The sequence below is a fragment of the Agreia sp. Leaf283 genome, assembly GCF_001422485.1.
Classification (GTDB): domain Bacteria; phylum Actinomycetota; class Actinomycetes; order Actinomycetales; family Microbacteriaceae; genus Agreia.
Genome location: NZ_LMNF01000002.1, coordinates 745,504 through 801,645 on the forward strand (window position 1 = coordinate 745,504; position 56,142 = coordinate 801,645).

Consider the following 56,142-nt stretch of genomic DNA (forward strand, 5'->3'; position numbering starts at 1 on the left):
CATCGTCGGAGAGGTCGAGAACGTCGGCCCCGGCATCTCGCGCGACCTCGTCGTACAGGCCCAGCCCGGCGACTACTTCACCGTCTGCAAGCCGGGAATGATCGGAGACGGCATCGGAAACGCCGCCTTCGCGGTCACCGGCGACAAGGTGAAGCTCGCGGGCGACGAGCAGGAGCAGGTCGACGCGGCCGCCACGAACTACGTCGCCTACATCAAGGACCAGGTGGCGCAGCTCGTCACCGGAACCGACACCTTCCTCGCCGCCTACCTGGCCGGCGACGACGAGACGGCTCGCGCGACCTACGCCACCACCAGGGCCAACTACGAGCGCATCGAGCCCGTGGCCGAGTCGTTCGGCGACCTCGACCCGGAGATCGACTTCCGCGAGGCCGACGTGGCGCCCGACGACGAGTGGACCGGCTGGCACCGCATCGAGAAGGACCTGTTCCCGCCGGCAGCGGCCGACAACGGGGGCGTGGAGTACGTCGCGCTCACCCCCGAGGAGCGCAGCTACTACGCCGACAAGCTGAAAGAGAACACCCAGCAGCTCTATGACGCCGTGCACGCGAGCGACTACACGGTCACCATCGACGCCATCTCGAACGGCGCGATCGGCCTGCTCGAAGAGGTCGCGAGCGGCAAGATCACCGGAGAAGAGGAGATCTGGTCGCACACCGATCTCTGGGACTTCCAGGCCAACCTCGAGGGCGCACGAGTCGCCTACGAGGGCGTGCGCGACATCGTCGAGACGAAGGACCCGGAGCTCGTGAAGACCCTCGACACCCGCTTCGGCGACCTGGAACAGCAGCTCGCCGCCTACGGCAGCCTCGACAAGGGCTTCGTCTACTACGACGAGCTCACCCCCGCCCAGGTGAAGGAACTGGCCGACGGCGTCAACTCGCTGAGCGAGCCGCTCAGCGAGCTCACCTCCACCCTCGTCGGCTAGGACACATGACAGACGACTCCCTCGTAGACGGCACGGCGCCGGCCGCCCCGCAGAAGCTCTCTCGACGAGGGCTTCTCGGACTGGCCGGCGCCGGGGTCGTGGGTCTCGGCGTCGGCGTGGCTGGCGACCGCGGTGTTCTCGCTGCGACCGCGTCGGCCGGTGGATCGACCACGGGCGGCACGAGCTACCCGTTCTACGGCGAGCACCAATCCGGCATCGTCACGCCCGCCCAGGACCGACTGCACTTCGCGGCGTTCGACATGTCGTCGACGGCCACGAGGGCCGACCTGATCGAGTTGCTTCAGGACTGGAGCACCGCCGCAGCACTCATGTGCCAGGGCAAGCCCGTGGGCGAGTTCGGCGCGGTCGACGGTCCATACGACGCTCCCCCGCAAGACACGGGAGAGGCCCTCGACCTTCCGACAGGCGGCCTCACGATCACCATCGGCTTCGGCCCGACCCTCTTCGTCGACGCGTCCGGCGCCGACCGCTTCGGCATCGCGTCGAAGCAGCCGGCCGAGCTGACCGAGCTTCCACACTTTCCCGCCGACGATCTCGATGCGCAGCGAACGGGCGGGGACCTGTGCATCCAGGCCTGCTCCGACGACCCGCAGATCGCCGTGCACGCAATCCGCAATCTGTCGCGCATCGCCTTCGGCCGGGCGAGTCTTCGCTGGTCTCAGCTGGGCTTCGGCCGCACCTCGTCGACGAGCACGGCGCAGGTCACCCCGCGCAACCTGTTCGGATTCAAGGACGGCACCGCGAACATCAAGGCCGAGGAGCCAGGCAAGGTGTCGAAGTCGGTCTGGGTGGGCTCGTCCGACGCGCCCGCCTGGATGACCGGCGGCTCCTACCTCGTCGCCCGACGCATCCGCATGACCATCGAGACGTGGGACAGGACGGCCCTCAGCGAGCAGGAGAAGATCATCGGGCGGACCAAGGGCGAGGGGGCTCCCCTCTCCGGAGGAAAGGAGTTCACGGCCCCTGACTTCTCGGTTCTCGGTCGTGCCGACAAGCCGCTCATCGACGCTGATTCGCATGTGCGGCTCGCGCATCCCGATTCGAACGCGGGCAGCGAGATCCTGCGCCGCGGCTACAACTTCGTCGACGGCAACGACAGCCTCGGACGACTCGACGCCGGCCTGTTCTTCATCAGCTACCAGCGCTCTCCGCAGCAGTTCATCGGCATTCAGATGAACCTGGCGAAGAACGACCTGATGAACGAGTACATCCGGCATGTCGGGTCGGGGCTCTTCGCCGTTCCTCCCGGCGCCAAACAGGGATCCTACGTCGGCGCCGGGCTCTTCTCCTAGCGATATCCCGCGTTAACGAGCTCGTTCCCTGAGCCTGTCGAGGTGACAGACCCAGGGAACGGTCGGGTTGTGCTAGTTCTTGCCCTGGTTGGCGCGCTTGAGGTTGGCCGTCGCGCGGGCGCGGGCGTTGGAGTCGAGCTCCACCTTGCGGATGCGCACGAACTCGGGCGTCACCTCGACGCACTCGTCTTCGCGGGCGAACTCGAGGCTCTCTTCGAGGGTGAGCTTGCGCGACGGGGTCATGCGCTCGAACGTGTCAGACGTCGACTGGCGCATGTTCGTGAGCTGCTTCTCCTTCGTGATGTTCACGTCCATGTCGTCGGCGCGCGAGTTCTCGCCGATGACCATGCCCTCGTAGACCTCCTGCGTCGGCTCCACGAAGAAGCTCATGCGCTCCTGCAGGTTGACGATCGAGAAGGGCGTGACCACGCCGGAACGGTCGGCCACGATCGAACCGTTGTTGCGGGTGACGATCGGACCGGTCCAGGGGCCGTAGCCGTGCGAGATCGCGTTGGCGATGCCGGTGCCGCGGGTAGTGGTGAGGAACTCGGTGCGGAAGCCGATGAGGCCGCGCGACGGAACGATGAACTCCATGCGCACCCAGCCGGTGCCGTGGTTCGACATGCCGTCCATGACGCCCTTGCGGGCGGCGAGGAGCTGGGTGATCGCACCGAGGTACTCTTCCGGAGCGTCGATGGTGAGGTGCTCCATCGGCTCGTGGGTCTTGCCGTCGACCTGCTTCGTGACGACCTGCGGCTTGCCCACGGTGAGTTCGTAGCCCTCACGACGCATCTGCTCGACCAGGATGGCCAGGGCGAGTTCTCCACGGCCCTGCACCTCCCATGCGGCGGGGTTTCCGATGTCGACGATCTTGAGCGAGACGTTACCCACGAGTTCGCGGTCGAGGCGGTCCTTCACCATGCGGGCGGTGAGCTTGTGGCCCTTGACCTTGCCGACGAGGGGCGAGGTGTTGGTGCCGATGGTCATCGAGATGGCCGGGTCGTCGACCGTGATGGTCGGCAGGGGGCGCACGTCATCCGGGTCGGCGAGGGTCTCACCGATGGTGATCTCCTCGATGCCGGCGACCGCGACGATGTCACCGGGGCCCGCGCTGTCGACGGGGTACCGCGTGAGCGCCTTCGTCATGAGCAGTTCAGTGAGCTTGACGTTCTGCACGGAGCCGTCGTGACGAACCCAGGCGACCTGCTGACCCTTCTTGATGTTGCCGTTGAAGATACGCAGCAGCGCGAGACGGCCGAGGAACGGCGACGCGTCGAGGTTGGTGACGTGGGCCTGCAGGGGGTGCTCGTCGTCGTACTTCGGAGCGGGAACGTGGGTGAGGATGGCCTCGAACAGGGGCTCGAGGTCGTCGTTGTCGGGCAGCTCGCCGTTGGCGGGCTTGTTGATGCTCGCAGCGCCGTTGCGGCCGGATGCGTAGACGACCGGCACATCGAGGATGGCGTCGAGGTCGAGGTCGGGAACGTCGTCGGCCATGTCGCTGGCGAGGCCGAGGAGCAGGTCCTGGCTCTCCGCGACGACCTCGTCGATGCGCGCATCGGGTCGGTCGGTCTTGTTGACCAGCAGGATGACGGGCAGCTTGGCCTCGAGCGCCTTGCGCAGCACGAAGCGGGTCTGCGGAAGCGGGCCCTCGCTAGCGTCGACGAGCAGAACGACGCCGTCGACCATCGACAGGCCGCGCTCGACCTCGCCGCCGAAGTCGGCGTGGCCCGGGGTGTCGATCACGTTGATGACGATGGGGCCGCCGGCCCCGTGCTCGGGCGCGTGAATACCGTTGTATGTGACAGCGGTGTTCTTCGCGAGGATCGTGATGCCCTTCTCGCGCTCGAGGTCGTTCGAGTCCATCATGCGGTCGTCGCCTTCGAAGTGGGCGTCGAACGAGTTGGTCTGCTTGAGCATGGCGTCGACGAGTGTCGTCTTGCCGTGGTCGACGTGGGCGACGATTGCGACGTTGCGCAAGTCGGCGCGGGTGGCTTCAGCCATGGAAAAAGTCCTTGAGGATCGGGATGAACCCGAAAGTCGACGGGCTCTTATTAGCGTGGGATATCGGGCGACAACGCCCTGAACGGCTAGACGCCCAGGGGTATGTTGGCCCCGGGAATGGCATCAAGCAACTCTTTAGTATATTCCTCACGCGGGTTTCCGAACACCTCATCGGTTGTCGCGGCCTCCACGATGCGCCCCGACTTCATCACGCTGACGTTGTCGGCGATCACTCTGACCACCGCCAGATCGTGTGTGATGAAGAGGTAGGTCAGCCCCAGCTCGGCCTGCAGGTCGCTGAGAAGCTGCAGGATCTGAGCCTGCACCAGCACGTCGAGCGCCGATACCGCCTCGTCGAGGATGACGATCTCGGGCTTCAGCGCCAGGGCGCGAGCGATGGCGACGCGCTGGCGCTGGCCACCGGAGAGCTCGTTCGGGTACCGGGTCACCAGGGCTTTGGGAAGGGCCACCTGGTCGAGAAGCTCGTCGACCCGAGCGCGCCTGGACTTCTTGTCGCCAACGTTGAAGACGCCCAGCGGCTCGGCGATCGTGTTGCCGATGTTGCGCAGCGGGTCGAGCGAGCCGTACGGGTCCTGGAAGACCGGCTGCATCTTGCGACGCAGTGCCAGTAGGCTCTTGCCCTTCATCGGTGCAGTGTCGGTGCCGTCGATGCGGATCTCGCCGCTTGTGGCCTCTTCGAGGCGCAGCAGCAGCTTGGCGACGGTCGACTTGCCCGAACCGGACTCCCCCACCAGCGCCATCGTCGTGCCCTTGGCGATCTGGAAGTTGACTCCGTCGACGGCCTTGAGCGTCGAGCCCGATCCCTTGCCACCACGGATCTTGTACACCTTCGTCAGGTCCCTGACCTCGATGGCGATCGGAGCAGAGTCGACGGCGGCGTGCGCATCGACCCGTGATTCGGCGGCCGCGATCAGGTCGACGCCCTCGGTGACCCGAGTCGCTTCGTAGCCGAGGTCCTCCAGCGGCTTCGAAGCCGACTGGATGCGTCGGGAGGCGAGGCTGGGGGCGGCGGCGACGAGTCGCTGCGTGTAGGGGTGGATCGGGTTCTGCAGGATCTCCCGCGAGGGGCCCGACTCGACGACCTTGCCCTTGTACATGACCACGAGCTGCTCGGCGCGCTCGGCGGCGAGGCCGAGGTCGTGCGTGATGAAGAGCAGGGCGGTGCCGCTCTCCCGCGTCAGCTTCTCGAGGTGGTCGAGGATGCGGCGCTGCACGGTGACGTCGAGCGCCGAGGTGGGCTCGTCGGCGATGAGCAGCTTCGGATCGGAGCTGAGGCCCATTCCGATGAGCACGCGCTGCCGCATACCTCCCGAGAACTGGTGGGGGAACTGCTTGAGCCGCTTGTCGGCATCCGACAGACCGGCCTCGCTCAGCACCTGGATGGCGCGTTTCTTGACGTCCTGCTTGCCCGTGGCGATGCCGTTCGCGCGAATGGCCTCCTCGACCTGGAAACCCACGCTCCACACCGGGTTGAGGTTCGACATCGGGTCCTGGGGAACGAAGCCGATCTTCCTTCCGCGGATCTCCTCCATCTGCTTCTCGTCGAGAGCTGCGATGTTGCGCCCCTCGAAGAGGACCTCACCGCCGGTGATGCGGCCGGAACCGGGAAGGAGGTTGATGATCGCGTGAGCCGTCGTGGACTTGCCCGATCCGGACTCGCCGACGATGGCCAGGGTCTTGCCGGGCATCAGCGTGATGTTCACGCCGTCGACGGCGGTGACCTCGCCGCGCTGAGTGCGGAATCCCACCTGCAGGTTTTTGATCTCGAGCAGCGGAGTGATCGAGTCGCGGTCGATCGGTGAAGTGGATGCGTCGGTGGCGGTCATCGGAGCGCCCTCGCTTTCGGGTCGAGTGCGTCTCTCACGACTTCGCCCATGAGGATGAAGCTGAAGACCGTGATGGAGAGGGCGAGTGAGGGCCAGATCAGAGTCTGGGGGTGCACGCGGATGTCTCGCTGGGCCTGGTTGATGTCATTACCCCACGACATGATCGTGCCACCGAGTCCGACACCGAGGAACGACAGGGTCGCCTCGGCGACGATGGCCGCCGCCAGGGAGATGGTCGTGATGGCGATGACAGGTGCGATGGAGTTGGGCAGCACGTGGCGCAGCAGGATCTTGATCTTGGACACGCCCAGCGCCTCGGACGCCGTGATGTAGTCGGACTGCTTGACCCGGAGGATCTCGGCGCGGAGGACGCGCGCCGTCGACGGCCAGGCGAAGAGGCCGATCGCGAGCGAGATGGTCCAGATGCTGCGGTACTGCGACAGCACCGACATGATGACGACGGCGGCGAGGATGTAGGGAATCGAGAAGAAGATGTCGCCTACGCGGGAGAGCGTCGCGTCGATCCATCCGCCGTAGAAACCGGCGAACGCTCCGAAGAGCAGTCCCAGCACGGTCGTCAGCAGGATGACGATGAAACCGACCGAGATCGACGTCGAGGTGCCGAAGATGATGCGGGCGTACACGTCGCATCCGAGCTTCGTGAAACCGAGGGGATGTCCTGCGGTCGGATCGCCGTTGCTGAGCGACAGATCGCACTTCTCGGTGAACGGATTGACCGGCGAGAACACCGATGGCAGGAGCGCGACGACGATGATCAGCAGGATGAGAAGACCCGAGATCCAGAAGATCGGACGGCGTCGGGCATCCCGCCACGCGTCGATCCACAGGTTGGACGGCTTCTCGTCGACCTTGACCGCATCGATCGCGACGAGGGGCGTTTCTTCGAGCGGCGCCACGAAATGACGGGGCCGGGTTTCAGGAGTGTTATTTGACAAGGCGGATCCTCGGATCGAGCAGGCCGTACAGGAGGTCGACAACGAGATTGACGACAAGGTAGAGGAGAACCATCACGGTGACGAACGAAACGACGGTCGGTCCCTCGCCGCGGATGATGGCCTGATAGAGGGTGTTTCCCACGCCGGGGACATTGAAGATTCCCTCGGTGACGGTCGCTCCGACCAGAAGCACACCGAAGTCTGTCGCAAGGTAGGTGACCACCGGGATGAGCGAGTTCCGCAGGATGTGCACGGGCACGATCCGCTTGCGGCTCAGTCCCTTGCTGTAGGCGGTGCGCACGAAGTCGAGGCCGCTCGTCTCGATCACCGATGACCGAGTGAGGCGCACGATCTGCGCGAAGCTGACGCTGGCGAGAACGATCGCGGGCAGGATGAGATCTTGCAGCGGCGCTCCCGGGCCGACGGTCGTTCGCGCCCAGCCGAGCTGCACGCCGAAGACGAACTGCGCGACATAGGCGATCACGAAGATCGGAAGCGAGATCAGAATCAGGCTCACGACGAGAGCGCTCGAGTCGAAGAGCTTTCCCTTGCGCAGACCCGAGACAAGACCCACGGCGATGCCTGCCACCGACTGGAAGATCAGGGCGAGCACGGCGAGACGGATCGTGACGGGGAACGTGCGGGCGAGGATCTGCGTGACCGGCTCACCCGAGAAGGAGGTGCCGAAGTCGCCGCGGAAGATGCCGCCGATGTACAGGAAGTACTGCACGATGAAGGGCTGGTCGAGGTGGTACTGCTGCCGCAGCTGTTCGATCACCGCGGGGTTCGGCGTCTTGTCGCCGAAGAGCGCCACGATCGGGTCGCCGGGCATGGCGAACACCATGAAGTAGATGAGGAAGGTCGTCCCGAAGAAGACGGGAATCGCCTGAAGTACGCGTCTGAAGATATATCCGGCCATGGTCTGCTCACATCACCGGTTCAAGCTGGTTGCACATTCGAGTTGAGACACCTAACTGTTACGTAGCCGCACGCGCTGGTGTACAGATTACGTCAGCGCGTGCGTGGGGCGGCAGCGAAGTCGCTGCCGCCCCACGGGGAAGGGTTAGAGACTAGCCCTTGGTGATCTCATAGAACAGCGGAACGGAGTTCCAGCCGAAGGTCACGTTAGACACGTCGGTGCCATAGCCACCGGTGACGTTCGAGTACCACAGCGGGATCGCCGGCAGGTCCTTCAGCAGGATCTCCTGAGCGTCCTGGAAGTCCTTGTTCGCCGTGTCGACGTCGGTCTCCGAGGAGCCCTTCGCCAGCAGTGCGTCGAAGTCGGGGTTCGAGTAGTCACCGTCGTTCGACCCGGCGTCGGTCGCGTAGATCGGGCCGAGGAAGTTGAACAGACCGGGGTAGTCGGCCTGCCATCCGGTGCGGAACGCGGTCTGGATGGAGCGGTCGGTGATGGCCGTGCGGACCTCGGCGAACGTCGGGGACGGAGCGCCGGAGGCGTCGATTCCCAGCGTGTTCTTGATGCTGTTCGATACGGCGTCGACCCAGCCCTGGTGTCCACCATCGGCGTTGTACGCGATCTGGAACGTTCCCGACCACGGCGAGATGGCGTCGGCCTGGGCCCACAGCTTCACTGCCTCGTCGGGGTTGTAGGCCAGAACGTCTGCACCCTCGAGCTTGTCGGTCCAGCCGTCGATGACGGGCGACGTGAAGTCGCTCGCCGGCGTGCGGGTTCCCTCGAAGATCACCTTGGTGATCTCCTCGCGGTTGATCGACATCGAGATGGCCGCGCGACGGAGCTTGCCTTCCTCACCGTCGAAGTGGGGCAGACGAGCCGGGATCGTGAACGACTGGAACACGGCCGCGGCCTGGTTCACGGCACGGTCACCGAGGTCGGACTCGAACGTCTGGTACGCGCTGTCAGGAACGGCGTCGAGGACGTCGAGGTTGCCACCCTGGAGATCGGCGTAGGCCGCATCCTGGGTCGCGTAGAAGACGATGCTCAGGCCGCCGTTCTTGGGAACGCGCCCTCCGTCGTAGTCGGGGTTGACGACGAGGTCGATCTTCTCGTTGTGCTTCCAGGCGCCTTCACCGGCCAGCATGTACGGGCCGTTGCCGATCGGGTTCTCGCCGAAGGCAGCCATGTCTTCGAAGGCCGTCTTGGGAAGCGGGTAGAACGCCGAGTAGCCGAGACGCAGCGGGAAGTCGGACTTCGGGCTGGTGAGGGCGACGGTGAACGTGGTGTCGTCGACGACCTTCAGGCCGGTGAGGGGGCTGTCGGCGTCGTAGCTGAAGCCCTCGATGTCCTCGAAGAAGTAGCTGGAGAGCTGCGCGTTCGACAGGAGCGCGCCGTACTGCCATGCGTCGACGAAGGAGGTCGCATCGACCGGGTCACCGTTGGTGAACTTCAGGCCGGGCTTGATCTTGATCGTGTAGTTCTGCGCGTCATCGGTCTCGATGGACTCGGCGACGTCATTGACCGGCGCACCCTTGGCGTCGTAGTAGACCAGGCCCGCGAAGATCTCGTCGAGGATCTTGCCGCCACCGACCTCATTGGTGTTGGTGGGGATCAGCGGGTTCTGCGGCTCGGAGCCGTTGGCCGTGATGATCGAGGTGTTGCTGCCGCTCGTGCTGGGCGTGTCTCCGCCTGTTGAGCAACCGGTCAGCACAAGAGCGCTGGCCGCGGCAAGGGCAAGAGCCCCGATGCCAATGCGTCTGATTTTCAATTTTCCTCCTGAGGACTTTCCTGGGCTGCCGGAGACCCCGTTGAAACTGCTGCACGGGGCACCCGAAAGGTGATCAGTCGCGTGGCTGACTACCCAGTACCCTAAAAGGGGGCTGGACTCTGACCAAATTCACCGGCGAAAAGTTACAGACTAGAAACGTAGAATCTGCATTCGTTGTGCCAAACGCACACAATTCCCTATGAATGCGCCTTCCGACGCAAGAAAGTGCAGTCATGGTTCAGGCTCCCCCGACAGACTGGCCCGCTCTTCGCCGAAAGCGCCTCGGCTGGGAGATCGCGATCGTGCTCGGCCTGTCTCTCGGAGCCTCTGCGGTCTACTCGATCGTGAGCATCGTGGCCAAGCTCACGGCCGACACCTCGCTCGCAAGCCAGTCGACCAGCCTCAACGCCGCTCAGAGCACCAGGGAGTGGCTCGACTTCACCTACCAGTCGCTGGCGATCTTCTTCGATCTCGTGCCCGTGTTCCTCGTCTTCTATCTCCTGGCGATCTCCGGCGGCAATCCGTTCCGACGACTCGGCTTCGATCTGCACAGTCCCGCGCGAGACATCGGCCGTGGCCTGCTACTCGTGCTCGTGATCGGTGTGCCGGGAATCGCTCTCTATTTCGCCGGGCGTGCGGCCGGAATCACCGTGAACGTCGTGCCCGCACCCATCGACGCGTATTGGTGGACGGTGCCGATGCTGATCGCCTCCGCCCTCAGGGCGGCGCTCACCGAAGAGCTGATCGTCGTGGGCTACCTCTTCACGCGACTCAGACAGCTCGGCTGGGGCCGCTGGCAGATCATCCTGTCAGCGGCCGTGCTGCGCGGCAGCTACCACCTGTACCAGGGCATCGGGCCGTTCATCGGAAACGTCGTCATGGGAATCGTCTTCGGCTGGTGCTACACGCGCTGGGGGCGCACGATGCCGCTCGTGATCGCCCACTGGATCATCGACATCGCGTCGTTCGTCGGCTACGCCTGGGCCGTGGCGACGTTCCCCGGGCTCTTCCGACTGCCCTAGTCGTCTGACTTCGCGCTGTCGTCGGCGGAATCGTCGCCGCTGGCGATCGCGGGCCGACGGCGGGAGATCACCATGGCCACGACTCCGAGTGCCAGAACGACGACGGCACCGCCGCCGACGAGCGCGATGAGTCCCCAGTCGGTCGGCTGCCTCGTCGAGGCCGCGGTGCCCGTGGTGCCAGAGGTCGTCGGCTCGTCCGTGAACAGGGGCGCCGGCGCCTCGGTCGCCTCGGGGTGCGGGGTGACCTGGATCTTGACGACGGCGATGGCGGTGCCGTTCGACGAGGAGAACTTGCACACCATGCCCGAATCCCCGATGGGGAAGACGGTGCCCGAGACGACGGGAACGTCGACGATCATGCAGTCGCCCGCGGTGAGACCGAGCGGTACCACGGGGGCGAACTCGATCGGTGCGCCGTTCGCGTCGGCGGCTTCGGCCGTGATCGTGCCCGGCAGGATTCCCGAATCGGTGAGGTCGGCGCCTTCGACCTGTGCGTCGGTGAAGTTCGCACCCTCCAGGTTCGCGCCGGTGAAGTTCGCCGCCTGCAGCTTCGACCCGGAGAGGTTCGCGCCTGCCAGATTGGCCCCCATGAAGGCCGCCTGGCCCATGCTCGTCGCGCCGAAGTCGACGCCCGCGCACTGGCTGCCGCCCGCGGGCGCCCCGTCTGTGACCTGCTGCACGACGCATCCGCCCTCGTCGTAGAAGACCTCGGCACTTGCGGCCGCAGCAGGCCCGGCGACGAGCGCGAAAACACCCACCGCGGCGAGAATCAGGGACATTCGGCCGCGCTGTATCGCAATTCGTCTCGCCATGCTGAGAGGGTACCTCACGCGAGGAACCGGTTGCTGTCTACTCGAACGCCTCCGGCGGCGGGCACGAGCAGACGAGGTTGCGATCTCCCCACGCCTGGTCGATACGCCTGACCGGCGGCCAGTACTTGTGACGGATCAGCGATCGCACCGGATACACGGCCGTCTCGCGGTCGTACGGGTGGCTCCATTCGCCCTCGACGACGGACTGCGCGGTGTGCGGCGCGTTCCGCAGCGGGTTGTCGTCGGCGGGCCAGACGCCCTCGGCGACCTGCATGGCCTCGCCCTTGATGGAGATCATCGCGTCGATGAAGCGATCGATCTCGGTGAGATCCTCGCTCTCGGTCGGTTCGACCATCAGGGTTCCCGCCACGGGGAAGCTCATCGTGGGCGCGTGGAATCCGTAGTCGATGAGGCGCTTGGCGACGTCGTCGACCGAGACTCCCGTCGACGCCGTGAGCGGGCGGATGTCGATGATGCACTCGTGCGCCACCAGTCCGTTGTCGCCCGAGTACAAGACAGGGAAGTGCTCGGAGAGCCGGGCCGCGACGTAGTTGGCCGACAGAACCGCCGCACCCGTGGCATCCGCGAGGCCCTGCGAGCCCATCATGCGCACGTACGACCAGCTGATGGGCAGGATGCTCGGGCTGCCGTACGGCGCGGCCGAGATCGGCCCGCCGGCGTGCACCACGGTGCCGCCTCCGGCGAGCGGATGCGACGCGTCCTGCGCCTGGGCATGGCCCGGCAGGAAGGGGGCCAGGTGGGCCTTCGCCGCGACGGGGCCGACACCGGGGCCGCCTCCGCCGTGCGGGATGCAGAAGGTCTTGTGCAGGTTGAGGTGCGACACGTCGCCGCCGAAGTCGCCGAAGCGCGCGAAGCCCAGCAGCGCGTTGAGGTTGGCTCCATCGACGTAGACCTGTCCCCCGGCGGCGTGCACCAGTCGGCAGATCTCTGCGACCTCGTGCTCGTACACACCGTGGGTCGACGGGTAGGTGATCATGAGGGCAGCCAGCGACTCGGCGTGCAGCTCGATCTTCGCCCGCAGGTCGTCGACGTCGACATTGCCGTTCTCGTCGCACGCGACGACCACGACCTTCATGCCGGCGAGCACGGCAGACGCTGCGTTCGTGCCGTGGGCGCTCGACGGGATCAGGCAGACCGTGCGGTCGAACGAGCCGTTCGCGTGGTGGTACCCGCGGATCGCGAGAAGTCCGGCGAGCTCACCCTGGCTTCCGGCGTTCGGCTGAAGAGACACGGAGTCGTAGCCCGTGACCTCGGCCAGCCAGGTCTCGAGCTGCGAGATGAGCGTGAGGTAGCCCTCGACGTCCGCCCGCGGAGCGAACGGGTGCAGCGCACCGAACTCGGGCCAGGTCACGGCCTCCATCTCGGTGGCCGCGTTGAGCTTCATCGTGCACGAGCCGAGCGGGATCATGCCCCGGTCGAGCGCGTAGTCGTAGTCGGCGAGACGCTTGAGGTAGCGCATCATGGAAGTCTCGGAGCGGTGCGTGTTGAAGACCTCGTGGGTGAGGTAGTCGCTCGTGCGCAGGATGTGCTCGGGCAGGCTCTCGGCGAGCTGCTCGGCATCGCTGGTGGGCGCCACGTCGAACAGCGAGAGCACCGTGTCGATGTCGGCGACCGTGGTCGTCTCGTCGACCGAGACGCCGATCGTGTCGTCGTCGGCGACGTTCAGCAGGTAGCCGCCCGCGTGGGCCTTGGCTGCGATCTCGGCCGCCCGGCCGGGAACGCGCACCTGGATCGTGTCGAAGAAGTCCTCGTGGACGAGCTCCGCTCCGGCGGCCTCGAGTGCGCTGGCGAGCCGGCGGGCGATCGAGTTGACGTCGAGAGCGATGCTCTGCAGGCCCTCGGGGCCGTGGTAGACCGCGTACATTCCGGCCATCACGGCGAGCAGCACCTGGGCGGTGCAGATGTTCGACGTGGCCTTCTCGCGCCGGATGTGCTGCTCGCGCGCCTGCAGGCTGAGCCGGTAGGCGGGGTGGCCCGAGGCATCCTGGCTCACGCCCACGAGGCGACCCGGAAGCTGACGCTCGAGCCCTGCGCGCACGGCCATGTAGCCTGCGTGCGGGCCGCCGAAGCCCATGGGAACGCCGAATCGCTGGCTCGTGCCGACGGCGACGTCGGCCCCGAGCTCGCCCGGAGAGGTGATGAGCGTGAGGGCGAGCAGGTCGGCGGCGACCACGGCGAGACCGCCGGATGCGTGCACGGCGTCGATCACGTCGCGCGGGTCCCACACACGGCCGGATGCGCCGGGGTACTGGATGAACGCGCCGAATCCGGTGGCGAGGGGGTGGTCGTGCGAGGCCGGGTGATCGACCCTGTCGAGGGTGAGCTCGACGATCTCGATGCCGACCGCGTCGGCGCGCGAGCGCAGCAGCGCCTTCGTCTGCGGCAGCGCGTCGGCGTCGACCAGGAAGACGTTAGAGGTCGACTTCGACGCGCGACGGGCGAGCAGCATGCCCTCGACGACGGCCGTGGCCTCGTCGAGCATGGATGCGTTCGCCGTCGAGAGGCCCGTGAGGTCGGCCACCATGGTCTGGAAGTTGATGAGCGCCTCGAGGCGGCCCTGCGAGATCTCGGGCTGGTAGGGCGTGTAGGCCGTGTACCAGCTGGGGTTCTCGAGCACGTTGCGGCGGATCACGGCGGGCGTGATCGTGTCGTAGTAGCCCAGTCCGATCATCGACCGGTTCACGGTGTTGTGCGAGGCGAGCGCCCGCAGTTCCGCGATGGTCTCGCGCTCGGTGGCGGCGGCCGGAATGGCCTCGGCGCGGTGGGTCTCGCTCAGCTGGATCGAGCCGGGGATGGCGGCGCGCACGAGCGCGTCGACCGAGTCGTAGCCGAGGCGTGCGAGCATAACGGCCTGCGCGCTGTCATCGATGCCGATGTGGCGCGCGGTGAAGGGAAGCGACATCGGTGTGCTACTCCCCCAGCAGTGCGGTGTACTCGTCGAACGACAGCAGCGGCGGCAGCTCGGTGAACTCGATCTTGATGAGCCAGCCTTCGCCCAGCGGGTCGCTGTTGACGAGTTCGGGCGTGTCCTCGACGGCGGAGTTCTTCTCGAGCACCGTTCCGTCGACGGGGGCGAAGAGCTCGCCCACCGACTTGGTCGACTCGATCTCTCCGACGATCGAGCCGCTCGCCAGGGTCGTGCCCACGTCGGGCAGGTCGACGAAGACGACGTCTCCGAGCTTCTCGGCCGCATACGCGGTGATGCCCACGGTGGCGGTGGTGCCGTCGACGAGCACCCATTCGTGCTCGCTCGTGTACTGCAGTTCGCTTTCGGTGGCCATGGGTCAGTCCTTCTTCGCACGGTAGAACGGGAGGGGGGTGACGCGGTAGCTGAGGCGCTTGCCGCGGATGTCGATGCTGAGGGTCGTGTCGGGTGCGGCGAATGCGGCGTCGACGTAGGCAATGGCGATCGGGATGCCGAGGGTCGGCGACAGGGCGCCGCTCGTCACGACGCCGATCACCTCGCTCGAGTCGTCGGAGGCATAGACCTCGTAGTCCGCCCGCGCGGCCCGCTTGCCGTCGGCGACCAGGCCGACCAGCGTGCGCGCATCCGGAGCAGGACCGGCCTCGACGGCCTCGCGACCGACGAAGTCGCCCTTCGTCGCCGTGGCGACGACGCGGCCCAGGCCCGCCTGAACGGGGAAGGTCTCGGTGCCGAGCTCGTGACCGTAGAGCGGCATGCCCGCCTCGAGGCGCAGGGTGTCGCGGCTCGCCAGTCCGGCGGGAACGAGTCCGAGCGGGGCGCCCGCCTCGGTCAGAGCGTTCCAGAGCTCCGCGGCGTGATCCGGGCTCAGGTAGAGCTCGAATCCGTCTTCGCCGGTGTAGCCCGTGCGGGCGATGAGCAGGGGCTGCGTGCGGAACGAGCCCGACAGTGCGCGGTAGTACTTGAGCTCTGAGAGCTTCTCGCCCACGTCTCGTCCGTCGGGATGACCGCCTTCGATGGCGAAACCGTCGGTCGCGATGAGGATCTCGCGAGAGCGCGGACCCTGCACGGCGATGAGGGCGAGCTCGTCGCTCTCGTCGAAGACCTCGCACTCGAAGGGAGCCGTACGGTCTGTCAGCTCTGCGGCCACGACTTCCCTGTTCGAGGCGTTGGCCACGACCATGAACCGGTCGTCTCCCGTGCGGTACACGACGACGTCGTCGATGATGCCGCCCGACCGGTCGAGGAGCAGGCTGTACTTGGCCTGGCCGATCGTGGTGGCAGAGAGCTTGCCCGCCAGTGCGTAGTCGAGGGCGTCGGCAGCCTCGGGGCCGACGATGAAGATCTCGCCCATGTGAGACAGGTCGAAGATGCCGGCGGCGGTGCGCACGGCGTGGTGCTCGGCGAGATCGCTCGAATAGCGCACGGGCATCTGCCAGCCGGCGAAGTCGGTGAAGCTCGCTCCTGCCGCCACGTGGATGGCGTTGAGCGGGGAATGTCTATCGGTCACGAGTTCTCCAGTGCGCAGTGTGTATTGCGAAGCGCGCGTACGAAGCCGCGCGGTCAAGAACTCCCCCTCTGTCATCTGTGCCTGAGAGCTTCGCCGCTGCGCATCGGCAGCGGCTTTCACCGTGGGCGGATCGAACGAACGAGTGTTCGCGATCTCTTTTCAGAGTGGCCTGTTCGATGCGGTACACGTACCTGAGAGATTGGTGGGGAGAATTGCTCCTTCGGTGCCTGCCGGTGTGACCGGCGGGCTCTCCCGCATCGCGTGATGTCGGCCCGATATTCGATTGTGCGGCCAGCCTAGCAACAACCCCGCGAGCACGCGTGCCGCGCGACCGCGTAACCTCGGAAGTGACCGGGCGCACCGCGCAGTCAGAACGGATCCCGTGGACCATCGTTTGAACAGGCTCTTCATCACCGCTGCGAAGGAGTTGCACTTCGCCAGGGCGGCGAAGCTCGAGGGCATTCCGCGTTCGAGCATGATCGCGGCCGTCAAGCAGCTCGAGCAGAATCTCGGCTACCCCCTGTTCGACTACGACGCCGAGACGACCGTGCTGACGCCGGAGGGCGTCGCCTTCGCAGAGAAGGCGGCTGCCGACCTCGCCAAGTCCACGGGCAATTCGACCATCACCGCTCCGCAGGCCGGAGGCAAGGCGAAGGCGTCGAAGGGCAAAGGACGCGCCCCCGCGGTCAAGGGTGCGCCGCGGGTGGGAAAGCGTAGACAGAGCCGCTGAGCCTGTCGAAGCGCTGAGCCTGTCGAAGCGCTACTCCTCCTTCGACGGCCCCTCGGGCTTCTCGAACGGGTCGCGCCGGGTTCGCCGGAGGGTGAGCACGATGACCGTGACGATCAGCGCCAGGCCCCCGATCGAGACAGCGATCGCGACGCCGATGCGGCCGCCGTCGTCGCTCGTGTCGCCGTTAACCGCAGGGTCGGCGGTCGCCGACAAGGTCTGCACGGGCGCCTCCGCCAGCGCCGTCATCGTGGGCTCCGGCGTGGCGACAGGGGCTGAATTCTCGCGCGGCGAGCCGGCCCACTGGTCTCCGCATACGGGCGCCGCCGGCATCCCGGGCAGGGAATTCGCGGTGTCGACCGGCTGGTACTCGAAGGTATAGCTGCCCGAGGTCGGATGCCCGTCGCTCGAGACCACCTGCCACGTCGCGGTGTACGTTCCGGGGTCGCCCAGGGCGACACCGGTGGATGCGACGAGACCGTCGACGACGACGCACCCGTTCTCATGGAACGCGCCCGACGCATCCGTCACCTGGATCGCGAAGGCGCTCGTGTCGCCGCCCAGCGTGAGGAGTTCGTCGCTGTAGGTCAACGTGACGACGGTCGGATCGACAGTCACGACCTCGCCGGCCGCGGGGGTCGACGACTCGAGCGCATCGTGCGCCGAGGCACTGGATGCGCCGGCGAGCACGAGTGCCGCGCCGAGAAGAGCGGTCGCGGCGAGCGCGGAGGGCAGGGCGAGAAGGCGTCGAGTCACCCGCCTCACGATAGCCGACCGCACTCCGCCGTTGCCGTGAGTCAGGCGGCCGCGACCGCACGCTCCGTGGGCACATCGAAGGGTCGCCGCCGATCGCGCACCGTGACGATGCCGATCGCCGTCACCCAGACGAGCCACGGGAAGGTCGCGAAGAGGGCGGTGCCGGCTCCGCCGGCTGCAACGAAGGAGGCGGGGTCTGTGCCACCGAACATGGTCGGCACGGCCGCGAGGTTGAGGATCGCGACGCCGTAGGCGAGCCAGCCGGTCCATCGCGGGAGCGCCTCGGAGCCCAGCGTCACGTACGCGCTGGCGGCCGCGACGAGGGCCGTCAGCACGCATCCGATGGAGCCGAAGAGAATCGTGTGCCCCACGGTGAGGGCTCGAAGCACGGAGTAGTCACCCGTCATGCCCGTGACGTCGAGGGCGGTTCCTGCCTCCATCGCATCGCCGACGAGAGTCACCGCCACGAAGACGAGCCCGGCCCCGTACGCGAGGTCGGCGACCCACTGCAATGCTGGCTCGGAGTGGGTGATGAGTTGCCGGAACCCGGCGAGGAACACGATGAGGGCTGCCATCAGCAGCGTGTCGATGAGGATCGTGAACATCGTTCCGTCACTCGTGCGCGTCATGAAGTCGACAAGGGCAAGCTCGTCATCGAGGCTCGGCCTCGCACCCACCACGAACACCTGCACCGAGAACTCGGTCACGGTGAGGATTGCGACGGCGATCGCGGCTATTCCCGTCCAGAGCCTGACGTCGGGCATGAGCTTTCTGTGTGGATGATGCGTCATGGTGCGGTCTCCCCCGGATGCGCTAGGCGTCGCAGTGCGACAGGTCGGTCTCGGCGAGCGGCTTGCCTTCGGGAATGATGTACGTCACCCAGAGAACGACGTTCTCATCGCCTTCGTTTCGGCCCTCGTGGCGGTATCCCGCCCCTTCGATGATGCTGTCTCCCGTCTCGTAGACGTGCACGCCACTCGGATAGATGTCGGCGTAGTGGGTGAGCGACCCTTCGGCGACCACGGCGACGAGCTGCCCGTAGTGGCAGTGCACGCCCGTGGTCGCACCGGGCTCCAGCGTGATCTCTCTGAAGGTGACCCCGACACCGTCGTCACCCGACACGGAGACCTCGACCGGGGCATCCTGCTCGCCGGCCGCGAGATCGACGGCCTCCACAGGTGCGTGCGTCTCGACGCTGGATTCGGTGGCGGTCGCGAATGGCGTCGCCGATTCGGTCGCGGATGAGGTGTCGGCTGCGCTGGAGCACGCCGACATCGCGAGGGCCGCAGCACAGAGGAGGACGGCGACGCGCACACGGTGGAGTGGGCGGGGTCGAGACGCTTTCATGGTCAGCCTTTCGAGCAGCACTGTCGAGTCGCGCGTAGTGCTACACAGCGTAGTGAGTCGGCGATGGCGAGGCGGGGCAAGGTTGTCGCACAACTTATCGAACATACATTCGAATATCTGCCCCGTGATGCTATGCTTCAGTGGTAGATAGATTGCACTCTATGTGAAAGGTACGCCGTGATCACCGAGCCCGACTCTCGCCTTGTCAGCTCGTTTCGCGCGGCTATCGACGACGTACACGAGGTTTCCCGGCAGATCGCCTCGCTGCAGGCAGAGCGGGCGCGATTGGTCACCGTTGCACGGGCCGCAGGTCAGGCGCTCAACCCGGTCGATCGTTCGGGCGGGGGCCCGCAGTGGTCGGCAGAGGCCGTCGCCAGGCGCGAGTTCGCGACAGAACTCGCCTCCTCAGAGAACCTCAGCGAGCGGGCGGCCTACGCCCTCATAGAGACCAGCGGCGAGCTCGCCGACACATTCGTGCACACGCATCGCGCGCTCTCTTCCGGCGACATCTCTCTCCGCCACGCCGAGATCATCGTGCAATACGGCAGTTGCCTCCCCGACGAGAAGCAGCTCGACTTCGAACTGCGCATGCTCGAGCTCGCCAAGAAGCAGCCCGTGCACATCCTGCGCACGAGAGCCGGTCGAGAAGCCAAAGCCGCCACCATGGAGGACGCGGTCGAGCGTCATCTGCATGCTGCCGAGACCCGCAACACGTTCGTCGACAGCACAGACGACGACGACGGAATGTCGGTCTTCGGAATCCGGCAGCCCGCTGTCGAGAACGAGGCCATCCGAGACCTCGTCCACCGCTTCGCTCTCGCCCTCAAGGCCGCCGGTGATCCCCGCACGATCACGCAGCTTCACGCGGATGTGGCGGCAGATCTGCTCCTGAACGGCCACCTCAGCATGCCGGGCGCGCCGGCACACGCGGTCCGCGCTCACGTCTATGTCACCGTTCCGGCGCTGTCGCTGCTGGGATTCAGCGACGAGAGCGCGGCTCTCGAGGGATACGGTCCCATCGACGCGCTGACAGCGACCCGGTTGACCGTCAATGCCCCCTATTTCTCGCGGGTGTTGACCGATCCCGCCACCGGGGCCGTCATCACCGCCGGCATCACCCGCTACCGACCCGACCCGAGAATGCGCGAACTGGTCGACCTCATCCACGTCACCTGCAGATTCCCGGGATGCACTCGAGTCGCCCGCGACTGCGACGCAGATCACAATGTGCCCTTTCCCCAGGGTGAAACGTCGATCACGAACCTCGTTCCGCAATGCGGGCCCCACCACAAGGTCAAACACAAGACGGCGTGGCAGTTCATCACCCGAGCTGACGGCACCATGATCTCCATATCGCCGTCGGGCCACACGAGGCAGCACGAACCTCCACCCCTGGCGAAGCCCGCGCCCAGACGCATCAGCTTCCCCGACGCACCCGATAATGCCGACCCACCGGCCCGCAATTGGTACCGCGGCACGGTCGAAGAAGGAGTACCCGACTCACCTGTCACCGGTGCCGACGAGCCGCCTTTCTGAGAGGTGGGTGTCAGCCGCGAAGGGGCTGTGCAGGAGGAGTGATGGCCATTGTTGACAACAAGAACACTGATGGGCGCAGGTGCTGCACTATTCGGACTCATGGGAATCCGCTACTACGCCTATCCACTGCCCGATTCGCAAGTCAGGTTCGCTCGCCTCGAGCCTGAAGCCTTCATGTCTCGAGATCCCCTGGCCGACGCGTGGGGCCTGATCGAAGTCGATTCCGAGACTGGTCAACCTATCGATCCTGAACCTCGGCCCCAGCCTGAGATGCTCTACCTCGACAAATGCTGGCGCGAGCTGCAATGGCTGTTTGGCGACGAGGACGGCCCGTTCCGTCGGTCATTCGACCTGGTTCGAGGAGAGGTCACGATGACCCCCTGCGGATGGATTCCATACTTTGGAGTGCTCGATGCCGACGAAGTCAGAGCCGTGGCCCAGAACCTCGCCGAGGTGACCGCGGCCGATGTCGATCACCTGCTCGAAGGGCATGCTGAGCTCTATCGTGGCGACGACGTCGATGGAGAAAGAAGATACATCCTGGAATTCCTCGGTCGCGCCCAGCAGTTCCTGGCCAGCATGACGAAACGCAGGTCGGGTTTGATCTACATGATCGGGTGAGTCATGCACGCACGCCTACGCGGCGCTCACGTCGATCTCGCCGGGCTCTGCGCCCGCCGCACCGAACACGAGCATCCTCGTAGCGATCTTGTCGGTGAAGAACCGGTCGTGGCTCACCACGACGACTGCGCCGGGAAAGTGCACGAGGGCGCGCTCCATGACCTGGGTGCTGGCGAGGTCGAGATGGTTGGTCGGCTCGTCGAGCAGAAGAACGGATGCGCCGGACAACAGGCACTGCGCCATCGCGACGCGGGCGCGTTGCCCTCCCGAGAGCTCGCGGATGCGCTTCTTGAGGTCGGCCTCCGAGAACTGGAACATGGCCAGGAACCGTGCCACCGACTTGCGCGTCGCGGTGAGGGCGAGACTGTCGGGCAGGGCGTTGACCGCGTGCGTGACCGTGTCGTCGAGGTCGAGCTCGTCGAGCATCCGGTTGTACGAGACGACCTTCGCGCCCGACGCCCATTCCACGTGGCCGTGATCCTGCTTCTCGTCGCCGGTGAGCACGCGCAGCAGGGTGCTCTTGCCGCTGCCGTTCGCGCCGAGCACCACGATGCGATTGCCGCGACGGATCTCGAAGCCGAGACCGGCGAACAGCATCTTGTCGCCGTAGGACTTCTCGAGTCCCTCGACGCGGCACAGCACGTCTTTGATGTGCAGGCCGCCGTAGATCTCGGTGATGATCTGGTCGACGGGGCGGGGCGCCCGCGACTTCTTGATTCCCGACAGCTGCTTGTCGAGCTTCTTGCTCGAGGCCTTGGCAGCCTCGCGTCGATCCGCGATGCCCTCCGCCTCGAAGGCCAGCAACTCGTTCTCGTGAACGAACTGGGCCTCGAGCGTCTTCAGGCGGAACTGCTTCTGCACGATGTACTCGCCGAAGTTGCCGGGGTACTCGTGCAGGTGGAAGTTCTCGAGCTCGATGATGCGCGTCACCACGACGTCGAGGAAGGCGCGATCGTGCGAGACGATGATGGCGGCGCCCTTGAAGTCACGGAACCAGGACTCGAGCCACTCGACGCCGGCCACGTCGAGGAAGTTCGTGGGCTCGTCGAGCAGCAGCACATCGGGGTCTTCGAGAAGGATCTTGGCGAGCGCGGCGCGGTTGCGCCATCCACCCGACAGCGCGTCGATCGGGCACGTGCGATGCGGCTCATCGAAGCCGAGCGTGGTGAGCGCCTGGTCGATCTTGCGGGTGTAGTCCCAGCCGTCGAGTCGTTCCATCTCTCCGAAGAGCTCGGACTGGCGCTCGATGAGCGCGTCGAGCGCGGCTCCCCCCGAGGGGTCGGCGGCGATCGATGCGTCGATGGCCGCGAGCTCGTCTTCGACGGCGTGCACCTCGACGAACAGCGCGTCGAGCACCTCGGTGATGGTCTGCTCTCCGTTCAGCTCGGAGAACTGCGAGAAGTAGCCGATCTTGACTCCGGCTTCGACCGTCACCGTTCCCTGATCGGGCTGCACCTGGTCGAGCACGAGCTTGAGCAGCGTGGTCTTGCCCGACCCGTTGCGACCGATGAGCCCCACCCGGTCCTTCGGCTCGAGGCGGAAGAACGCCTCGCGCAGAATCTGCGTGTTCTCGAACTTCACGCTCACGTCGTTCAGGCGGATCAGGCTCATTGGGGGTTCCTCTCGACGGCGATGCGCCTCGGGCGGCCCAGCGACCCTCAAGGTTACCCGCCGTCTCGGATCGAAGTTTTTCGTGGAAACGCGACGCGATTGCCGTACTGTGTCGAAATGGGGACGACTACAGAAGAACCCGTCGGCAGCCGCAGCGAGCTGAAGCGCTCGATCACGGCCAGACAGCTCTATTTCTACGTCGTCGGCGACGTGCTCGGCTCCGGCATCTACGTTCTCGTCGGTCTGGTCGCAGCCGCCGTCGGTGGTGCCTTCTGGATGGCATTCCTCGCGGGTGTCTCCATCGCCCTCATCACCGGGCTCGCCTATGCGGAACTGGTGACCAAGTATCCGCAGGCCGCCGGAGCGTCGCTCTACATCAACAAGGCATTCCGCAGCCCGGTGCTGACGTTCTTCATCACGATCTGCATGTTGTCGGCCAACATGGCGGCGGTCGGATCGCTCGCCGCGGGTTTCGTGCGGTACTTCAGCGGCCTCGTGGGCCTGCCCGAAGACGCCATCTGGGCGAGCACCGGGATCGCATTGGCCTTCGTCGCCCTCATCACCGTGATCAATCTCATCGGCATCACCGAGTCCGTCGTCGCCAACGTCGTGATGACGTTCGTCGAGATCAGCGGGCTCGTCATCGTCGTGATCATCGGCGTCATCGCCCTGGTCGAGGGAGTCAACGACCCGTCGGTGCTCCTGCAGTTCAACACCGAAGGAGGCGCCGGTTCGGCCGTTTTGGCCATTCTTGCCGGAGTCTCGCTGGCCTTCTTCGCCATGACCGGCTTCGAGAACGCGGCGAATGTGGCCGAAGAGACGATCAACCCGTCCCGCGCCTTCCCTCGCGCCCTCGTCGGCGGCATGGCCACCGCGGGCGTCGTCTACGTACTTGTCTCGATCTCCGCGGCCCTGGCCGTTCCGATCAAGGACCTGGCCGACAAGACGCTGCTCGTGGTCATCGAGGCCGATCTCTTCTTCATTCCCGCTTCGATCATGCTGGTCGTCTTCGGCCTCATAGCGATGGTCGCCATCAGCAACACCGCTCTGGTCACGGTCGTCGCCCAGTCACGCATCCTCTTCGGTATGGCTCGAGAGAAGGTCGTGCCCGCCGTCTTCGCGAAGGTGCACCCCACTCGGCGCAGCCCGTACGTGGCCCTGCTCTTCGGCTCCGTTGTGGTGGGCGCCCTGCTCGTCGCCGGTGCCGTCATCAGGTCGAGCCAGGCGGGGATTCCTGCCGAGGAGCAGCTCGACATCGTCGACAGGCTGGCCACGATCACGGTCGTGTTCCTGCTGTTCATCTACGCGCTGGTGATCGTGGCGTGCCTGAAACTGCGCGGCAAGGATGAGACCGACGACACCTATCGGGCGAACACCCCGCTGCTGATCATCGGCATCGTCGGCAACCTCGCGGTGCTGGTCTACACACTCATCGACGACCCGGATGCGCTCTTCTGGGTCGCCGGATTGCTGGCCGTCGGGCTGATTCTCTACCTCGTGCAGAACTTCTTCGGCAAGAAAAAGGCGGTCTGAGCCAATGCATGTCATCGTCACAACCGACGGATCCCAAGCGAGCCTCGTCGGCGCCCGCCAGTTCAAGTGGATCGCCGACAGCAGAACGATCACCGATGTGACCGTTCTCGCCGTCGTGAGTCCCTACGCGGCCGCGCCCTTCGCCAATGAACTGGGCCCACAGCATCCACCCGCCCAGACAGAACTAAGCTTTCAACAGGATGCCGCGACCGCCGTCGACATCGTCGCCGCCGAGTTCGACGGCTGGGGCCCGAGGGTGCACAAGCAGGTGCGAAGCGGTTCCCCCGCGCAGGAGATCATCAGGACCGCCGAGGATCTCGAGGCCGACCTCATCTCGATGGCCGCCGGCAGCCGTGGACTCAGCCGCACCATTCTGCTCGGCAGTACGGCCGCGCGCGTGCAGCACTCCGCTCCGTGCCCGGTTCTGGTGTGCCGCCCGACCCCTCACAGCGAGCGGGCGCTCGCCTGACGCTCAGTCCCAGTCGAGGTAGTCCTCGATGGCCCACGAGGTGGCGCCCACGTTCTCCGAGGGGAACATGTGCCCGCCGCCGTCGATCGACACGATGCTCACGCGGTCGGGAGCGGCCGCCAGCAGTGCCTCGCCGTTCGAGGGCGGGGTCGTCTCGTCGGCAGATCCCTGAATGACCAGTACGGGAAGGCCCTCGGCGAGCGTCAGGTCTCCCGCCTCGACGCCCAGCAGCAGAACGCCGTTCACGCGGTCGTGGAAGTCCAGAGCCACGGCGCGGGCGACGGAGCCGCCGAACCCGTGGCCGCCCAGCCAGGCGTCCTTGACCTCGACGGCATCCATGATGTCGACGACGGCCTGAGCCAGCTCGTGCGCCGAGGCGCTGCCTGCGGCGATGCGCAGAACTCGGAAGTCCTCTTCGACGAGAATGTGGGCGAGCGTGCCGAGGTAGTCGATGGGAAGACCCCTGTCGGCGACCAGCACGACCGTGGGGCCGTTTCCCTCCACGGCGTACGAGATCGCACGCGCGTCGGGCTCGAAGATCTGGGTGTCGGTCATACGGATGTGTCCTTTCGTGCGACGGGGTCAGACGTTGAAGCGGAACTCCACGACGTCGCCGTCCTGCATCGTGTAGTCCTTGCCCTCGATGCGTGCCTTGCCCTTGGCGCGCGCCTCGGCGATCGAGCCGGTCTCCACGAGGTCTTCGAAGCCGATGATCTCGGCCTTGATGAAGCCCTTCTCGAAGTCCGTGTGGATCACGCCGGCGGCCTGAGGAGCCTTGGCGCCCTTCGGGATCGTCCAGGCACGCGTCTCTTTGGGGCCCGCGGTGAGGTAGGTCTGCAGGCCGAGCGTGTCGAAGCCGATGCGGGCGAGCTGGTCGAGCCCGCTCTCCTCCTGACCAGTCGACTCGAGCAGTTCGGCCGCGTCGGCCGGGTCGAGATCGATCAGCTCCGACTCCAGCTTGGCGTCGAGGAAGATGGCGTGCGCGGGGGCGACGAGGGCCGCGAGCTCGTCGAGCTTGGCCTTGTCGTTCAGCACGCCCTCGTCGATGTTGAAGACGTAGATGAAGGGCTTGGCGGTCAGTAGTCCGAGCTCGCGGATCGGCTCGAGGTCGATCGTCGACGCAGACAACGGCTTGCCCGTGTCGAGCCACTCTCGTGCAGCCTTGACGGCCACCAGAGTCGAAGGGTCGGCCTTCTTGCCCTTGACCTCCTTCTCGAAGCGGGCTTCCGCCTTCTCGAGGGTCTGCAGGTCGGCGAGGATCAGCTCGGTGTTGATGGTCTCGAGGTCGCTGGCGGCGTCGACCTTGCCGTCGACGTGCACCACGTCTTCGTCTGTGAATCCGCGCACGACCTGCGCGATCGCATCCGCTTCACGGATGTTCGCGAGGAACTTGTTGCCGAGGCCTTCGCCCTCGCTCGCGCCCTTGACGATGCCGGCGATGTCGACGAACGACACGGGGGCTGGCAGGATGCGCTCGCTTCCGAAGATCTCGGCCAGAGCGGCGAGGCGCGCGTCGGGAAGGTTGACGACACCCACGTTCGGCTCGATCGTGGCGAACGGGTAGTTCGCTGCGAGCACCTGGTTCTTGGTCAGGGCGTTGAACAGGGTGGACTTGCCGACATTGGGCAGACCGACGATTGCAATAGTGAGAGCCACGAGCATCCATCGTACTTGCCCGGCGCGCGGGCTCTCTTCGGAACCGAGGTCGGTGCCCCGTGAGAGCATCGATGCGTGCCCCTGAATTTCACTGCCATCGACTTCGAGACCGCCAACTCCTACCGCGAGTCCGCGTGCTCGGTGGGCCTGGTCAAGGTGCGCGACGGCGTCGTCGTCGACGAGGCCTCGTGGTTCATCAAGCCCGAGATCGGGTTCGACGAGTTTCTGCCCTGGAACACGAAGATCCATGGCATCTACCGCCAAGACGTCGAAGACGCCCGCGGTTGGGAGGAGCAGCTCGATGAACTCGTCGACTTCGTCGGAGACGATCATTTCGTGGCGCACAATGCGGCATTCGACATGGCGGTCATCCGCGCGGCGAGCGCGGCGGCCCGCGTGGAGTGCCCGCCGAACGCCTACGCATGCAGCCTGCAGATCGCCCGCAAGACCTACTCGCTCGACTCGTATCGTCTGCCGGTGGCAGCCATGGCGGCGGGCTTCGAAGACTTTAGGCACCACGACGCGTTGGCGGATGCCGAGGCGTGCGCGGCGATCATCATCCATGCGGCAGATCGTCACGAGGTGAACTCGATCGAGACGCTCGCCGGGGCCGCAGGCGTGAAGATCTCGCAGCTGCGACCGGTGGTCACAGCGGTCGTTATCTGACGCGCGGCCGATCCTTCCGGCGATGTCGGGGGCCGGTGCAAGACTTCCGGCATGGATCCCATACTCGCTCTCGTGCTCGGTCTGCTCATCGGCGTGGCGCTCGGCGGCGCCATGGGCTGGATGCTCCGCGCGAGCAGGATTCCGGCCGTCGACCCGAGGCCGCTGGCCGAGCTGCAGGCGCGATCGGCTGCAGCCGAGGCGACGAACGTCGGACTGCGCGAGCAGCTCGAGCTGCAGCTGGGGCGCATCACCGAATTCCAGCAGCGAATCCGAGAGCTGAGCGAGGCGGAGGCCGAGAGGGTCAGCTCAGACGGGCGTGTCCTGGTCGCCCTCAGCCCGGTCGCCGAGAGCCTGCGGCTGGTTCAGCGCAAGGTGTCGGAGCTCGAGGAGCAACGCCAGAAGCAGCACGGCGAATTGAGCGAGCAGCTGCGCCATGCCACCGAATCCGAAGAGCGCCTGCGCAGCACAGCGGAGTCGCTGGCCTCAGCGCTTCGCTCGAACAGCACCCGGGGCGTCTGGGGAGAGACTCAGCTGCGGCGCGTGGTCGAAGCGGCCGGCCTGATCGAGCGCGTCGACTTCGACGTGCAGACCAGCATCGTCTCGGCGAGCGGCGCGGGCAGGCCCGACATGGTGGTGCACCTGCCCGGCGGCAAGAACATCGCCGTCGACGCGAAGGTTCCGTTCGACGCCTATCTCGAGGCCAGCCTCATTCCGGTGACGGCGACCGGGGCCGACGGCGCAGAACGCGACCGCCTCCTGAAACGCCACGTCAAGGCGGTTCGCGACCACATCACCACGTTGAGCAACAAGAGCTACTGGTCGGGCCTCGAGGCCTCCCCAGAACTCGTCATCGCCTTCATTCCGAGCGAGTCCCTGGTGTCGAGCGCGCTCGAGGCCGATCCGAGCATCATGGAATTCGCCTTCTCCCGCAAGGTCGCCCTCGCCTCTCCCGTGACACTCTGGTCAGTGCTGAAGACCGTGGCCTACAGCTGGCAGCAAGACGTGCTCACGCACGACGCCAAGGTGCTCTTCGATCTGAGCCGGGAGCTGTACACGCGCCTGGCCACGACCGCCACCCACGCCGAGAAGCTCGGTCGTTCGATCGAGCGCAGCGTGCGCGACTACAACTCGTTCGTCGGCTCGCTCGAACGGCAGGTCTTCCCGACAGCGCGCAAGCTCAACGCGCTCGACGAGTCGACCGTGCTCGGGGTGCTCCCCACGATCGAGGAGCAGCCCCGAGAGCTGTCGAGCTTCGAGCTGGTGGCCGAGCTGGAGAGGTCAGAGGCGAGGGCCTAGAACCGTCGAGACTCTAGAACCACTTGTCGGCGATGTGGTCGGCGACGATGCGTCGGATCGTGCCCGAGCGGCTGCGCAGAACCAGGCTCTCCGTGCGGATGATGGGGCCCTTCTTGCGCACCCCGGCGACCAGGCCGCCATCCGTCACACCCGTCGCCACGAACATCGTGTTGTTGCCCTTGACCAGGTCGTCGGCCTCGTAGACGCGGTCCACGTCGAGGCCCGCGTCGATGGCGCGCTGTCGCTCCTCGTCGGTCTTCGGCAGCAGGCGCCCCTGAATGAGGCCGCCGAGCGCCTTGATGGCGCACGCCGTGACGATGCCCTCCGGGCTTCCGCCGACACCGACGCACATGTCTGTTCGCGTCTCGTAGCGGGCCGCGTTGATACCGCCGGCCACGTCGCCGTCGAGAAGCAGACGGGTGCCCGCACCGGCGGCGCGGATCTCCTCGATCAGACCGACGTGCCGCGGCCGGTCGAGCACGGCGACCTTGATGTCGGAGACGTCCTTGCCCTTGGCCTTCGCCAGCGCGCGGATATTGTCGCCGATCGGACGGTCGATGTCGATCACTCCGATGCCCTCGGGTCCGGTGACGATCTTGTCCATGTAGAAGACGCTCGACGCGTCGAGCATCGTGCCCCGGTCGGAGACGGCGATGACGGAGAGAGCGTTCTGGCGCCCCGCGGCCGTGAGGCTGGTTCCGTCGATCGGGTCGACCGCGATATCGCATGCCGGGCCGCGACCGTTGCCGACGTGCTCCCCGTTGAAGAGCATCGGGGCCTCGTCCTTCTCGCCCTCTCCGATCACGACGACGCCGTCGAAGTTCACCGTGGTGAGGAAGGCGCGCATGGCGTCGACGGCCGCGCCGTCGGCGGCGAGCTTGTCACCACGACCGATGAAGGGGTACGCCCGGATGGAGGCGGCCTCGGTCGCGCGCACCAGTTCCATTGCCAGGTTGCGATCGGGGTGCAGGTAGAGGGCGTCGTTTTCGGTATTCGTCATTGCAGACCTCACAGAATTCGGTGCCATGTGACGGCTCCTGTCGCGCGTCATCGCCTGGCTTCTCCAGAGTACCGGTGGGTGTCTCCCCTAGGATGAAGTCGCGTAGACACAAGGAGAAACCATGCCCATCGCAACGCCTGACCAGTACGCCCAGATGCTCGACACCGCGAAAGCGAAGGGGTTCGCGTATCCCGCGTTCAACGTGTCGTCGTCACAGACCCTCAACGCCGTCCTCCAGGGACTGACCGAGGCCGAATCCGACGGCATCATCCAGGTCACGACAGGCGGCGCGGACTACTTCGCCGGCCACACTCGCACCGGAGCTCGCGCCACGGGAGCACTGGCCTTCGCGGCATTCGCCCACGAGGTCGCCAAGAACTACCCGGTGACCGTCGCGCTGCACACCGACCACTGCCCGAAGAACGCGCTCGAGAGCTTCGTGCTTCCCCTGATCGCCGCATCCGAGGCCGAGGTCAAGGCCGGCCGCAACCCGATCTTCCAGTCGCACATGTGGGACGGATCGGCCGTTCCCCTCGCAGAGAACCTCGAGATCGCCCAGGACATCATCGCGCGCACCCGCGCCATCAACGCCATCCTCGAAGTCGAGATCGGCGTCGTCGGCGGCGAGGAGGACGGTGTCAGCCACGACATCAACGAGCACCTCTACACGACGGTCGACGACGCGATCGCCACGGTCGAGGCCCTCGGTCTCGGCGACAAGGGTCGCTACATGGCCGCCCTCACCTTCGGCAACGTGCACGGCGTCTACAAGCCCGGCAACGTGAAGCTCCGTCCGGAACTCCTGAAGGAGATCCAGGACGGCGTGCAGGCCAAGTACGGCACCGGCCCTCTGCCCTTCGACCTCGTCTTCCACGGCGGCTCGGGATCGACGGATGCCGAGATCTCCGAGGCTGTGGCGAACGGCGTCATCAAGATGAACATCGACACCGACACGCAGTACGCGTTCAGCCGTTCGGTGGCCGACACCGTTCTCAAGAACTACGACGGCTTCCTCAAGGTCGACGGAGAGGTCGGAAACAAGAAGGTCTACGACCCTCGCTCGTGGGGCAAGCTGGCCGAGACGGCCATGGCCGCCCGTGTCATCGAGTCGACCCACCAGCTCGGCTCCGCCGGCAACTCGGGAAAGTAGACCCACAGAAGATGGCAGACGACCGGCCCACTCCTCGCTACGGCGAACTCGCGCCCGAGGGGTGGGTCTGGTCCGACGCTCCCCAGCCGGAAGACCCTGAACCGCAGACCGTAGAGGCTTCAGCGCCGAAGCCCTACCGCGTCGTGGACGCGTCGATCTCGGTATTCCTGCTCGTGACCGCGGTGATGTTCAGCTCGTCGAGCGTTCCTTCACTCTTCGGCCTGCGCAGCACGATCGACATGTTCTATGCGGATCGCGGCCTGGGCGAGTACGGCGGCGGATCGGCGGTCGACATCGCGGGGGCCGTGGCGGCGATCGCACAGCTCGTGCTTCTCGCGGCCACGATCTGGCTCACGGTGCGCCTGATCGGTCAGCGTCGCAGGTCGTGGCCCGTGCCGCTGCTGATGGGCGCGCTCGCCCTCATTGTGACCTTCGGATGCCTCGTGCTGGCCCTGGTCGCCGACCCCGGCCTTCTGGCGTCGATCAGTTCGAGCTGATCCGACCGCCGAGGGCCCGGGCGTCGTTCTTGCCGGTCATGTCCTTGCGGAGTTCCTTCGGCAGGGAGAAGATCAGGTCCTCCTCGGCCGTGATGACCGTCTCGATGTCGCCGTATCCGGCTCCGGCCAGCTCGTCGAGCAGATCCTGCACCAGAACCTCGGGCACGGACGCGCCGCTCGTGACGCCGACGGTGTTGACGCCGTCGAGCCACTCCTGCTTGACCTCGTGCGCGTAGTCGACGCGGTAGGCGGCCTTCGCGCCGTACTCGAGCGCGACCTCGACGAGGCGCACGGAGTTGGACGAGTTCGCCGAGCCTACAACGATGACGAGGTCGGCATTCACGGCGACCTTCTTGATGGCCACCTGGCGGTTCTGGGTCGCGTAGCAGATGTCGTCGCTGGGCGGGTCTTGAAGGTTCGGGAACCTCGCGCGCAGGCGGTTCACCGTCTCCATGGTCTCGTCGACCGACAGGGTGGTCTGAGACAGCCAGACGACCTTGTCGGGGTCGCGGACCACGACGGTGTCGGCCTCGTCGGGGCTGCCGACGAGCGTCGTGTGCTCGGGCGCCTCTCCGGCCGTGCCCTCGACCTCTTCATGACCCTCGTGCCCGATGAGCAGGATCTCGAAGTCGTCGCGGGCGAAGCGCACGGCTTCGCGGTGCACCTTGGTGACGAGGGGGCAGGTGGCGTCGATCGCCTGGAGGCCGCGATCGGCGGCTCCTTGCACGACGGCCGGCGAGACACCGTGGGCGCTGAACACCACGTGGGCTCCCGGTGGAACCTCATCGACCTCCTCGACGAAGATCGCTCCGCGCTTCTCGAGGGTCTGCACGACGTGGATGTTGTGCACGATCTGCTTGCGCACGTACACCGGGGCGCCGTAGTGCTCGAGCGCTTTCTCGACCGCGACGACCGCACGGTCCACTCCTGCACAGTAGCCTCGGGGCGCTGCGAGCAGCACCTTCTTCTCCCCGGTAACGGGGGTATCCTTTAGCCTGTTTCGTACGCCGGGAATCCTCGGCATCGGCAGACTTATAGTGGCTTGGCTCACTCCTCCATGGTAACCGTGAAAACCGGGAGGTCGGCCGTCGACAGATCCACGCGCAGGGAGCACCCGCATGACAGACGCCCCGCAGGCCGGCGCGCCGGCGACTCTCGAGAATCCGTGGCCGGTCGCCCTGCTCTCCAGCAAGATCAAGGGCTATATCGACAGGCTCGGCACGGCGTGGGTCGAGGGGCAGATCACGCAGTGGGGCGTGTCGGGCGCGAATGTCTACGGCAAACTGCGCGATGTCACCGACGATGTCACGATCGGCTTCACCATCTGGTCGAGCGTGCGCGGCCGCATTCCCGACGACCTCAAGCAGGGCGACCGGGTCGTGGCCCTCGTCAAGCCGAATTACTGGCTCAAGGGCGGAACGCTCACGATGCAGGTGTTCGAGATGCGGCATGTGGGGCTCGGCGACCTGCTCGAGCGACTCGAACGGCTGCGGCGACAACTCGCATCCGAAGGCCTGTTCGACGCCTCGCGAAAGAAGAGCCTGCCGTTCCTGCCGCATTGCGTGGGGTTGATCACCGGCAAAGACAGCGACGCCGAGAAAGACGTGCTGCGCAACGCGCAGCTCCGGTGGCCATCGGTCGAGTTCCGCGTGGTGCACGCTGCCGTTCAAGGTGATCGCACTCCTCGCGAGATCACGGCGGCCATCCAACAGCTCGACGCCGACCCCGAGGTCGACGTCATCATCATCGCGCGGGGCGGCGGTGACTTCCAGAACCTCCTCGGGTTCAGCGACGAGGGCGTCGTCCGTGCCGCCGCTGCCGCGACGACCCCGATCGTCAGTGCCATCGGCCACGAGGCCGACCGCCCCCTGCTCGACGAGGTGGCCGACCTCCGTGCCTCCACACCCACCGACGCGGCCAAACGCGTCGTGCCCGACGTGGCAGAAGAACTCTCCCGCGTTCTCCAGGCCAGGGCGAGACTGGGCGTGCGCATCAACCATGTGATCAAGAACGAGATCGACAGGCTCGGTCAGCTGCGCAGCAGACCGGTGCTCGCCGACTCCAGCTGGTTGATCGACGTGCGAAGCGAAGAACTCACCCGCTACGTGGCGCGGGGCAGCGAGCTCGCCTCGCGCATCGTCGAACGGGCAGACGACCGCACCCGGCAGCTGGTCGCCCACCTGAGGGCGCTCTCGCCGCAACGCACCCTCGATCGTGGATACGCCATCGTGCAACGCGACGGCGGGTCGATCGTGCGCGGCCGAGACGATGCACCGAGCGGCGCCGGTCTCACGATCACGGTCTCCGACGGAGCGATCGGCGCCACCTCCACGGGCACACGAAGCCCACTCGCCGCCGCCACGGCCTCAACCGCAGAATAAGATTGGAACCATGCCCTCCTCCGCGACAACTCCGTCGACAGAAGACATCGATGCTCTCAGCTACGAGCAGGCTCGCGACGAACTCGTGCGGGTCGTCACCGAACTCGAACAGGGCTCCTCGACCCTCGAGCAGTCACTCGCCCTCTGGGAACGCGGCGAGGCGCTCGCCAGGCGATGCGAGCACTGGCTGATCGGCGCCAAGGCTCGGCTCGACGCCGCCCGCCAGTCGGTCTCCGAGTAACGCGAGGTGGCCCGCCGCGACCCGAAGCCCCGCCCCATCGTGGCGGAACTCGGGCGACCCGAGACACCCGAGGAAGAGGCAGCCCGCAAGGCGCAGAATTCCAAGAACTACCGCGACAGCAAGACGATCCGAAACCTCTGGGTCGCCGTCGGTGTCACAGTCGGCATCGTCGCACTCATCGTTCTCCTCGTTCCGAGAGACGATTCCTCCCGGCTCCAGGCCGTCGATTACCGCGCGGTGGCGGTCAGCGCGCAGCGCACGCTCCCGGTGCCCCTCGCGGTGCCCGAGCTTCCCGACACGTGGACCTCGAACGTCGCGGAGATCCGAACGGCGAGCCTCGACGGGGTCACCTCGTGGTTCGTCGGACTCATCACGCCGTCGAAGCAGTTCCTGTCGATCACGCAGGGCATCGACGCGAATCCGAGCTGGCTCGTCACCGAACTGAAGCAGACGTCGCCGACCGGCACCACCACGATCGACGGCATCGAGTGGACCGTGTACGACAACCGCGATTCCGATCGCGACGTGGGAAATGTGAAATACGCTCTCACCACCGAGTCGGGCCGCAGCACGTTCATCGTCGCCGGCACGGCCACGCCTGAAGAAGCCGAGGCACTGGCGTCGACCATCACCGACGCGATCGAACAACAGACCACAGGGGCGACACCATGAGCGATTCACCAAAGACACCGGCCAAGATCTGGGGCGAGATGGTTCGTGGCAACGAGCGCTTCATCAACGGCACTCCACGTCACCCCCGGCAAGATGTCGAGCGCAGGCACCAGATCGCCTCCGGGCAGGCTCCCCGAGCCGCACTCTTCGGCTGCAGCGATTCCCGCCTCGCGGCCGAAATCATCTTCGACAAGGGCCTCGGCGACCTCTTCGTCGTACGCAATGCGGGCCAGGTCATCTCCGACTCCGTGCTCGGCAGCCTCGAATACGCCGTGGCCGTGCTCGGGGTTCCCCTTATCGTCGTCCTGGGCCATGACGAGTGCGGTGCCGTCGCCGCCGCGATCGAGTCCGTCGGTCCGGATGCGCCGCCGCTGCCCGTGCACATCCGCGGCATCATCGAGAAGATCACGCCAGCCGTGCACGCCGCCGAACACCACGGCGATGGTGCGATCGATGTCGACCCGTACGAGGTCGGCCGCCTGCACCTGCGCGACACCGTGCGCGAACTTCTCGAGAGTTCCGAGATGATCAGCGAGGCCGTCGCAGAGGGCCGGCTCGCCATCGTCGGTGCCAACTATCGACTTGCCGAGGGCAGGGCTGTCGCCGATCTCGTCATCGGCTCCGTCTGACCCTCGGCACCATTCTCCGAATCACCGCCCACCCGGGCGAAACCCACAGGAAGGCAGGCCACACAGTGGTGGACACAGCAACCGGAACGAACGGAACCGACGAGTTCCGCATCGAGCACGACACGATGGGAGAGGTTCGCGTGCCCGTCGACGCCAAATACGGCGCGCAGACACAGCGTGCCGTCGAGAACTTCCCGATCTCCGGAGACCGGCTCGAGTCGGCTCAGATCTCTGCTCTCGCCCGCATCAAGAAGGCCGCAGCCCAGGCGAACGCCCAGCTCGGCGTGCTCGACCAGGCCATCGCGCAGTCGATCGCCTCTGCGGCCGACGAGGTCATCACGGGATCGCTCGACGACGAGTTCCCGATCGATGTCTACCAGACCGGCAGCGGCACCTCGTCGAACATGAACATGAACGAGGTCCTCAGCACCCTCGCCTCGGCCCGCCTGGGAAGTCCGGTGCACCCGAACGATCACGTCAACGCGTCGCAGTCGTCGAACGACGTCTTCCCCACCTCCGTGCACATCGCGGTCACGGGTGCGCTCATCACGCAGCTCATCCCCTCCCTCGAGCACCTGGCCGTCGCACTCGAGGCGAAGGCCGAGCTGTGGAAGTCCGCGGTCAAGGCCGGGCGCACCCACCTGATGGACGCCACTCCCGTGACCCTCGGCCAGGAGTTCGGCGGCTACGCGCGGCAGATCCGACTCGGCATCGAGCGCGTGCAGTCGGCACTCCCCCGCGTCGCCGAGGTTCCCCTCGGAGGCACCGCGGTCGGAACGGGCATCAACACGCCCGCCGGATTCCCCCAACTGGTCATCCGCCTGCTCGCAGAAGAGACCGGCCTGCCGATCACCGAGGCGCGCGACCACTTCGAGGCCCAGGGCGCGCGGGATTCGCTCGTCGAGGCATCCGGTGCCCTGCGCGTGCTCGCGGTGAGCCTCACCAAGATCTGCAACGACCTGCGCTGGATGGGTTCCGGCCCGAACGCGGGTCTGGGCGAGCTGCACATCCCCGACCTGCAGCCGGGATCGTCGATCATGCCCGGCAAGGTCAACCCCGTCATCCCCGAAGCAGTGCTGATGGTCTGCTCCCGGGTCATCGGCAACGACGCCAGCATCGCGTGGTCGGGTGCGTCCGGCGCCTTCGAGCTCAACGTCGCGATCCCGATCATGGGAACCGCGCTCCTCGAGTCGATCCGCCTGCTGTCGAGCTCGTCCGTGCTGCTGGCAGACAAGGCCGTCGCCGGCCTCGAGGCCAACCTCGAGCACGCCCGCGCGCTCGCCGAGTCGTCGCCGTCGATCGTCACCCCGCTCAACCGCATCATCGGCTACGAGGCCGCAGCGAAGATCGCCAAGCACTCCGTCGCGAACAAGGTCACGGTTCGCGAGGCCGTCATCGAGCTCGGATTCGTGGAGCGGGGCGAGGTCACGCTCGACCAGCTCGATTCCGCGCTCGACGTGCTCTCGATGACGACGCCGCCCACGGCCTAGTTCCAGTAGAGGGCCAGCGCGGCGAGCGTTCCCCCGTCGCGGATTGCTCCTGAGGCCATCGCGGCACGTACCTCGTCGGGGGACGCAAGGCCGCTCGTCCAATGCTCCGCGGGCTCGAGGGTCGCCGTGCTCCACCCCGTGACCGGGCCGGCGAAGACGAAGCACTTCGACGCGGTGATGCCCGGGCATTCGAAGAACCAGCCGAGCGACCTCAGCTCGCCGACAGAGTAGCCGGTCTCCTCGAGCAGCTCCCGGCGGGCGGCGGCCTCGGCCTTCTCCGACGGCTCGAGGGCGCCCGACGGCAGCTCCATGTATTCGCCGGTTCCGGTCGTGTGCCGTGGACCTCGCACGATCACGAGCGAGCCGGCGTCGGTGACGGCGATCACCATCGCACTGTCTGCACGGGTGACCTCGAACCAGTCCTGCGGACCGACCTCGCTGTGCTCGACCTCGAACCACGGGTTGCGATGAACGGTCTGGCGACGCGTCGGCTTCGATTGGTCTGTCACGACACAGACACTACCGAAGCAGCCTGCGCGGCAAGCGCGACGATCACCGCCCAGAATGAGAGCAGAAGCACGGGCCCGAAGGCGATGCGCCTGGCCCGGTAGCCGCGGCGGCGAACCAGGAGCGCGGCCGAGTAGACGCCACCCAGTACGAAAGCGAGCATCACGGCCGCGACGGCCGTCCACGGTGAGTCGAGCGACAGGCATCCGGCGATCACCGCCGTGAGCTTGACGTCGCCCATGCCGAGCCCGCCGAGGAGGTTCAGGCCGAGCATCGCCGCGACGAGAATCATCGTCGCAACAACGGCCGCGGTGGGGAACCGCCCGGATGCGACGGAGTACCAGCCGAGATCGACGAGTACGGCCCCCAGGCCCGGCACGACGAGCACGTTTGGCAGGCGTTTCAGACGCACGTCGATGACGACGAGGCTAGGAGAAACAAGGGCGAGCCACAGGGCGGTGATCGATCCCGGAGCACCGCCGAGGGCCACCCACACGAGGGCACCCAGAACGCCGACGACCAGCGCGTGGGCGGGGGTCCATGTCATGGCCCCCACGGTAGCGAGGTGCGGGGCAGGCCGACGGGAGTTGTCCACAGGGGACATCTCCGCGCCGGCACCGCCCCGCGTCAGGGCCGTCAGGCCAGTTCGTTCGACTCCAGCATCTCGGTCACGAGCGCCGCGATCGCCGAGCGCTCCGATCGAGTCAGGGTCATGTGCCCGAACAGCGGATGCCCCTTCAACGTCTCGATCACCGATGCGACACCGTCGTACCGCCCGACGCGCAGGTTGTCGCGCTGCGCCACATCGTGGGTGAGCACGACTCGCGAGTTCTGGCCGATGCGGCTCAGAACAGTGAGCAGCACGTTGCGTTCGAGCGATTGAGCCTCGTCGACGATCACGAAGGCGTCATGCAGCGACCGACCGCGGATGTGGGTGAGCGGAAGCACCTCGAGGATGTTGCGCTCGATCACCTCGTCGATCACGTTCTGCGACACGATCGAGCCGAGGGTGTCGAAGACCGCCTGCGCCCACGGGTTCATCTTCTCGGACGCGTCTCCCGGCAGGAAGCCGAGCTCCTGCCCGCCGACCGCGTAGAGAGGCCTGAACACCATGATCTTGCGGTGCTGCTGCTTCTCGAGAACGGCCTCGAGTCCCGCGCAGAGGGCAAGAGCCGACTTTCCCGTTCCGGCTCGACCTCCCAGCGAGATGATTCCGACCTCGGGGTCGAGCAGCATGTCGATGGCCACCCGCTGCTCGGCGGAACGACCGTGGAGCCCGAATACGTCGCGATCTCCACGCACGAGACGGAAGCTCCTCTTGCCGGTGACACGTCCGAGCGCCGAACCGCGATCCGAGTGGATGACGAGACCCGTGTTCACGGGGATGCCGTCGACGAGGTCGGTCTCCATCGACTCCGCGTCGTAGAGCGACGACATCTGGTCCGATCCGAGGGTGATGTCCGCGAGCCCCGTCCAGCCCGAGTCGACGGCGAGCTCGGCCCTGTACTCCTCGGCTGCGAGGCCGATGGAGGCGGCCTTCACACGCAGGGGCAGGTCCTTCGACACGACCGTCACGGCGAGTCCGTCGTTCGCCAGGTTGAGGGCGACGGCGAGGATGCGCGAGTCGTTGTCGTTCAGCTGGAGCCCCGACGGGAGCACCGACATGTTGGAGTGGTTCAGCTCGACGCGGAGGCTGCCTCCGTCGCCCACGGCGATCGGGAAGTCGAGCCTCTCGTGCAGGACGCGGAGTTCATCGAGGTTGCGCAGCGCCTGGCGGGCGAAGTATCCGATCTCCGGGTCGTTCCTCTTGGATTCGAGCTCGGTGATGACGATGACCGGCAGCACGACCGGATGTTCCGCGAAACGGAAGATCGCCTTCGGATCGGACAGCAGAACCGAGGTATCCAGAACGTAGGTGCGTTCCTTCTGGTTCACGGCTGCCGGCGCCGCATCCGTGGTCCGCGTGCGGACTCCGGTGTCGGCTGACTGGTGGGAATTGCGATCGGCCACGACTACTCCAACCCCGAGCGCGATGCACTCGGATCACTGTGGCGAGCCGGCCCCTAAGCCTTTCTCAAGTCTCAGGTTTTCCTCGAGTCGTACTTATGTGGCCGACTCGACCAGGTGCCATACCTGATGTCGTTGACGCTACGTGCCGATATGTTTCAAGCGGTGACGACACGCCCCGAGTTCGGTTACGTTCATGTAAACGAGCGGGGTCGGGATGCCGTGGGCTCAGCCGCCGAAACGGCGGTGCCTGCGCGAGTAGTCGCGCAGGGCACGGAGGAAGTCGACCTCGCGGATGTCGGGTCCGAGCGCCTCCATGAAGTAGAACTCGCTGTGCGCGCTCTGCCAGAGCATGAAATCACTGAGTCGCTGCTCGCCGGAGGTGCGGATGACCAGGTCGGGATCGCGCTGGCCACCGGTGTAGAGATGTTCCGCGATGAGCTCCTGGTCGATGCTCTCGGCCAGGTCTTCGAGCGTGTGTCCCTGCTTCTGGTGGGCGCGGATGATGCTGCGCACCGCATCGGCGATCTCGGTGCGCCCCCCGTAGCCGACGGCGAGGTTCACGTGCAGACCGGTGTGGCCTGCCGTGCGCTCCTCGGCCTCGTCGAGCGCGGAGACGAGTGCCGGAGGAAGGCCCAGGTCGCTGCCGACGTGCTTGATCCGCCAGTCCCTGAAGTGCGACAGTGCGCCGGCCAACTCGGCGATGATGTCGACGAGCTCGTCGAGCTCGTCTTTCTTACGGCTGGTGAGGTTGTCTGTCGAGAGCAGGTAGAGCGTGACGACCTTGATTCCGAGGTCGTCGCACCAGACGAGGAACTCGCGCATCTTGGCGGCGCCCGCTCGATGCCCGTGGGCGGCAGTGCCGAGCAGGCGCTGCTTGGCCCAGCGGCGGTTGCCGTCGATGATCATCGCGACGTGGTGCGGCAGGGCCTCGACGGCGAGTTCGCGCCGCAGTCTCTTCTGGTAGAGGCCGTAGAGAAAGCCGCTGCCCCGGGGATTCTCTTCGATGGACACACGGATACGCTACCCGTCTTCCGGCGCGTACGCTGGTGCCATGCCCGAGCCCGACCTTCCGAGGATCCCCCTTCTCGACGACGCCCTCGAACACCCCGTCGAAGTCAAGCCCACATGGCGCGGCTGGATCCACGCCGGTACGTTCCCGCTCGCCATCGTGGGCGGCATCGTGCTCATCATTCTCGCGGAGGGCGCGGCGGCGAAGGCGGCCAGTGCCGTGTTCATGGCCACGTCACTACTGCTGTTCGGGAACTCCGCGCTCTACCACCGCTTCAACTGGAAGCCGCGCATGAAGCGGCTGCTCAAGCGCATCGACCACGCCAACATCTTCCTGCTGATCGCCGGAACCTACACCCCGATCGCCGTGCTGGCCCTGCCTCCCGAGAAGGGCATCCTGCTCCTGTGCCTCGTGTGGGCGGGCGCACTGTTCGGCATCGGATTCCGAGTGTTCTGGATCGACGCACCGCGCTGGCTCTACGTGATGCTCTACCTCGTGCTGAGCTGGGCCGCGGTCATGTATCTGGGCGACCTGTTGGCCACGAATGCCGTCATGATGCTCCTCGTGCTCGTCGGAGGCCTCTGCTACACCGTCGGCGCCGTGGTCTACGCGCTCAAACGGCCCAACCCGTTCCCCGGTCGATTCGGCTTCCACGAGATCTTCCATGCGCTCACCCTGGTGGCGTTCCTCTGCCACTGGACGGCGATCCTGCTGATCGTGCTGAAGCCCGCCTACGGCAACTGACTCGTGTCGTCGGCATCCAGAGCCTCCTGCTCGAGCTGCCGGCGCACCTGTTCGCGGTAGTTCACGCGGCGTACGCGGCGCACCATGTCGATCACCAGCAGGATCACGATGGCGGCCACGCCGAAGGTGGCGATGAATCCGATGAATCCCGGAGTCACGGTGTCGGGGTCGAACTGAGGCTGGTCGCCGGCGCTCAGCAGAGCGGTCGTGACCGTCGCAGCGACGTGATCAAAGCCGTACATCGTCGTCCTCGATTCCGGCGAACAGGTCGCCTTCGGGCATGGTCGTCTCGACGGTCGATCTCACCAGCTGGTAGTCCTCGAACGGCCAGGCCTTCTGCTGCAGTTCGTTGGGCCAGAAGAAGAACGGGCTGTCGGGCGACACCTGGCTGGCATGAGCCCGCAGAGCGTTGTCGCGCACGTCGAAGAAGGGGCCGGCGGGAACCTGGGTCGTAGCGAGGAACGGGCTCTCTGTCATCCACGAGCGCATCTCGGTCATGGATGCGATGAGCGGGCTCTCGGGGTCTGTCGCGACGATCTCGTCATAGACGGCACGCATGCGCTGGTAGCTGAAGATGCGGTCGTAGTAGAGCTTGGAGACTCCCCACGGGTCGCCCGCGTCGGGGTAGGCGGCGGCATCGGACGCCGCCTCGAGGGCGCGCACCGAGATCTCGTGACACCTGATGTGGTCGGGGTGCGGATAGCCGCCGTTCTCGTCGTAGGTGATCAGCACCTGCGGCTTGAACTCGCGGATGAGGTGCACGAGAGGCTCTGCCGAGATCTCGACGGGGATAGCCGCGAACGCGTTCGCCGGAAGCGGCTCGCCCTCGTCGGGCAGACCGGAGTCGGCGTAGCCCAGCCAGCGATGCTCGAAGCCGACCGCCTTCTGGGCGGCCTGCATCTCATAGCGGCGCAGGCCGGCCATGTCTCTTTCGGCGTGACGACGCTCCGCCAGCGACTCATTCAGGATGCTGCCGCGCTCTCCCCCGGTGCAGCTCACCACCATGACCTCGACACCGCGGTCGAGGTAGTAGGCGTAGGTCGCCGCGCCCTTGCTCGATTCGTCATCGGGGTGGGCGTGCACGGCCATCAGGCGCAGCGTCATCGGTCTCATCTCCACAGCTTTGCCGATTAGCCTAGACATCTAAGCCAACACCTAAGACTAATCGCTGCTTCGAGAGGCGCCCATTCCGTGACGCGTGACGACCTTGCCATCCGCTACGGGCGAACGCGCGTCAATTCACGACGCACTCGCCTCATCGCACTCGTGACGGCGGCCGTATTCGCCGTCGTGCTCGTCGGCTGGGTGGTGTGGGCTGGGCTCGACAACTCCAGCGCGGAGCTCGAGGCGAAGGACACGGGGCACACGGTCATCGACGAGCACTCGGTCTCGATCGACTTCCTGCTCACCGTTCCTCGGGGCTCCACGGCGAGCTGCGCGCTGCAGGCGCAGAGCGCGAAGTTCGCGATCGTGGGGTGGAAGATCGTCGATATCCCCGCATCCGACAAGGCGACGCGAGGCATCACGGAGACGATTCGCACGACCGAGCAGTCGGTCACAGGTTTGATTTACCGTTGCTGGCTCACCTAGGCTCGTCTTCTATGCCCGGGAGATCTTCCGGGCCATATTTACGGGCCATATCCGTACAGAGGGAGTTCCCATGGCAGACGAAGCAGCCCAGGTCACATGGCTGACCCAGGAGGCCTACGACCGCCTCACGAATGAGCTCGAGGAGCTCAGTGGGTTCGGCCGCACCGACATCGCCAAGAAGATCGAGATGGCCCGCGAAGAGGGCGACCTGAAGGAGAACGGCGGCTACCACGCCGCCAAAGAAGAGCAGGGCAAGATGGAGGCTCGCATCCGCCAGCTGACCCTGCTGCTGCGCACCGCCGAGGTCGGCGAGATCCCCGAGAGCCACGGCGTGGTCGAGGGCGGCACCGTCATCACCGCGCTCGTCGCAGGAGACGAGACCGTCTTCCTTCTCGGCAACCGCGAGATCGCCGGCGACAACGACCTCGACGTGTGGAGCGAGTCCAGCCCCCTGGGCCAGGCGATCCTGGGCCTGAAGGTGGGCGACAAGACCTCGTTCGTCGGCCCGACCGGTCGCAACATCGACGTCGAGATCGTCAAGGTCGAGACCTACCGCGCGTGATCAGTCGTCGCTGATGCGCGGGTCGTAGCCCGCCTCGCGCAGCATGTCGAGAACCTGCTGGCGGTGCTCGGGCCCCCGCGTCTCGACGCTCAGCTCAAGCTCCACCTCGCTGATCTGCAGCCCTTTGCCGTGGCGGGTGTGCAGCACCTCGAGCACGTTGGCGTTCGCCTCGGCGAGCAGCTCGGAGGTGCGCGCCAGCTGGCCCGGGCGGTCGGGAAGCATGATGCGCATCTTGAGGTATCTGTCTGATGCGGCGAGACCGTAGTTGATGAGCCTCAGCATGAGCAGCGGGTCGATGTTTCCACCCGAGAGGATGACGACGGTCGGCCCCGTCGCCGTGACCTGGCCCGACAGGATCGCGGCCACGCCGACCGCGCCCGCAGGCTCGACGACCTGCTTGGCCCGCTCGAGGAGCACCAGCAGCGCCTTGGCCATGTCGGCCTCGGAGACCGTGACGACCTCGTCGACGAGCTCCTTCACGATGGCGAAGTTGAGGATGCCCGGCTTGGCGACGTGGATTCCGTCGGCCATGGTGGGCGACGTCGTGATCTGCGTGGGCTCGCCCGCGGCGAGGGAGGGCGGGTAGGCCGCGGCGTTGGCGGCCTGCACGCCGATCACCCTGATCGTGCGTCCCTCGAGCTCGGCTCGTCGCTTGAGCGCCGAGGCGACGCCCGAGATGAGACCGCCCCCGCCGATGGGAACGATCACGGTCTCGACGTCGGGAACCTGATCGAGGATCTCGAGCCCGAGCGTCGACTGCCCGAGCACGATGTCGGGATGATCGAACGGAGGGATGAAGACGGCCCCCGTGCTCTCGGCGAACTCGGCCGCCGCTCGCAGGGCCTCCTCGACGCTGTGGCCGCGCAGCACGACATCGGCGCCGTACTGCTTGGTGGCCTGCAGCTTGGGGAGCGGAACGCCAAGCGGCATGAAGATGGTCGCCGAGATTCCCAGCTCGCGCGCCGCGAAGGCCACACCCTGGGCGTGGTTGCCGGCCGACGCCGCGACGACTCCGCGCACCTGCTCGTCGGGCGAGAGACGGGAGAGCCTGTTGTAGGCCCCGCGGATCTTGTACGACCCCGTGCGCTGCAGATGCTCGCACTTGAGGAAGACGGGCGCACCCAGCTCTGTGCTGAGGAAGCGCGACGTCTCCATCGGGGTGGGGTCGACGATGCGGGATACCCGCTCGCGGGCATCCATCATGTCGTCGAGCGTCGGAACCGCGGTGACCACGGGCTGCGTGAGTGAGTCAGTCATTCGAGAACGATGTCTTTCGGTTTCGAGAGGGGAGGCCGCCAGTCGCCCCGGGCGATGTAGCCGATCATCACGTTGAGCACGGCGACGATCGGAACGGCGAACAGGGCGCCGGGGATTCCCGCGACGACCGACCCTCCGGCCACGGCGAGAACGACGGCGAGGGGATGCACCTTCACCGCGGTGCCCATAACGAGGGGCTGGAGCACGTGGCCCTCGATCTGCTGGACGAGCAGAACGATGCCGAGCATGATGAGCGCGACGACCCAGCCGTTGTAGACCAGCGCGATGAAGACCGCGAGTGCGCCGGTGGCGACGGCGCCGATCACGGGGATGAACGATCCGAGGAAGACCAGGACGGCGATGGGGATGGCCAGGGGCAGTTGGAGGATCGCGGCTCCCGCGCCGATGCCGATGGCGTCGATGGTAGCCACGAGGATCTGCACCTTGATGAAGTTCTGCAGCGTCAGCCATCCGGCCTTGCCCGCGCCGTCGAGCGCGGCGCGTGCGCGGCGCGGGAAGACGCGCACGATCCACGCCCAGATTCCCTTGCCGTCGATCAGAATGAAGAGCGTCGAGAAGAGAGTCAGCAGCACGCCCGCGAAGAGCTCGGTCACGGTCGACCCCACCGACACGGCTCCGGAGAGGAGCACCGACGAGTCGGCCTGGAGGAACGAGAGCGCCTGGGAGAGGTAGGCGGAGAGATCGCTGTCGGAGACGTTGAACGGCGGCTGCGTCAGCCAGTCCCGAAGGTCGTGGGCGCTTGCTACCGTCTGGTCGCGCAGGTCGCCGAAGCCGGCACGAACCTGGGCGACGACGAGGAAGATGAGGGCCGCCACGATGACCAGCGTTCCCAGCTCCGCCACGGCGATCGCGAGCCACTTGGGCCACCGATGTGCGACGAGCCAGTTCTTCAGGGGAACGAGGAGCGCCGAGAGGAGGGTCGCTACAAGAAGCGGAATGACGAGCAGTCGGAGATACGACACGAGGAAGAAGAACACGGCCAGTGCGCCGGCAATTGCAAGCAGGCGCCATGACCAGGCCCCCGCGATGCGGAGTCCGGGAGGCACCGCGGCATCGTTCACGTCAGGCTCGGACATGTCCTCATTCTAGGCGCGCTGCTGCACCGCCACGGCCGCCCCGGTCAGTGCCAGGAAGACGCTGTCGCCGACCGCCGCCGGCGCCGTCGCGCCATGCTGGATGCGCACCAGCGCGCCCGAGGAGAGACGCACTGTGGTGCGACGGAAGCTGCCGAGGAAGCTGCTCGACACGACCTCCGCGGGGATTCCCTCGGTCGCGAAGACGACATCTTCCGGGCGCACATAGGCCGAGACCGGGCCGAGCGGCGTTGTCGTGTCGATGAGGGGCAGTCGCACGCCCTCCACCACCACGGTTCCCGACTCGTCGACCTCGCCGTCCAGACGGTTGCTGAGCCCGACGAACTCGGCCACGAACGACGTTCTCGCCCGGGTGTACAACTCCTCGGGAGCACCGATCTGCTCGATCGTGCCCGCCCGCATCACCGCGACCCGGTCGGCGACCGCGAGGGCCTCCTCCTGGTCGTGCGTCACGAACAGGGTGGTGATTCCCAGATCGATCTGGATGCGCCGGATCTCGTCTCGGAGCTGCACCCGCACGCGGGCATCGAGCGCCGACAGCGGCTCGTCGAGCAGCAGCACCCGCGGCTCCGTCACGAGCGCCCTGGCCAGCGCCACGCGCTGCTGCTGTCCGCCGGAGAGCTGGTGGGCGTAGCGCTCGGCTTGCACGCCGAGGCCGACCATGTCGAGGGCGGCCAGCGCACGCGTGCGCCGCTCGTCTTTCGGAACCTTGCGCATCCGGAGCCCGAATTCGACGTTCGAGAGCACCGTGAGGTGCGGAAAGAGCGAGTACGACTGGAAGACCATACCGATGTCGCGCCTGTTGGCGGGCAGGCCCGAGACGTCGGTGCCGTCGATCGTGATGCTGCCGCTGGTCGCGTCCTCGAGGCCGGCGAGCACGCGCAGGGCCGTGGTCTTGCCGCAGCCGCTGGGGCCGAGGAGCGCGACGAACTCGCCGGGCTGCAGGGTGAGGTCGACGCCGTCGAGGGCCCGGTGCCCCGGGAACTCCTTGACGACGGAGCGGAATTCGACGGTCACGCCGGCGTCGCGTCGGGTGGTGAGACTCATGAGGATGCTCCGGTCGAGGATCGTTTTCTACGGGGTGCGCCGACCCTGCCGATGGCGAGCAGCAGCAGGAAGGCGAAGACGAGGGCCAGCAGGGCGAAGATCACGGCGACGAACGGATCGGACTTCGACACGATGACCAGTGCGGTCTGCAGGTTGACCCGGTTCAGCAGGGCGGCGATCGTGTACTCGCCGAGCACCACGGCGACCGAGATGAACGAGGCCGAGAGGATGCCGCGGCGAAGGTTGGGCAGGAGTACTCGAAGCAGCACCGTCAGCCATCCGGCACCGAGCGAACGGGCGGCCTCGCTGAGGGTGATCACGTCGATGGCCTGGAGGTTGGCCTGGATGGCGCGATAGGCGAAGGGCAGCACGATGATGCCGTAGGCGAACGACAGGGTCCACACCCCGCTGCCGAACATCTTCGCCACGACGGAGTACACGGGGGCGAGGCCCACGACGAGCACGATGGCCGGGATGGTGATGGGCAGCAGGCAGAGGAATTCTATCGCCCGACGCAGGTAAGGAAAGCGCAACTGCACCAGGATCATCGTCGGAACGAGGATGACGAGCATCACGATGACGGTGACGATGGCGAGCACGACCGAGTTGCCGAGGGCGGTCAGTATGCCCTTGTACTCCCCCGTCAGGCCTCCGGAGAAGACGGCTATCCAACGGCTGAAGTCGTAGCCGCCCTCGAGCCCACGACGCAGGGTGAACTCGACCATCGCAATGATGGGCACGAGGAACACGAGCCCCACGATGCCGAGGATCAGCCAGCGCGTGAGCGCGCTGGGCTCGGGCCGGAATGCCTTCGCCTGGCCGCTCATCGCTGCCACTTCGCAGAACGCTTCATCAGCAGCGAGTAGAGCGTCATAACGATGACCATCACGACGATCATTCCGAGGGCGAGCGCACCGGCGAGGTTCTCTCGGCCGAGCACGGTCTCGCTCGTGAGCGCCGAGCGGATCTGCAGGGGAACGATCTGTGACCCCTGACTCGTGAGCGCGGCCGCCGTGGCGAACGACGAGAATGCGTTGGCGAAGAGAAGCAGCAGGCAGCCGAGAAACGACGGCGTGAGAACCGGGATGCCGATGCGCCACCAGTAGGTTGCGCGTGAACCCCCGAGACTGGCGTTGGCTTCGGCCCATTGGGGCTTGAGGCCCTCGAGAGCGGGAAGGAACGTGATGATCATCAGGGGAACCTGAAAGTAGATGTACGGCAGGATCAGGCCGGGCAGTTCGTACAGCCAGACGCCGTCGGCGAAGATATCGATTCCGAACGAGTCTTTCAGGTACACGGTGACCATGCCCTGGATGCCGATGGTCGCCACGAACGCGAACGCCAGCATCACACCGCCGAATTGGGCGAGGACCCCGCTGGCGGAGTCCACGACGGAACGCAGCAGGCCCGTGGGATTGGTTCCGATCAGCGCGTAGCAGCAGGCCGCACCCACGACCGAACCGATGACCGCGGTGAGGGCCGAGAGCCCGATCGAGTTGCCGAAAGTGGTGAGAATCAGCGGGTCGGCAAGGGCCTCGATGTTGGTCAACGAGAACGATCCGGTGCCGTCGAGGAAGCCGGTGAAGAGGGCGATCGCGGTGGGCAGACCGAGAAAAAGGAGGATGTACGCCGCGAACGGAACGAGGCCGAGGAAACTCGGCACGGTGAAGGCCGCCCGTCGCGACGACTCGGGGCGTCGAGCCTGCACTGCTGCAGGCTCGACGCCCTCGAGGGGAGCGACGACCGACACGAGGGCGTCAGCCATCAGTAGGGTGTTTTTCTCGGTTACTGAACGGCTGCGGCCCAGTTGCTGCCGAGCAGCGCGGCGGCGTCCTCGGACTCCTTCGCCGAGGGCACGACGGTCTCGTCAGGCGTCTCGGGCAGGGCGTCGAAGAGCTTCTCGTCGATCGTTCCGGCCTCCGCCATGGCGTCGGCACGAACAGGACGTGCGCCACCGGCGAGCCACAGGTTCTGGGCCTCGTCGCTGTAGAGGAACTCCTGCCACAGGCGAGCGGCGGCCGGGTGCGGAGCGTCGGCGTTGATGGCCTGGTTGTAGTAGCCGGCGTAACCGGTGCCCGGGAGCACGACGACCTCCCACTTGCGCTGGCCGTCGAGGTCCTTGCCGTAGCCGACATTCAGGTAGTCCCAGTCGAAGACGACGGGCGTCTCACCGGAGGCGATCGTTGCAGGAGTCGGGTCGATCTTCACGAAGTTGCCGGCCTTGTTCAGCTCGGAGAAGAAGTCGATGCCCGGCTGGAAGTCGGCGGTCGATCCGCCGTTCTGAACGGATGCCATGCCCACGGCCGCGAAGGCGGCCCCGGCCTGCGTGGGGTCGCCGTTGATCGCGACCTTGCCCTTGTACTCGTCGCCGAGGAGGTCGTCGAGGCTCGTCGGCGCCGGAACGGCGTCGGGGTCGTAGCCGATCGCCATGTATCCGCCGTAGTCGCCGACCCACAGGCCGCTCTGCTCCTTGAGCGCATCCGGAATGTCGGCCCAGGTCTCGACCTGGTACGGGGCGAACTTGTCGGTGTTGGCGAGGGCGACCGCGGCGCCGACGTCGAAGACGTCGGGGGCGGTGTCCTGGCCGGCCAGGTTGTCGGCCGCCTGGATCTCCTCCGCGCTGGACGCGTCGGGCGAGGCCTCGGTGATGGTGATCTCGGGGTACTTCGCGGAGAAAGCATCGAGCACGGCGCCGTAGTTGGCCCAGTCGCGAGGAAGGGCGATCACGTTGAGGGCGCCCTCGGCCTTGGCGGCTTCTTCGAGGCCGGCGAGGTCGCCGAATGCCGAGACGCTGGTGGCGGTCGCGGCGTCGACTCCGCCGTCTGCGGATGCGTCGGCCGAGGTGCTCGCGCACGAGCTGAGCGTGAGGGTGAGGGCGATCGCAGCGGCGATGCCGGCGATGGCTGTGCGGGTGGAAAGCAAGAGTCCTCCAGGTGGATCGGGCGGGTGTCGGATTCGGCTGTGGTTCCGACGTGCCGACGCTATGAGTGCCGCACGACCTGGATGCGACCGCCCGGTATCGCCGAGGTGAACGGCGCGTGTCTCGCTGTCGGTGGCACATGGGTACCCTCATGGCATGGCCTCATCGCTGTCTCCCGCCCTGGCCCGCCGCGTCGCCCTCGCCGCCCAGGGATTCGGCCGCCCGTCCACCGGCGCCCCTCCCGGCATCCGCCAGTTCGGGTCGCTGATCGACAGGCTCGGCCTGCTGCAGATCGATTCGGTCAACGTCTTCGAACGAAGCCACTACCTGCCGGTCTTCGCGCGCCTCGGCAGCTACGACAAGGCGCAGCTCGACCGGCTCACCTACTCGCCGCGCATCACCGAGTACTGGGCCCACGAGGCGTCGTTCATTCCCATCGACACCCTTCCCCTTCTGCGCTGGCGACAGCAGGAGTATCGCGAGAAGTGGGCGGCCGACTCGGAGTCGTGGTTCAACGCGAACAGGCCCATGACCGAGTGGCTTCTCGCAGAACTGGCGGAGAAGGGGCCGATGCGTGCGAGTGAGATCGAGCACGAGTCGAACACGCGCAGCGGCTCGTGGTGGGGCTGGTCAGACGTGAAGCGCGGGCTCGAGACCCTCTTCCGCTGGGGCGACGTGGTGAGCGCCGGCCGCACCCGGTTCGAGAGGGTCTACGCCTTGCCCGAACAGGTGCTGCCCGCATCGGTGCGAGAGCTGCAGGTTCCGCGCGACGAGGCCATGCGCCGGCTGATCTCCATCTCCGCCCGCGCGCACGGCGTGGGCACCGCAGACGACTTCGCCGACTACTTCCGGCTGAAGGCCGTCGACGCGGTGCCGGCGATCCGCGAACTCGAGGAGTCCGGCGAGCTGCTGCCCGTCACCATCGACGGCTGGGGCAAACCCGCGTGGCTGCACCGCGATGCGCGGCTCCCCCGGCGAATGGATGCGACGGCGCTGCTCTCGCCGTTCGATCCCGTCGTCTGGGCGCGCGCCCGGGCGCTGCGGCTGTTCGACTTCCACTACCGCATCGAGATCTACACCCCCGAGCCCAAGCGCGTGTTCGGCTACTACGTGCTGCCCGTGCTCGTCGACGACCGCGTCGTCGGCAGGCTCGACCTCAAGAACGACCGGCAGGCGGGTGTGCTGCGGGTGCGGGCATCGTGGTCGGAGCCGGGCGCGCCCGACGAGACGGCGGCCAGGCTCGCACCCGTGCTGCGCCAGACGATGCAGTGGCAGGGGCTCACCGACATCGAGGTGTCGCCGAAGGGCAACCTGGCTGCGTCACTCGCCGCGGAGCTGTCGAGCTAGAACTCGCCGCCGATCTTCTCGAGGCGCGCGACCCGGTCGACGATGGGCGGGTGCGTGCTGAACAGGCGTGTGAGCATGCCGGGCTTGAGCGGGTCTGCGATCCACATGTGCGACATCGACGACGACTGCTTCTGCATCGGCCGCCCGTAGGCCTGCAGCTTCTCGAGCGCGCTGGCGAGGGCGTCCGGGTGCCGGGTGGTGAGCGCTCCTGTGGCATCGGCCAGGTACTCGCGCTGGCGCGACACCGCCGCCTGCACGAGGCCGGCGACCAGCGGAGCGACGAGCATGGCGACGAGCCCGAGGATGAGCACGACCGGGTTGCCTCCGCCTCCGCCCCCGTTGTTGTTGCTGCGTCCGCCGCCGAAGAAGGCGAAGCGCAGGAACATGTCGGCGATGAAGCCAACAGCCACGACGAGGCCGAACACGATCATCGAGACGCGGATGTCGTAGTTGCGCACGTGACCGAGCTCGTGGGCCATGACCCCCTCGAGTTCGGCATCAGTCATGATGTCGAGCAGGCCCGTGGTGGCCGCGACGCTGGCGTGCTGCGGATCACGGCCGGTCGCGAAGGCGTTGGGGGCGGGGTCGTTGACGATATAGACGGCGGGCATCGGCGTACCCGTCGTGATCGAGAGGTTCTCGACGATGCGCCAGAGCCGCGGATTGTCGGCCTTCTGGATCTGCACGGCGCCGCTCGACATGATGGCCTGCCGGCTGGCCGCGAAGTACTGGAACAGCGCGTAGGCGATCGCGACGGCCACCGTGATGACGACGATCGTCGTGTTGTTGTAGATCACGCTCGCCAGCCAGCCCAGCCCGCCGATGATCAGCAGGAAGACCAGGACGATGAAGACGGTATTGCGTTTGTTCCTGGCGATCGCCCGGTACATTCAGCCCCCGCTCGGAGGCTAGAACTGCACGCGCGGCGGCTCTGCGATGGCGGCCAGGTCGGCCACCTCGAAGAACTCGCGCTCGGTGAAGCCGAGTCTCTTGGCGAAGACGTTGTTCGGGAAGACGCGGATCTTGGTGTTCAGCTCGCGGACTCCACCGTTGTAGAAGCGGCGTGACGCCTGCACCTTGTCTTCGGTGTCGACGAGTTCGGCCTGCAGCTGAAGGAAGTTCTGGCTGGCCTGTAACTGGGGGTAGGCCTCCGCCACGGCGAAGATGCTCTTGAGGGCCGTCTGCATGTGGGTCTCGGCGACGGACGCGTCGACCGGGCCCTGCGCCTGGAGGGTCTCGGCGCGCGCGGCGGTGACCGACTCGAAGACGCCCTTCTCGTGCGCCGCGTATCCCTTCACGCTCTCGATGAGGTTCGGGATCAGGTCGGCGCGGCGCTTGAGCTGCACCGTGATGTCGCTCCACGCCTCGTCGACGCGCACTTTCAGGGTGACGAGGGAGTTGTAGGTGGCCCACAGATAGATTCCGATGATGGCCACGAGCACGACGACGACGATTACCGGGATGAGCCATTCCATGCGATCACTATAAGCCAACCCCCAGCAGACCCGGTTCGCTGTGGAGCAAGCTCCCAGAGATCATCCCTGATCAGGGGCGTTGCTCCGCCTGCGGCAGGGATGCAACGGCGCGCAGCACCTCCGCTATGACCGAGGGCTCGGCGAGCACGCGGAAATGACCGCTGAGAGGCAGGGCGATGTTCGTCGCACCGGCGAGCTCGCTGCCGCTCGGGATGTGGGTGTCGTAGTACGGGTAGATCGAGATGATGTGCTCGTTGATCGCCTTCTCCGCCGCGAGCGCGGCGATGCTCCCCTGCCCCGGCGCGAACTCGCGAAGCGGCCTCGTGAGCGGCAGCCGTGAGAGGGTCGAGCCCTGGAAGGGCGACGCGATCGCGACCACCCCCGCGACCCGCCCATCCGGATCGTCGAAGGCGAGCACATGCTTGCCGATGAGCCCGCCCTTGCTGTGCGCCACGATCACCACGTCGGTGAGGTCGCGCTCGCGCAGCACGGCACCGGCCATCCTGGCGGCCTGGGGAATCGGGATGCTGTTTCGCTGCAGTCCGGGCACGATGAAGCACGGATGCCCCTGCTCGTGCAGTGCCTCCGCGACGGGGAGCAGGTACTCCCACTTCTCGTAGACGCCGGGCACGAGGAGGACGGGTCTGCCCGATCCCGTCTCGAACGGCACCGGATCGGGCCGCGCCTGCGCGTTGCGGCGTTCGGCCGCGAGCGCGTAGGCGTAGTCGCCGATCCAGACTCCGGCGCGGTCGCGCAGGCGGCGGGGGGCGCGGAGGCGGGGCGACATGCCCGTAAGCCTAGGCGTCTACCGTCTGCGGTTGCCGGCCAGCGCCTGCAGCCAGCGGTACGAGTCCTTGGGTGTGCGCTCCTGGGTGGCGAAGTCGACGTGCACCAGGCCGAAGCGCTGGCTGTAGCCCGCCGCCCACTCGAAGTTGTCGAGAAGGCTCCAGACGAAGTAGCCCCGCAGATCGACGGATGCCGCCGGCCCCCCGGGCGCGGTGGCCCGCAGGGCGGACTCCAGGTGCCGGGCCAGATAGTCGATGCGTCTCGGGTCGGCGACGACCCGTTCCCCCGTGCGCTCGTCGAGCACGACGGACTCGGAGAAGCTGGCGCCCCCTTCGGTGATGAACACCGGCGGCAGGGCGGACCCGTACCTCTCTGCCATCTCCGCGAGCGTGGTCTCGAGGAACTCGGGAGCGATCGGCCAGCCGAATCCGGTGGTCGCGAACTCCGGCCAGGGTGCGAGGTGGAACGGCAGCGAGGTCATCGCGGCCGCGTCTCCGTCGGGCGACACGGCGCGGCCCGCCCCCGCGGCTATGCGCGTGGGGAAGTAGTAGTTGAGCCCGTAGAAGTCGAGGGGCTGCGAGATGATGTCGAGATCGCGGGAGTCGACCTCGAGGAGCGGCTTCAAGACTGCCGCGAATTCGTCCTGCGGTTGCGGGTACCGGCCCAGGAGCATGGGGTCGGCGAAGATGCGGTTGTGCAGCAGGTCGAACAGCCCCGCGAAGGCGGTGTCCTCGTCTGACGCGGTCGCGCCGGAGGTGGGCGTGTGCACGTTGGTGATGCCCACGAGACCCTTCACATCCGCGCCCCGGAGGCCCTCGACGGCGTAGCCATGGCCGAGCAGGAGGTTGTGCGCGACAGGCAGCGCGTCGAAAAGCAGCGTCTCCCCCGGCGCGTGGATGCCCAGGGCGTATCCGTTGAGCATCACGGTGGCGGGCTCGTTCACGGTGACCCAGTGGTCGACCCTGTCGCCGAAGCGCTCTCCCAGCAGGAAGGCGAGCTCGCCGAACCTCTGCGCGGTGTCTCGAGACAGCCAGCCCCCGGGCAGCTCGATCGGCGTGTCCCAGTGGAAGAGGGTGGCCATCGGGCTGATCCCGTCGGCCAGCAGCCGATCGATGAGGCGGTCGTAGAAGGCCACGCCCTGGTCGTTCAACCGGCCCGATCCGCCGGGCTGCACCCGGGGCCACGAGATCGAGAACCGATAGGAGTCGACACCGAGGTCGCGCACGAGGTCGACGTCCTCGTCGAGGCGATGGATGTGATCGGTCGCGACATCCGCGGTCGCTCCGCCCCGGATACGGCCGGGCTGGTGCATGAACGCATCCCACGTCGACGCCCCGCGCCCGCCCTCCCTCGTCGCCCCCTCGATCTGGAATGCGCTCGTGGCCACACCCAGCACGAAGTCACGAGGGAGTTCGGCGGCGAGCGTCTCCGCGCTCGGGAAGCGTGTGGCCTTCGACGTCATTCTCCGAGTACTCGATTCAGGTAGGGGTTCGCGAAGACGCGCTGCGGATCGAGGCGATCGCGCACGGCGAGGAAGTCGTCGTAGCGCGGATACATGTCGCGGAGCGCTGTCGAGTCCCTCGTATGCATCTTGCCCCAGTGCGGGCGCCCGCCGTAGCCGAGCATGATCTCCTCGACCGCTGAGAAGTACTCGGTCGGGTCCTCGCGGTAGTAGCGGTGCACGGCGATGTAGCCGCTCTCCCTGCCGTAGGCCGTCGACATCCACAGGTCGTCGGAGCGGGCGAAGCGCACCTCGACGGGGAACGAGATCCGCCAGCCGCGGTCGTCGATGAGCCGCATCACGTCGCGCAGCGCATCCGGAACCGACTCGGCCGGGATCGCGTACTCCATCTCGCGGAAGCGCACGGTGCGCCGCGTGGCGAAGACGCGATGCGAGCGATCGGAGAACTCGCGGTTGCCCATCAGGCGTTCCGCCATGCCGTTGACCCGGGGAATGATGCCGGGCAGAGCGACGGCCGCCGCGCAGGTGGCCCGGTAGACACCGTTCGTCAGCGCCACGTCCTCGGTGAAGCGGGCCAGGGGTGTCAGGGGCCGCAGTTCTCCCGTGGCCGGCAGGCGCGTGTTCGTCTTCGTGACCGCCGTGCGGGTGTGCGGAAACCAGTAGAACTCGAAGTGATCGCTCGCCTCGACGCGCTCGGCAAGTGATCCGAGCGACGTCGGTGCGACGTCGAGGAGACCGCCGAGGGGCAACGGCACCTCGCGAGCGTGCAGGGCGAACGCGTCGACGCACTGGAGAGTGACCTCGACGAGGATGCCCAGGGCGCCGAGTCCGAGTGCCACGGCCGGCAGCAGCTCGGCGTTCTCGGTGTCGGAGACGCGGAGCAGCTCCCCGTCGCCCGTGACGATCACGGCGCCGCGAACCTGGCCGGCGATGCCGGTGAACTCGGAGCCCGTTCCGTGCGTTCCGGTCGAGATCGCCCCGCTGATGCTCTGCCGGTCTATGTCGCCGAGGTTCGGCATCGCGAGGCCGAGGGGTTCGAGGAGGCGGGGGATGTCGAAGAGCCGCGTGCCGGCGGCCAGGGTGACCCGCTTGCGATCGGTGTCGACTCCGACCAGCCCGGTGAGGGCATCCAGGTCGAGCTGCACCCCGGGAGCGACAGCGATGCCGGTGAAGCTGTGCCCCGCTCCGACCGCCTTGATGGTGAGCCCCGAGCGCGCCGCGGCGATCACGGCCCGCTGCACGGCGCCCGCGCTCGTCGGCCGCTCGACACGCTTCGGGCGCACGGCCTCGGTGCGACCCCAGTTGCGCCACACGGCGCCGCTTGCGCTCACAGGAACGCCTTCCCTTCTCCTCGGTAGCTCGGAACCATCGCGACCACCTCGTCGCCCGACACGATCGCCACCTCCGCCACGTGCTCCGCGAGTTCACCCGACTTCGTGTGCCGCAGCCACGCCCGGTCGCCGATCCGCAGCTCGGCGGCGGCCGCGCCCGACAGGGGCGACTGCACCTCGCCGGCCATCTCGCGGGCCTGCAGCTCGAGCCCCTCCGGCCAGACGATCTCGGGGGTCCTGTCCTTCTGCGGCGGTCCGGATGCGATCCAGCCGCCCCCGAGGAGCGTCGCCATCTTCGGCGTCGGCTTGCGCACCACCGACAGCGCGAACGCGGCCGCGGGGGCGGGCCGGAATCGGGAGTACGTGTCGAAGAGGTGACCGCCCAGCAGGCCGGAGCCGGCCGCGATCTCCGTCACCGACGCATCCGCCGATGTGCTCTCGAGCGAGCCGGTGCCTCCGCCGTTGACGAACTCCAGCGGCGAGACGCGCCCCACCGCCTCGACGATGGCTCCGCGCCTGTCGGTGAGTTCCGCGACAGAATGCGTCTGCATCCAATCGAGCACGACGGCGCGCGCCGGATTGCCCCTCGGCCTGTTGCCGACGCCGGCGATCTGCGCCTCGTAGCCCATGATGCCCACGAGCGTGAAGCCGGGGCGTCGCTCGATGG

Annotated in this window: 56 protein-coding genes and 1 riboswitch (2 of these 57 cut by a window edge); of the genes, 21 read left to right on the forward strand and 35 right to left on the reverse strand. The window is 66.7% G+C overall.

All coding sequences use genetic code 11. From position 1 onward, the window contains the following. Both efeO and efeB read left to right on the forward strand, forming a co-directional pair. A protein-coding gene (gene efeO, locus ASF51_RS12340; protein ID WP_055929934.1) for an iron uptake system protein EfeO crosses the window boundary here: on the forward strand, positions 1–946 show its 3' portion. It extends 233 nt beyond the left edge of the window; only the last 946 of its 1,179 coding nucleotides appear in the window; its start codon lies off the left edge, out of view; its stop codon occupies positions 944–946. Between the two features lie 5 nt (positions 947–951). Continuing rightward, positions 952–2,259 carry an iron uptake transporter deferrochelatase/peroxidase subunit gene (gene efeB / locus ASF51_RS12345; protein ID WP_055929937.1) on the forward strand — a complete coding sequence of 436 codons (1,308 nt, stop codon included), beginning with the start codon at positions 952–954 and terminating at the stop codon, positions 2,257–2,259. Between the two features lie 72 nt (positions 2,260–2,331). Here the strand turns inward: efeB and typA are convergent, their stop codons facing one another. From typA to ASF51_RS12370, 5 genes are all read right to left on the reverse strand, one after another. Next, complete coding sequence (gene typA / locus ASF51_RS12350; RefSeq protein WP_055929940.1) at positions 2,332–4,260, reverse strand: translational GTPase TypA; 1,929 nt, start codon at positions 4,258–4,260, stop codon at positions 2,332–2,334. An 86-nt stretch (positions 4,261–4,346) separates the two neighbouring features. Further along, complete coding sequence (locus tag ASF51_RS12355; protein WP_055929944.1) at positions 4,347–6,107, reverse strand: ABC transporter ATP-binding protein; 1,761 nt, start codon at positions 6,105–6,107, stop codon at positions 4,347–4,349. Continuing rightward, the gene (locus ASF51_RS12360; RefSeq protein ID WP_055929947.1) at positions 6,104–7,063 is read right to left on the reverse strand and encodes an ABC transporter permease; all 960 of its coding nucleotides are present in this window, start codon (positions 7,061–7,063) and stop codon (positions 6,104–6,106) included. The genes ASF51_RS12355 and ASF51_RS12360 overlap by 4 nt, the downstream gene beginning before the upstream one ends. Further along, the gene (locus ASF51_RS12365; protein WP_055929951.1) at positions 7,053–7,982 is read right to left on the reverse strand and encodes an ABC transporter permease; all 930 of its coding nucleotides are present in this window, start codon (positions 7,980–7,982) and stop codon (positions 7,053–7,055) included. The genes ASF51_RS12360 and ASF51_RS12365 overlap by 11 nt, the downstream gene beginning before the upstream one ends. A 151-nt stretch (positions 7,983–8,133) precedes the next feature. After that, positions 8,134–9,747, reverse strand: a complete 1,614-nt coding sequence (locus ASF51_RS12370; protein ID WP_055929954.1) for an ABC transporter substrate-binding protein — start codon at positions 9,745–9,747, stop codon at positions 8,134–8,136. A gap of 233 nt (positions 9,748–9,980) precedes the next feature. Between ASF51_RS12370 and ASF51_RS12375 the strand changes: the two genes are divergently transcribed. Continuing rightward, entirely contained in the window at positions 9,981–10,769 is a 789-nt protein-coding gene (locus tag ASF51_RS12375; protein WP_055929957.1) for a CPBP family intramembrane glutamic endopeptidase, read from the forward strand. Here the strand turns inward: ASF51_RS12375 and ASF51_RS19420 are convergent. From ASF51_RS19420 to gcvT, 4 genes are all read right to left on the reverse strand, one after another. Further along, the gene (locus ASF51_RS19420) at positions 10,766–11,548 is read right to left on the reverse strand and encodes a pentapeptide repeat-containing protein (protein WP_055929961.1); all 783 of its coding nucleotides are present in this window, start codon (positions 11,546–11,548) and stop codon (positions 10,766–10,768) included. The genes ASF51_RS12375 and ASF51_RS19420 overlap by 4 nt on opposite strands. Positions 11,549–11,618: 70 nt before the next feature. After that, positions 11,619–14,504 (reverse strand): aminomethyl-transferring glycine dehydrogenase, encoded by a 2,886-nt coding sequence (gcvP, locus tag ASF51_RS12385; protein ID WP_055929964.1) that lies wholly within the window; start codon positions 14,502–14,504, stop codon positions 11,619–11,621. Between the two features lie 7 nt (positions 14,505–14,511). Further along, entirely contained in the window at positions 14,512–14,883 is a 372-nt protein-coding gene (gene gcvH / locus ASF51_RS12390; RefSeq protein WP_055929967.1) for a glycine cleavage system protein GcvH, read from the reverse strand. Between the two features lie 3 nt (positions 14,884–14,886). Next, entirely contained in the window at positions 14,887–16,035 is a 1,149-nt protein-coding gene (gene gcvT, locus ASF51_RS12395) for a glycine cleavage system aminomethyltransferase GcvT (RefSeq protein ID WP_235497231.1), read from the reverse strand. A 169-nt stretch (positions 16,036–16,204) separates the two neighbouring features. Continuing rightward, positions 16,205–16,300: riboswitch (glycine riboswitch) on the reverse strand. A gap of 117 nt (positions 16,301–16,417) precedes the next feature. On the opposite strand from gcvT, the gene ASF51_RS12400 reads away from it, so the two are divergent. Next, positions 16,418–16,765, forward strand: coding sequence for a LysR family transcriptional regulator (locus ASF51_RS12400; RefSeq protein WP_055929970.1), 348 nt, complete (start codon positions 16,418–16,420; stop codon positions 16,763–16,765). Positions 16,766–16,795: 30 nt separating this feature from the next. On the opposite strand, the gene ASF51_RS12405 is transcribed toward ASF51_RS12400, so the two are convergent. From ASF51_RS12405 to ASF51_RS12415, 3 genes are read right to left on the reverse strand one after another with little or no spacing between them, the layout of a single operon-like run. Beyond that, on the reverse strand, positions 16,796–17,518 hold the full coding sequence (locus ASF51_RS12405; protein ID WP_055929973.1) for a copper resistance CopC family protein: 723 nt from the start codon (positions 17,516–17,518) through the stop codon (positions 16,796–16,798). Positions 17,519–17,559: 41 nt separating this feature from the next. Further along, positions 17,560–18,282 (reverse strand): hypothetical protein, encoded by a 723-nt coding sequence (locus ASF51_RS19345; RefSeq protein ID WP_055929976.1) that lies wholly within the window; start codon positions 18,280–18,282, stop codon positions 17,560–17,562. 49 nt (positions 18,283–18,331) lie between these two features. Continuing rightward, positions 18,332–18,832 (reverse strand): cupin domain-containing protein, encoded by a 501-nt coding sequence (locus ASF51_RS12415; RefSeq protein ID WP_055929979.1) that lies wholly within the window; start codon positions 18,830–18,832, stop codon positions 18,332–18,334. Between the two features lie 210 nt (positions 18,833–19,042). Here ASF51_RS12415 and ASF51_RS12420 point away from each other — a divergent pair, with 210 nt between their 5' ends. Beyond that, positions 19,043–20,401 (forward strand): HNH endonuclease signature motif containing protein, encoded by a 1,359-nt coding sequence (locus ASF51_RS12420; RefSeq protein ID WP_055929982.1) that lies wholly within the window; start codon positions 19,043–19,045, stop codon positions 20,399–20,401. 99 nt (positions 20,402–20,500) lie between these two features. After that, entirely contained in the window at positions 20,501–21,022 is a 522-nt protein-coding gene (locus ASF51_RS12425; protein WP_162236955.1) for a DUF1877 family protein, read from the forward strand. A gap of 15 nt (positions 21,023–21,037) precedes the next feature. Here the strand turns inward: ASF51_RS12425 and ASF51_RS12430 are convergent, their stop codons facing one another. Next, on the reverse strand, positions 21,038–22,633 hold the full coding sequence (locus ASF51_RS12430; protein WP_055929988.1) for an ABC-F family ATP-binding cassette domain-containing protein: 1,596 nt from the start codon (positions 22,631–22,633) through the stop codon (positions 21,038–21,040). Between the two features lie 117 nt (positions 22,634–22,750). Between ASF51_RS12430 and ASF51_RS12435 the strand changes: the two genes are divergently transcribed. Beyond that, positions 22,751–24,166 (forward strand): APC family permease, encoded by a 1,416-nt coding sequence (locus tag ASF51_RS12435; protein ID WP_055929991.1) that lies wholly within the window; start codon positions 22,751–22,753, stop codon positions 24,164–24,166. A 4-nt stretch (positions 24,167–24,170) separates the two neighbouring features. Next, positions 24,171–24,635, forward strand: coding sequence for a universal stress protein (locus ASF51_RS12440; protein ID WP_055929994.1), 465 nt, complete (start codon positions 24,171–24,173; stop codon positions 24,633–24,635). A gap of 3 nt (positions 24,636–24,638) precedes the next feature. Here ASF51_RS12440 and ASF51_RS12445 read toward each other — a convergent pair whose 3' ends face one another. Next, complete coding sequence (locus ASF51_RS12445) at positions 24,639–25,190, reverse strand: alpha/beta fold hydrolase (protein WP_055929997.1); 552 nt, start codon at positions 25,188–25,190, stop codon at positions 24,639–24,641. A 27-nt stretch (positions 25,191–25,217) separates the two neighbouring features. After that, complete coding sequence (gene ychF / locus ASF51_RS12450; protein ID WP_055930859.1) at positions 25,218–26,291, reverse strand: redox-regulated ATPase YchF; 1,074 nt, start codon at positions 26,289–26,291, stop codon at positions 25,218–25,220. Between the two features lie 75 nt (positions 26,292–26,366). On the opposite strand from ychF, the gene ASF51_RS12455 reads away from it, so the two are divergent. Then, positions 26,367–26,957, forward strand: a complete 591-nt coding sequence (locus ASF51_RS12455; RefSeq protein WP_055929998.1) for an exonuclease domain-containing protein — start codon at positions 26,367–26,369, stop codon at positions 26,955–26,957. A gap of 51 nt (positions 26,958–27,008) precedes the next feature. Further along, positions 27,009–28,253 (forward strand): DNA recombination protein RmuC, encoded by a 1,245-nt coding sequence (locus ASF51_RS12460; protein ID WP_055930000.1) that lies wholly within the window; start codon positions 27,009–27,011, stop codon positions 28,251–28,253. Positions 28,254–28,266: 13 nt separating this feature from the next. Here the strand turns inward: ASF51_RS12460 and glpX are convergent, their stop codons facing one another. Continuing rightward, positions 28,267–29,253, reverse strand: coding sequence for a class II fructose-bisphosphatase (gene glpX / locus ASF51_RS12465; RefSeq protein WP_055930003.1), 987 nt, complete (start codon positions 29,251–29,253; stop codon positions 28,267–28,269). A gap of 121 nt (positions 29,254–29,374) precedes the next feature. Between glpX and fbaA the strand changes: the two genes are divergently transcribed. Both fbaA and ASF51_RS12475 read left to right on the forward strand, forming a co-directional pair. Continuing rightward, positions 29,375–30,403 (forward strand): class II fructose-bisphosphate aldolase, encoded by a 1,029-nt coding sequence (gene fbaA / locus ASF51_RS12470; RefSeq protein WP_055930005.1) that lies wholly within the window; start codon positions 29,375–29,377, stop codon positions 30,401–30,403. Positions 30,404–30,414: 11 nt separating this feature from the next. Beyond that, positions 30,415–30,900 carry a DUF6264 family protein gene (locus ASF51_RS12475; protein WP_055930008.1) on the forward strand — a complete coding sequence of 162 codons (486 nt, stop codon included), beginning with the start codon at positions 30,415–30,417 and terminating at the stop codon, positions 30,898–30,900. Here ASF51_RS12475 and ASF51_RS12480 read toward each other — a convergent pair. Further along, positions 30,887–31,924: a 4-hydroxy-3-methylbut-2-enyl diphosphate reductase gene (locus ASF51_RS12480; protein ID WP_055930011.1), complete on the reverse strand. Its 1,038-nt coding sequence runs from the start codon at positions 31,922–31,924 to the stop codon at positions 30,887–30,889. The two genes, ASF51_RS12475 and ASF51_RS12480, sit on opposite strands and share 14 nt — an antisense overlap. A 94-nt stretch (positions 31,925–32,018) precedes the next feature. On the opposite strand from ASF51_RS12480, the gene xseA reads away from it, so the two are divergent. From xseA to ASF51_RS12505, 5 genes are all read left to right on the forward strand, one after another. After that, positions 32,019–33,281, forward strand: coding sequence for an exodeoxyribonuclease VII large subunit (gene xseA, locus ASF51_RS12485; protein ID WP_055930014.1), 1,263 nt, complete (start codon positions 32,019–32,021; stop codon positions 33,279–33,281). A gap of 10 nt (positions 33,282–33,291) precedes the next feature. Continuing rightward, on the forward strand, positions 33,292–33,522 hold the full coding sequence (locus tag ASF51_RS12490; protein ID WP_055930016.1) for an exodeoxyribonuclease VII small subunit: 231 nt from the start codon (positions 33,292–33,294) through the stop codon (positions 33,520–33,522). Between the two features lie 6 nt (positions 33,523–33,528). Further along, entirely contained in the window at positions 33,529–34,194 is a 666-nt protein-coding gene (locus ASF51_RS12495; RefSeq protein ID WP_055930019.1) for a DUF4245 domain-containing protein, read from the forward strand. Beyond that, entirely contained in the window at positions 34,191–34,823 is a 633-nt protein-coding gene (locus tag ASF51_RS12500) for a carbonic anhydrase (RefSeq protein WP_055930022.1), read from the forward strand. The genes ASF51_RS12495 and ASF51_RS12500 overlap by 4 nt, the downstream gene beginning before the upstream one ends. A gap of 65 nt (positions 34,824–34,888) precedes the next feature. Continuing rightward, on the forward strand, positions 34,889–36,313 hold the full coding sequence (locus tag ASF51_RS12505) for an aspartate ammonia-lyase (RefSeq protein WP_082479811.1): 1,425 nt from the start codon (positions 34,889–34,891) through the stop codon (positions 36,311–36,313). Here the strand turns inward: ASF51_RS12505 and ASF51_RS12510 are convergent. From ASF51_RS12510 to ASF51_RS12525, 4 genes are all read right to left on the reverse strand, one after another. Then, positions 36,310–36,822 carry an NUDIX hydrolase gene (locus ASF51_RS12510; protein ID WP_055930025.1) on the reverse strand — a complete coding sequence of 171 codons (513 nt, stop codon included), beginning with the start codon at positions 36,820–36,822 and terminating at the stop codon, positions 36,310–36,312. The genes ASF51_RS12505 and ASF51_RS12510 overlap by 4 nt on opposite strands. Beyond that, a complete protein-coding gene (locus ASF51_RS12515) occupies positions 36,819–37,367 on the reverse strand; it encodes a prepilin peptidase (protein WP_162236956.1) in 549 nt (182 codons plus the stop codon). Before ASF51_RS12515 ends, ASF51_RS12510 begins: the two co-directional genes overlap by 4 nt. An 89-nt stretch (positions 37,368–37,456) precedes the next feature. After that, entirely contained in the window at positions 37,457–38,755 is a 1,299-nt protein-coding gene (locus tag ASF51_RS12520) for a PhoH family protein (protein ID WP_157412157.1), read from the reverse strand. 300 nt (positions 38,756–39,055) lie between these two features. Beyond that, positions 39,056–39,841: an isoprenyl transferase gene (locus ASF51_RS12525; protein ID WP_055930037.1), complete on the reverse strand. Its 786-nt coding sequence runs from the start codon at positions 39,839–39,841 to the stop codon at positions 39,056–39,058. A gap of 40 nt (positions 39,842–39,881) precedes the next feature. Here ASF51_RS12525 and ASF51_RS12530 point away from each other — a divergent pair, with 40 nt between their 5' ends. Continuing rightward, positions 39,882–40,583: a hemolysin III family protein gene (locus ASF51_RS12530; protein WP_055930040.1), complete on the forward strand. Its 702-nt coding sequence runs from the start codon at positions 39,882–39,884 to the stop codon at positions 40,581–40,583. Here ASF51_RS12530 and ASF51_RS12535 read toward each other — a convergent pair. Then, positions 40,571–40,825, reverse strand: coding sequence for a hypothetical protein (locus ASF51_RS12535; RefSeq protein ID WP_082479817.1), 255 nt, complete (start codon positions 40,823–40,825; stop codon positions 40,571–40,573). The genes ASF51_RS12530 and ASF51_RS12535 overlap by 13 nt on opposite strands. Next, positions 40,812–41,687, reverse strand: a complete 876-nt coding sequence (mca, locus tag ASF51_RS12540; protein ID WP_200926126.1) for a mycothiol conjugate amidase Mca — start codon at positions 41,685–41,687, stop codon at positions 40,812–40,814. The genes ASF51_RS12535 and mca overlap by 14 nt, the downstream gene beginning before the upstream one ends. Positions 41,688–41,774: 87 nt before the next feature. Between mca and ASF51_RS12545 the strand changes: the two genes are divergently transcribed. Together ASF51_RS12545 and greA are read left to right on the forward strand one after the other, a co-directional pair. Further along, entirely contained in the window at positions 41,775–42,173 is a 399-nt protein-coding gene (locus tag ASF51_RS12545) for a DUF4307 domain-containing protein (protein ID WP_162236957.1), read from the forward strand. 70 nt (positions 42,174–42,243) lie between these two features. Continuing rightward, positions 42,244–42,735 (forward strand): transcription elongation factor GreA, encoded by a 492-nt coding sequence (gene greA, locus ASF51_RS12550; protein WP_055930046.1) that lies wholly within the window; start codon positions 42,244–42,246, stop codon positions 42,733–42,735. Here greA and ilvA read toward each other — a convergent pair whose 3' ends face one another. The 6 genes from ilvA to ASF51_RS12580 are packed head-to-tail and all read right to left on the reverse strand — an operon-like array spanning position 42,736 to position 49,076. Beyond that, on the reverse strand, positions 42,736–43,992 hold the full coding sequence (gene ilvA / locus ASF51_RS12555) for a threonine ammonia-lyase (RefSeq protein WP_055930049.1): 1,257 nt from the start codon (positions 43,990–43,992) through the stop codon (positions 42,736–42,738). After that, a complete protein-coding gene (locus ASF51_RS12560; protein ID WP_082479820.1) occupies positions 43,989–45,089 on the reverse strand; it encodes an AI-2E family transporter in 1,101 nt (366 codons plus the stop codon). Before ASF51_RS12560 ends, ilvA begins: the two co-directional genes overlap by 4 nt. A gap of 9 nt (positions 45,090–45,098) precedes the next feature. Further along, on the reverse strand, positions 45,099–46,154 hold the full coding sequence (locus ASF51_RS12565) for an ABC transporter ATP-binding protein (protein WP_055930053.1): 1,056 nt from the start codon (positions 46,152–46,154) through the stop codon (positions 45,099–45,101). Beyond that, a complete protein-coding gene (locus tag ASF51_RS12570; protein ID WP_055930056.1) occupies positions 46,151–46,981 on the reverse strand; it encodes an ABC transporter permease in 831 nt (276 codons plus the stop codon). The genes ASF51_RS12565 and ASF51_RS12570 overlap by 4 nt, the downstream gene beginning before the upstream one ends. After that, the gene (locus tag ASF51_RS12575) at positions 46,978–47,919 is read right to left on the reverse strand and encodes an ABC transporter permease subunit (protein WP_082479823.1); all 942 of its coding nucleotides are present in this window, start codon (positions 47,917–47,919) and stop codon (positions 46,978–46,980) included. The genes ASF51_RS12570 and ASF51_RS12575 overlap by 4 nt, the downstream gene beginning before the upstream one ends. 20 nt (positions 47,920–47,939) lie before the next feature. After that, positions 47,940–49,076 (reverse strand): ABC transporter substrate-binding protein, encoded by a 1,137-nt coding sequence (locus ASF51_RS12580; RefSeq protein ID WP_055930059.1) that lies wholly within the window; start codon positions 49,074–49,076, stop codon positions 47,940–47,942. Between the two features lie 154 nt (positions 49,077–49,230). On the opposite strand from ASF51_RS12580, the gene ASF51_RS12585 reads away from it, so the two are divergent. Further along, positions 49,231–50,421, forward strand: coding sequence for a winged helix-turn-helix domain-containing protein (locus tag ASF51_RS12585; protein WP_055930062.1), 1,191 nt, complete (start codon positions 49,231–49,233; stop codon positions 50,419–50,421). Here ASF51_RS12585 and ASF51_RS12590 read toward each other — a convergent pair. The 6 genes from ASF51_RS12590 to ASF51_RS12615 form a co-directional block, all read right to left on the reverse strand. Next, positions 50,418–51,311 (reverse strand): M48 family metalloprotease, encoded by an 894-nt coding sequence (locus ASF51_RS12590; RefSeq protein WP_055930065.1) that lies wholly within the window; start codon positions 51,309–51,311, stop codon positions 50,418–50,420. The genes ASF51_RS12585 and ASF51_RS12590 overlap by 4 nt on opposite strands. An 18-nt stretch (positions 51,312–51,329) precedes the next feature. Continuing rightward, on the reverse strand, positions 51,330–51,896 hold the full coding sequence (locus ASF51_RS12595; RefSeq protein ID WP_055930068.1) for a LemA family protein: 567 nt from the start codon (positions 51,894–51,896) through the stop codon (positions 51,330–51,332). A 70-nt stretch (positions 51,897–51,966) separates the two neighbouring features. Beyond that, on the reverse strand, positions 51,967–52,683 hold the full coding sequence (locus tag ASF51_RS12600) for a triacylglycerol lipase (protein ID WP_055930071.1): 717 nt from the start codon (positions 52,681–52,683) through the stop codon (positions 51,967–51,969). Positions 52,684–52,701: 18 nt separating this feature from the next. Then, positions 52,702–54,144, reverse strand: a complete 1,443-nt coding sequence (locus ASF51_RS12605) for a GH1 family beta-glucosidase (RefSeq protein ID WP_055930073.1) — start codon at positions 54,142–54,144, stop codon at positions 52,702–52,704. Further along, positions 54,141–55,475 carry a D-arabinono-1,4-lactone oxidase gene (locus tag ASF51_RS12610; RefSeq protein WP_055930076.1) on the reverse strand — a complete coding sequence of 445 codons (1,335 nt, stop codon included), beginning with the start codon at positions 55,473–55,475 and terminating at the stop codon, positions 54,141–54,143. Before ASF51_RS12610 ends, ASF51_RS12605 begins: the two co-directional genes overlap by 4 nt. After that, a protein-coding gene (locus ASF51_RS12615; protein ID WP_055930080.1) for an alanine racemase crosses the window boundary here: on the reverse strand, positions 55,472–56,142 show its 3' portion. 562 nt of this gene lie beyond the right edge of the window; the window shows 671 of its 1,233 coding nt (coding positions 563–1,233); its start codon lies beyond the right edge, outside the window; its stop codon occupies positions 55,472–55,474. Before ASF51_RS12615 ends, ASF51_RS12610 begins: the two co-directional genes overlap by 4 nt.

Bases quoted from the DNA above. Each gene is read 5' to 3' on its own strand.
- efeB (WP_055929937.1), top strand. From the start codon at position 952: ATGACAGACGACTCCCTCGTAGACGGCACGGCGCCGGCCGCCCCGCAG.
- typA (WP_055929940.1), bottom strand. From the start codon at position 4,260: ATGGCTGAAGCCACCCGCGCCGACTTGCGCAACGTCGCAATCGTCGCC.
- ASF51_RS12355 (WP_055929944.1), bottom strand. From the start codon at position 6,107: ATGACCGCCACCGACGCATCCACTTCACCGATCGACCGCGACTCGATC.
- ASF51_RS12365 (WP_055929951.1), bottom strand. From the start codon at position 7,982: ATGGCCGGATATATCTTCAGACGCGTACTTCAGGCGATTCCCGTCTTC.
- ASF51_RS12375 (WP_055929957.1), top strand. From the start codon at position 9,981: ATGGTTCAGGCTCCCCCGACAGACTGGCCCGCTCTTCGCCGAAAGCGC.
- ASF51_RS19420 (WP_055929961.1), bottom strand. From the start codon at position 11,548: ATGTCCCTGATTCTCGCCGCGGTGGGTGTTTTCGCGCTCGTCGCCGGG.
- gcvP (WP_055929964.1), bottom strand. From the start codon at position 14,504: ATGTCGCTTCCCTTCACCGCGCGCCACATCGGCATCGATGACAGCGCG.
- gcvH (WP_055929967.1), bottom strand. From the start codon at position 14,883: ATGGCCACCGAAAGCGAACTGCAGTACACGAGCGAGCACGAATGGGTG.
- ASF51_RS19345 (WP_055929976.1), bottom strand. From the start codon at position 18,282: ATGCCCGACGTCAGGCTCTGGACGGGAATAGCCGCGATCGCCGTCGCA.
- ASF51_RS12425 (WP_162236955.1), top strand. From the start codon at position 20,501: ATGGGAATCCGCTACTACGCCTATCCACTGCCCGATTCGCAAGTCAGG.
- ASF51_RS12430 (WP_055929988.1), bottom strand. From the start codon at position 22,633: ATGAGCCTGATCCGCCTGAACGACGTGAGCGTGAAGTTCGAGAACACG.
- ASF51_RS12435 (WP_055929991.1), top strand. From the start codon at position 22,751: ATGGGGACGACTACAGAAGAACCCGTCGGCAGCCGCAGCGAGCTGAAG.
- ASF51_RS12440 (WP_055929994.1), top strand. From the start codon at position 24,171: ATGCATGTCATCGTCACAACCGACGGATCCCAAGCGAGCCTCGTCGGC.
- ASF51_RS12445 (WP_055929997.1), bottom strand. From the start codon at position 25,190: ATGACCGACACCCAGATCTTCGAGCCCGACGCGCGTGCGATCTCGTAC.
- ASF51_RS12460 (WP_055930000.1), top strand. From the start codon at position 27,009: ATGGATCCCATACTCGCTCTCGTGCTCGGTCTGCTCATCGGCGTGGCG.
- glpX (WP_055930003.1), bottom strand. From the start codon at position 29,253: ATGACGAATACCGAAAACGACGCCCTCTACCTGCACCCCGATCGCAAC.
- fbaA (WP_055930005.1), top strand. From the start codon at position 29,375: ATGCCCATCGCAACGCCTGACCAGTACGCCCAGATGCTCGACACCGCG.
- ASF51_RS12475 (WP_055930008.1), top strand. From the start codon at position 30,415: ATGGCAGACGACCGGCCCACTCCTCGCTACGGCGAACTCGCGCCCGAG.
- ASF51_RS12480 (WP_055930011.1), bottom strand. From the start codon at position 31,924: ATGCCGAGGATTCCCGGCGTACGAAACAGGCTAAAGGATACCCCCGTT.
- xseA (WP_055930014.1), top strand. From the start codon at position 32,019: ATGACAGACGCCCCGCAGGCCGGCGCGCCGGCGACTCTCGAGAATCCG.
- ASF51_RS12490 (WP_055930016.1), top strand. From the start codon at position 33,292: ATGCCCTCCTCCGCGACAACTCCGTCGACAGAAGACATCGATGCTCTC.
- ASF51_RS12500 (WP_055930022.1), top strand. From the start codon at position 34,191: ATGAGCGATTCACCAAAGACACCGGCCAAGATCTGGGGCGAGATGGTT.
- ASF51_RS12515 (WP_162236956.1), bottom strand. From the start codon at position 37,367: ATGACATGGACCCCCGCCCACGCGCTGGTCGTCGGCGTTCTGGGTGCC.
- ASF51_RS12530 (WP_055930040.1), top strand. From the start codon at position 39,882: ATGCCCGAGCCCGACCTTCCGAGGATCCCCCTTCTCGACGACGCCCTC.
- ASF51_RS12535 (WP_082479817.1), bottom strand. From the start codon at position 40,825: ATGTACGGCTTTGATCACGTCGCTGCGACGGTCACGACCGCTCTGCTG.
- mca (WP_200926126.1), bottom strand. From the start codon at position 41,687: ATGACGCTGCGCCTGATGGCCGTGCACGCCCACCCCGATGACGAATCG.
- greA (WP_055930046.1), top strand. From the start codon at position 42,244: ATGGCAGACGAAGCAGCCCAGGTCACATGGCTGACCCAGGAGGCCTAC.
- ilvA (WP_055930049.1), bottom strand. From the start codon at position 43,992: ATGACTGACTCACTCACGCAGCCCGTGGTCACCGCGGTTCCGACGCTC.
- ASF51_RS12560 (WP_082479820.1), bottom strand. From the start codon at position 45,089: ATGTCCGAGCCTGACGTGAACGATGCCGCGGTGCCTCCCGGACTCCGC.
- ASF51_RS12565 (WP_055930053.1), bottom strand. From the start codon at position 46,154: ATGAGTCTCACCACCCGACGCGACGCCGGCGTGACCGTCGAATTCCGC.
- ASF51_RS12570 (WP_055930056.1), bottom strand. From the start codon at position 46,981: ATGAGCGGCCAGGCGAAGGCATTCCGGCCCGAGCCCAGCGCGCTCACG.
- ASF51_RS12575 (WP_082479823.1), bottom strand. From the start codon at position 47,919: ATGGCTGACGCCCTCGTGTCGGTCGTCGCTCCCCTCGAGGGCGTCGAG.
- ASF51_RS12585 (WP_055930062.1), top strand. From the start codon at position 49,231: ATGGCCTCATCGCTGTCTCCCGCCCTGGCCCGCCGCGTCGCCCTCGCC.
- ASF51_RS12590 (WP_055930065.1), bottom strand. From the start codon at position 51,311: ATGTACCGGGCGATCGCCAGGAACAAACGCAATACCGTCTTCATCGTC.
- ASF51_RS12595 (WP_055930068.1), bottom strand. From the start codon at position 51,896: ATGGAATGGCTCATCCCGGTAATCGTCGTCGTCGTGCTCGTGGCCATC.
- ASF51_RS12600 (WP_055930071.1), bottom strand. From the start codon at position 52,683: ATGTCGCCCCGCCTCCGCGCCCCCCGCCGCCTGCGCGACCGCGCCGGA.
- ASF51_RS12605 (WP_055930073.1), bottom strand. From the start codon at position 54,144: ATGACGTCGAAGGCCACACGCTTCCCGAGCGCGGAGACGCTCGCCGCC.